Origin of the sequence: Thalassotalea piscium, from assembly GCF_030295935.1 — a bacterium.
GTDB lineage: Bacteria > Pseudomonadota > Gammaproteobacteria > Enterobacterales > Alteromonadaceae > Thalassotalea_B > Thalassotalea_B piscium.
This window is the reverse complement of record NZ_AP027362.1, coordinates 2,825,899-2,883,569: the sequence shown is the minus strand read 5'-3', so window position 1 is coordinate 2,883,569 and position 57,671 is coordinate 2,825,899. Positions and strand designations below refer to the sequence as shown.

Below are 57,671 nucleotides of genomic sequence, written 5' to 3'. Positions count from 1 at the left end.
GCGATGGGACTTATCGCGTTAGTTTACGTGCACCGTTAAATGATAAACAAGGGGCTGACACGATTTGTATTCAATTTCCAACAGGGGGTGGCCGAGCCGCAGCAGCGGGTATTAATTATTTACCTGCTGAATTAGTGTCAAAGTTCATTGAAACAGTTAAACTATATTATTAGAGGGTGTTTCATCTTCTGCTAATACTCGGTTGATAAGTTGTAGAGAAAGGACGAATAGTTATGAGCGTATTAATAACAGGTGGGGCAGGTTATATTGGTAGTCACACGGTGGTGGAATTATTAGCATTAACCGACGATATAATTATTGTTGACAACCTATCTAATGCAAATGTTTTAGTGTTTGATCGCATTAAACAAATTACAGGTAAGACAGTCACTTTTATCAAAGCAGACATTTGCGACCGTGATGCAATGAAGCAATTATTTTCAGCTCATAAAATTAGCTCAGTAATTCATTTTGCTGGCTTAAAAGCAGTTGGGGAATCTAACGACATACCGCTAATGTATTACCAGAATAATGTTGCTGGTACTATTACCTTGTTACAAGTAATGGCAGAGCACAATGTTAAAAAGTTAGTGTTTAGCTCATCAGCAACGGTTTATGGTGAAAATAATGTCTCGCCTTTAATTGAAACTATGCCAACATCGGCAATTAATCCTTATGGTCAAACAAAGTTAATGATCGAGCATATCTTGTTTGATCTCGCTAAAAGCGACCCTCAATGGTCGATTGCTTGTTTGCGTTACTTTAACCCTATTGGAGCACACTCATCTGGGCTTATTGGGGAAAATCCTAATGGTATTCCAAACAATTTGTTGCCTTATGTTGCTCAGGTTGCAATTGGACGCTTACCCAAGCTACAAGTATTTGGTGACGACTATGACACCATAGATGGCACTGGAGTTAGAGATTATATTCATGTGGTTGATTTAGCGCTAGGGCATGTTAAAGCGTTAGAGAGCATTGATAACATTAAAGGTTGTCAGCCTATTAATTTAGGCACGGGTAATGGTACCTCGGTATTAGAAATTGTTGAAAGTTTTCGTTCGGTCAGTGGTAGCGTCATTCCTTATGACATTAAACCACGCCGTACGGGTGATATTGGCACTGTTTTTGCGAATGCAGAATTAGCTTTTAATTTATTATCGTGGCGAGCAGAGCGTGATATACACACCATGATAAGTGATACATGGCGCTGGCAATCAAGTAACCCGAATGGTTTTGAATAAAGGTCTATACTAATAATCGGTAGAGACCTTTTTACACTTATTCCACATGCTGAGATTGTTCATCAGCCCATGCTAATGCGTCATTATAGTGTTTAATGACGCTTTCCTTCTTAATACCTAACTTATCTATGACAATCCCTGTTTTATCCCACTGTGCACGTTCTATTAGTGTTACAAGTGTTATAAGTGCTGCAACTGGACCTTTCTTCGTTAGTAAAGTGTCTTTAATTTCTTGAGCAAGAGGGAGTTTTTCTAATACATTCTCTATGCTTTCATCAAGAATCGCATCAATCATTGATAATAAACCGGTTAAAAATGCAGAAGAAGTGTCTATCTTAGTTTTTAGGTCACTTGCGGTTAATTCGCAAAATTTTGCTCTAGCCATAGCTAAATTAATAAGCTCGGTTGGTTTGTCAGGATTAATATTTGTAGCAAACATTAATCCTAGAAATCGTTTTAATTCCCCCGCGCCTAACGTAACAAGCGCTTGTTTTATTGTTGATATTTCAGCTCGTCGTCTAAATATAGGGGAATTCGCGTAGCGCAATAATTTATAGGATAGAGATACATCACGTTCAAAGACCGAGGTTATACTAACTAAGTCTAGTTCAGGTTTTGATGTTTCATAAAGAAGCTCAGCCATTGCCATTTGTGAAGGTGAAAGCTGCTTTGTCTTCATCATTTCAGGTTTAGCAAAGAAATAACCTTGAAATAATTCACAGCCTAATGCTTTAGCTTGATCATATTCTTCATAGGTCTCTACTTTCTCTGCAAGTAATTTTATGTGAGGGAACTTTATAATAGCGTCCTTGATCACCTGCATTTCTTCTTGTGTAGTGCCACGCCAACATATTTTTATAATATGGATAAATGGAAAGAAATGAGCCCAAACACTTTGGTGCTGATAATCATCTAGCGCAATGGTATAACCTTTTTCATGTAGGTCTTTAATGAGTGCAAGTAAGCGCTTACCTGGTTTCTCTGTTTCTAAAACTTCTACTACCACCTCTTGAGGTGTTAGCATTGTAGGATAACCTTGTGCGATAGTTTCTTGGGTAAAGTTAATAAATGCAGGTTTATTACCAGTAAAATCGCTAACACCAACATTAAACTGGCTAGCCTCAACCATTTTACTCGTTGCGACATCACCATCTACATTAGGAAAAACGTTGTTTATGCTATCGCGAAATAAAAGCTCATAGGCATAAAGGTTTTTGTTTTGATCTAAAATGGGCTGTCGAGCGGCATAAAAATACATATAGCATCCTGATTATTTTAACTTTTTTAATATATTTCAAAAAGAGAGTTAATTCCATTAATTTTTATCTTTCATCTTATCAATATATCTATTTTACTGGTATTGTTATGACTATTTACTTGGCTAAGTAAAAAGCCAGTTTTCATTATTATAGCGTTTAGTTTACACTTATTTCTTTTATTTACTGTAATAACATTATTAATACTAATAATGTTATTGTAGTTATTGTTTAGGAGGTTTCATTGACCCTTGCTACATTTATTGCTTTAGCACTTTATTTTATCACTATGCTCGGTATAGGCTGGTACGCTTATAACAAATCCACAAGTGACGTTGCAGGATTTATGCTTGGCGGTCGAAACTTAAGTCCCGGTGTTACCGCGCTTTCTGCTGGTGCCTCAGACATGAGCGGTTGGATGTTAATGGGATTGCCCGGTGCAATGTACTTAACCGGCTTAAGTAGTACTTGGATAGCTGTTGGCTTGGTAGCCGGTGCTTATTTAAATTATTTAATCGTAGCGCCAAGGCTAAGAACTTATACAGAAGTAGCTAACAACTCTATTACTTTGCCTGACTATTTTGAAAATCGCTTTAAAGATCGTAGTAGAATGTTACGACTGGTTTCTTCTGTTGTTATTATTATCTTTTTTACGCTTTATACATCTTCAGGTGTTGTTGCTGGCGGTAAGCTTTTCGAGAGTTCGTTTGGCTTAGATTACAATTTAGGGCTTTATATCACTGCTGGGGTTGTTGTTCTTTATACGCTTTTTGGTGGCTTTTTAGCAGTGAGTTTAACTGATTTTGTACAGGGCTGTATTATGTTTGTCGCCTTAGTATTAGTACCGGTTGTTGCTATATTTGATATAGGCGGAATTGGGGCAGTACAACAAAGTGTTGAACAAATAGATCCTACCTTACTTCACTTATTTAATGGCGTTGGTTTTATTGGTATTTTATCTGCAATGGCTTGGGGCTTAGGTTATTTCGGCCAACCACATATTATTGTGCGGTTTATGGCGATTCGTTCAATTAAAGACATACCAACAGCAAGAAGAATAGGCATGAGCTGGATGATAGTGTCTATCTGTGGCGCAGTAGCTACTGGTTTTGTCGGTATTGCCTATATTGCAAAAACTGGGGCTTCACTTAATGACGCTGAAACGATATTTATTTTATTATCCCAGTTATTATTTCATCCATTTATTGCCGGCTTTTTATTAGCCGCAATATTAGCTGCAATTATGAGTACAATATCTTCACAGTTATTAGTTACTTCAAGCTCATTAACAGGTGACTTCTACCAAGCATTCTTCAATAAGTCAGCTTCAGAAAAACAATTAGTACGCGTTGGTCGCTTATCGGTGTTGTTAGTGGCGGTTGTTGCTGTAATGCTAGCCTTTGATCGGAATAGCTCTATTTTAACACTTGTTAGTAATGCTTGGGCAGGCTTTGGGGCTGCATTTGGACCTGTTGTTATTTTAAGTCTTCATTGGAAGAAAATGAATAGAAACGGTGCATTAGCTGGAATGATTGTTGGAGCGCTAACCGTTTTATTTTGGATTTATGCGCCATTTACAATTAATGGCCAGTCTCTAAGCTCAACGTTATACGAGATTGTGCCTGGGTTTATTTTATCATTCTTAACCGTGGTTATTGTGAGTAAATTAACTTATAAACCAGATGCGGAAATGGAAGCAACTTTTGAACGTGTTTTAGAGCATCATTAAAAAGTATAAGTACTGAGCTACTAGCCCCGTTATAGTATTATTATAACGGGGCTTTTTATTTTAATTTTAAGTAGACCAACGTATTTTTTGATTGATTTTTGCTTGCCAATTTTTCAATGGCTCGCTTTTATTACCTACAATAATAACGTTATTATTTTTGTAAGTACTTACCAACCCTTGCATTGTTTCACTTTCAAAGTGGTTATTTAAGTTTAAATATTCATTATTAGGTACAACAAATATAGTAATAGGGCTGGTTTTTCCTTTGAAAACTAAATGTAAACTTTTAATCCCGTCAAACTTGCAAAAGTTAGCTGCAATTAACTCCCCTAAGTCATCAGTAAAGGTCGCATTAAATGATGCCATTTTTTGATTTAAATTTACTAAGTTTACTCGGGCGATGTCATTGTTGTTAAAAAATTTTTCCTCGTGAGCAACATGGGCAAGTGCATAATCACTAATCGATTTATAGGCATGGGAAAATTGCATTAAACTAAAGGTTACACCAAGGGTTAGCATTACTGACGCGGCTAAAGCAAATTGTATACGGGTCTTTCGCTTTTTATGCTGATGGCTTGCTAGCGTTTGTTTAAGTAGTAATTTTTGCGCTAGACCATCAGGTACTGGCACATTAAGGGCGCTGAAAATTTTCTCATCCAGTGCGTTTACTTCTTGCGCGAGTTTCTTTTTTGCAGGGTCTGCTGATAGGGCGGTTAATTGCTCATCATCATCATTGGTTGGATCTGCAAACAAGCTGCGTCTAAATCGCAAATCATCCATTATATTGACCCCTTCTGTCTGGTTCTTGTTCAAGTGCATCTTTTAATTGCATACGAGCCCTATATAGACGCGTCATAACGGTATTTTTGTTAAGCGTAAGTAGTTGGGCAATTTCTTCACCGCTAAACCCTCCAATCACCTGTAATACTAATGGTTCTCGATACTCTTCAGGCATTTTTGCTATTTTTTCTCTTAGCCAATGGTTCTCAATCTCTTGTTCATGCCCGAGTGTTTGAGTATCAGTAATTGCAGATTCTTCATAGTCACTCATATCTAAACGTTTTCGTTCAAACCTTCTTGCATTTTCACGACGTAGAATAGTAATTAACCAAGACTTAGCTGCTTGTTCATCTTTGAGAGAGTCTAGAGCTCTCCATGCTCTTAAAAAAGTTTCTTGGACTAAATCTTCAGCTATGTGTTTATCATGCGTAAGCCAGTATGCATAGCGAAAGATATCACCATGTAGCGCATTAACTAATGCTTCGTATCGCGTTTGTTTTGAGGCCATAAATTTTTGCGTTGCCTTGCTATAAATTAAAAGACCTGTGCTAGCTGATTTAAATTTCGCTTCGTCGATTTAATTTTTATTAATTTAAATATTCTCTGACAGGAGTATGTAAAGTTATACCAGTTTCATTAATTAAGTGACCTATTTTATACGCAGTGAAAACAGTCAAATACAAGGCATTTATTTTCATAACTAGTTGTTCTAATTATAAAATAAATAACGCAGTAGTTGATTGTTTTAACCAGTAGAAATGATCACATAATTAGTGAGATTGGTATTATTACATCAAACGTTTATAACCCAAAGTTAAACAGACTAATACCAATCCGTAAAAGAAGGTGTTCTCCCCTTTATACGGAATGGTATAGCATAGCGTTTTTAAAACATACTAAGCGTAGCAGTTAGTAGTAGTTATTAGCTCGGCCTATGGATTCAAGGTGAACTCGGTGTGTGTGGGTTTAGTTGATGAAATATTATTTTTGTTAATAGTTTGTATAAGGTTTAATAGTTTATCACTATTGTATTCACTTGGTGTTTTACCATAAGCAGATTGTTGTAATTCTGAGATAGCTTGCTCAAACTCTATATTATTAACGTGTTGGCTAACGTCAGATAGTGTTGACAATTGTTTTGAAGTCAATTGGTTATACCAAGGTATGATTAACTCAATTGTTGCTTTTGTATCTTTTTTCTTTGCAGCAGCTAGCAAGGCTAGATAGATATCATTAGATTTACGAGGTAATGTTTTAGGTGTTTTTAACAAACGATTTCTTTTAGCAGAAATCCACCAAGCAACACAGGTTAATAACCAAAGGCCTAGAAATAACCATTGTAACCATGGCGATTTCTCAATAATTATTGTTGTGGGTGATGGCTGAGCTAAAGGTGTTAGTGCATCAGTAGAAGGTTTGCTTGGTGTAATGTTTGAAGTTGCTTCTGCGTTAGGGGCTATAGTAATGCGCTCTGCTGGTATTGTGGCATGCTCAATTCTGTTAGTTTTAGTATTCCACCATGGAATACTAATTTCGGGCAATAGATAAGTACCAGGCTTACTGGCAACGATCGCAAAGTTTCTTACTTTTTGGCTAACAAGGCGATTATTATTAATGCCAGTATGTAATTCTGCTTGATCTGGATAAACTTTAAGTCCTGCAGGCATTTCCATATCTATCAGGGGTAATTGATCTTTCGATAAGCCAGCCGCAGTTAGTGTTAAGACGCGAGTGATTGGCTCTCCTGCTTTAAAGTCTTCAGGACTAGGTTGCCATTCTTGATGAAGTGCAATTAACTCACTGGGGAGCCATACGCCTTGATAATCTATAGGGATAGGTTTTACTGAAATAGAAATTTCTTCACCAATGACACTGACTGGCTTTGTTTCAGCGAAGCTTAAAAAGTTACTGCGGCGGGTAGAGGGTTGCATTACTTCGCCAGAAAAAACCGGAGACTTAATGGTAAACTCACCACTTTGTTGCGGACTAATTGCATAAGTTCGTTCAATAACACGGTAACGACGACCATTTATAATGGTTTCATTTTCTATATCTTTACCGATTTGAGCAATACTTGCTCCTGCTAACGATGGTTCACTTAAGCTTCCTCGTTTAAGCTCCGCAGAGAAGTGTAGCTTAACTTTTAAGGTGAGTTGTTGCTGAACAAATACTTCATTAGAAGATATATCATTGGTAATAAATAAGTCTTGTTGTCCACTAACTGTTGAGTTTGATGGTGATACTACGGTTAAAGTGATTGGCTTTGTTTTTTGCCCTTCAATACTAAAAGCAGGGATCGTATAAGTGCCTTCTTTTTTAGCAATTAAAACGGTAGTCCACTTTGTTAAACGTGAGGTGTTAAAGTTAACCATACTTGTTTGGGAGCTCACTGAAGTACGCCCTACAACGAAGTCATTGAGTAATGCACTGGTATCGAGGGCATTCGAGTCTACGTCGTCATCTGCGGTAATGGTTAACACGAAGGATTCATTCATAATTACCGGGTTTTTATCGACTGAGGCAATCACTTCAGTCAACGCGTTTGCTTCTAAACAAATAAGAAAACTTAAAAGACAAAAAATACGTTTTACCACTTTTTCTTAACTCCTGATTGGCTTGAACTTTGACGTCGTTTTTGATACTCAAGCTGCATTTTATTACGTAATAACATATATGGATCATCAGTTACTTTGTTTAAAATCTGTTGATGCTTTTGTTCAGTTTCTTTATCAAGTTGTGCCTGTGCTATGTTTGCCGCTTTTTGTTCTGTAGGCGGTTCTTCGTTTTCAGGCTTTTGACTTATTTCTTGCTGCTGGTTTTTTTGCTCTTGTTCCGATTTGTCTGCAGCGTTTGGTTCTTGATCAGCTTGTTGCGGATCTTCTTTATTTTGTTCCGCATTTTGTGAGTTATCTTGTGACGCTTGATTGTCATTTTTAGCTGAGTCTTTTTCAGAATTATCTGCTTGATTACCTTGCTCGTTATCTTTTTGGTTTTGATCACTTTGTTGATCGTTACCTTCTTGATCATCATTGTCTTGTTGATCTTGATTTTTTTCTTGCTGCTCCTGCTGTTTCATTAATTGTTCAATCAATGCTTTGTTGGCTTTTGCATCTTCATTATTAGGCTGCTGTGCTAATACTTTATTGTAAGCGTCAATTGCTTGTTCAAACTGTTGTAGTTTAGCGTGTGTATTTCCTTGGTTGTATAACGAGGCTGGCGTATCAACTTTTTGGAAAGCACTTAGCGCCTCTTCATAGTTTCCTGCTTTGAATGCTGCACTACCTTGCCACATAGGATCTATAAACTTTTCAGCAGCTTGCTGATATTCTTGTGCCTTGAAGTGTTGCTGACCTTGTTGATCCTTTGTTTTCCATAAATCATTCCAAAGACTGGCATGTGCCTTTTGAGTTGGCGTGAGGAAAAAGCAAAAAGGTATGATAGCTAATAAACTCCCTCGTCTAAAATAGCCAAGTATTAGCGGGATAACCAATAAAAGCAGATAGGGGCCAAATTCCTGCCATTGGTCACCATTATTTTTAGTATTATCAGACTTCTTTTCTTTATCTCGGTTAAGAGGTTGATGTAAAAGCTTCTTTATATCACTATCGTCAGTAGCAAGTGTAGAAAAATTACCATTGCCTCGTTGTGCAACACCTTGAAGCGCGGATACGGTTAACTTGGGTATAATAATAGCGCCACTATCGTCTTTCATTAGTTCGCCGTTGGTTAACTTTATTGGAGCGCCTGCTTGGGTGCCAATACCAAGGATATTTAAACGGTGTGGATGATTTCTCGACCATTGCGTAATATCTTGAATATCGGCATTATCAATACCGTCGGTAAACCAATAGATATCACCACTTAGATGACCTGCATTGTTAAGCATTTCGTTAGCAAGTGATAGCGCCGCGTAAGGGTTGCTGCCAAGTTCAGGCATTAAGTCTGGACTGAGCGAGGGCAATAATAGGTTTATATTATTAATGTCTTCAGTTAACGGGCTAATAACAAAAGCGTCACCGGCATAGGCAATTAATCCAATTTCACCTTCATTTAAACGCTCAAGTAAGTCAATTGCTTTATAACGGGCGCGCGTTAAGCGATTTGGTGCAATATCAGTGGCATACATTGAGTAAGACATATCCATAACAAGAACAGAGCCACGAGCAACTTGATACACAGGCTGAGGCAGCTTTTTCCATGTAGGACCTGCTAGTGCGGTAATTATTAATATACCGATAATAAACGGAAGCGTTAAAGACAGTTGTTTGTTAGTTTGTTTATTATCAATAAGCTCACTAGCTAAATGTTTGGGTAGTAATTGTTGCCAGCCTGATTGACTAAGTCGATATTTCTTTAGTAGTTGTATAGCAATAATCAATACAATAATAGCCAATAACCACCATGGACGAATAAAATGAAAATCAGCAATCATATTAAATCCTCCTGATGGTTTTTAAAACGAAATTTTTGGGCGGCACTTAACCAAAAAATATAAGCAAAAGCCAAGCAAAGTGCGAGTGCTAAAGGATAATAAAATAATGCAGTTAGTGGACGCATTTGCTGTTGGTCTTGTTCTACTGGCTCTAATTGGTCAAGCAGTTGATAAATTTGGCTCATGTCTTCACTGCTACGTGCTCGAAAGTACTGGCCATTGGTTTGTTCAGCCATACGCTTGAGAGAGTCTTCATCTAAATCGCTAGAAGGGTTCACTCTTCTTGCTCCAAAAAGTGACTTTTGAATCATTACATCAGCCCCTATGCCTACTGTATAAATAGTGATCTCTTTAGCAACAGCAAGTTCTAATGCTTGTTCGGGCGTTATTTTACCAGCGGTATTTTGTCCATCGGTTAGTAATAATAAAACACGATTCGATTCTTTTTTTTCATCAAAGCGTTTAACAGCTAGCGCTATTGCATCACCAATAGCTGTTTGTTTACCCACTAACCCCAAAACGGCTTCGTCTAACATTTGCTGTACGGTGTTACGATCGTAGGTCATAGGTGTTTGCATATAGGCATCATCGGCAAATAGTATTAAACCAAGTCGATCACCCACACGCCTTCCGATAAAGTCGCCCAATAATGACTTTAGCATTACTAGTCGGTTGACTGTACTACCATTTAAGTTCATGTCTTCAACTTGCATACTGCCAGAAAGGTCAACGGCTAGCATCATTTCTCTTCCTTCAGTAGGTATACTGATGGCATCGCCCAACCACTGTGGCTGGCTGGCTGAAAATACAATTAATAACCAAAGAATGGCTAATAACCATAGTGGTGTTTTTCTACGGCTATTGTTTACTGTTTGTGTTTTAATACCAGGTACTAATGTTGGCATTTTGAGTGAAGCAGGTTCCTTATAAGACTTTGCTGGTAGCCAGTAAATAAGCAGAGGTAAAGGGATCAGCACTAATGCCCAGATAAATCCAAAACTTATCATGACATCTCCTCACCTATTTTTTGTCCATTATTAGCAGGAAGCGCATGCTTGAGCCAGAGTAGTGCGGCTTGTAGTAAGTCTTTATCTAGTACTTTCTCATTAACTTTATAACGACTATTTAGTCCTGGTTCAGCAAGCTGGTTAAATTTCTGGTGATATTTTTCAGGGAGCTGTTTTAACATGAAATCATTAAGTTCTTTGCCATAAAGTTGGGCAATAGCATCTCTTGGAAAATAGTGTGTTGCCGCCCATTTTAGCGTTGTTAATATTTCATCATTGTTGGTAATAGGGCCTGATAAATGTTTTATTGCAGCGCGTTTTGCTTGTACTTTTCGCTTGTGTTTTTTCAAGGCGCTAACGCATATAGCCACTAAAACAATAATGACAGCGAGTAAAATCCACCAACCATAAGCAACAGGATAGTTATGAACTTCTGCGGGAATATGAATATCTTTAAGTTGGGCTAACGGGTCCATGAGGCAACCCCATCTTTTAACTGGTTTTCAATTGAGCAGCCGGCACTGAAATGCATTAATCTTGCACCCGCTTTTGTTAGTGCTTGCGCTATTTCTTTATTATAGAGTTCAGCCTTATAACGATAAAATTCAGCGGTTCTATTATCGCCTAAGGTAAGTTGTTGTCGGTTTTTGCCATCAGTAATACTCACATTTAATTGGCTTTTACATTCTGGAAGTTCGTGCTCAAGCGGATCTGAAAGTAAACACATAACTAATTCACAGTGTTTAGATATATTTGCTAAATGGCGAATAGCTTCGTTATTAATGTTATGCCCATCGGTAATAAAGTACACTAGACTGCCAGGAAGTGCTATTTGCCTAGCTCGCAAGCAGTTTTCTTCAAAATAGAGATCTGAGTTTGTATTCTGGTGTTCAGACTGCTGTTTCATAAAGCTGTCTTTGTGTACTTTTATAAGTGCATTTAAATAATGAAGTACACCTTGTTGACGGCTACGAGGTTTTAATTCTGTATGTAAAGCTTGATTAAAAACAATCCCACCAACGCGGTCACCTTTGCTTTTAGCATGCCATGCAAGTAATGCTGCTATGTGTGCAGCTTGTACAGATTTAAATAATAACTTTGAACCAAACAACATACTATGACTGAGGTCGGTAATAATTTGCACTGGTCTTTCAATTTCCTCACGAAAGAGCTTAGTGTGTGTTGTACCTGTTCGGGCAGTAACACGCCAGTCGATTGCTCTAATGTCGTCACCAGTTTGGTAATGACGCACTTCATCAAATTCCATACCTCGTCCTTTGGAGCGTGCGAGGTAGTTACCAGACATCTTTCCCTGTAGGTTTCGTACTGCTTTTATATTGATTAAGCTACTTTTACTTTGGTATCGCATTAGTTCGTCAAGCGACAAATTAACGCCATTAGTACCTAACTCGGTCAATGTATTTGCAATGGTATTATTTTCAATTTGCGCAGATTTATTAAACCACATCATATTATTTCGATAAATATATCAATAAAAAACACAACTAGGCGACAGCAACAAGGCTTAGAATATGATCAAGTAATTGATTGCTATTTATACCCTCTGCTTCTGCTTGATAAGTCAATAATACACGATGACGCAACACGTTATGAAATACAGCTTGAACATCTTCAGGCCCAACAAAGTCTCGGCCATGTAACCAAGCTCTTGCACGAGAGCATCGATCAAGTGCGATGGTAGCTCTAGGGCTTGCACCATAAGCTAGCCATTGTTTTAACTTGTCATCATACTTTTCAGGTTGGCGTGTCGCCATTATTAAATCAACAATATACTGCTCTATAGCAGGTGCCATATGAATATTTAATACTTGTTCGCGGGCAGAAAAAATATCTTTTTGTGATATTTGGCTTAAATGTTGTTTTTGTTTGTTAAGTGCCTCACCTCTATTTAACTTCAGAATTTGTAATTCGCTGGCAGCATCTGGGTAATCTATTTCAATATGCATTAAAAAGCGATCGAGCTGAGCTTCGGGTAACGGATAGGTACCTTCTTGCTCTATTGGGTTCTGTGTTGCCATTACGAGAAATAGTTCAGGTAATTTATAAGTATTTCGTCCAACCGTAATTTGCCCTTCGGCCATGGCTTCTAAAAGTGCCGATTGTACTTTTGCTGGGGCACGGTTAATTTCATCTGCCAATACTAAGTTTCTAAACAAAGGGCCGGATTGAAATACAAACGTTCCATCTTCAGGTCGGTATATATCGGTACCGGTTAAATCTGCTGGTAATAAGTCAGGTGTAAACTGAATACGATGAAAATCAGCTTCTACTCCTTCAGCTAACGCATTAACCGCACGTGTCTTTGCTAATCCCGGAGGACCTTCTACAATTAAGTGACCATTTGCTAATAAAGCGATTAGTAAATTTTCTACTAAAGCGTGTTGACCAATAATTTGTTCAGATAAATGTTCTTTTAATGATGAAAAGTGCTCAATAGCCATAATAAATTAGTTACTTTTGGTTAAAATTGTTATTCGAATTATTCGACTTGTCATTAGATATATGGTTCAACAAATAAAAAACAACTGCCAGTATTAAATTGTAAAAATTAATTATCATTGACAGTATTTTAAGTCTTAGTTTGTACCTGCGTTTAAATAAAAAGTAGGCTTAGGTTGAAAAAATAATATTAATGGTTAGAATTAAAGCATAAACTCAGAGGTCAGACCTCTTGTTAAGGAAATAGAATGACAGTAAAACTTCAAACAGCAAATGGTGAGCGAATCGCGATTGTAGCGGGATTACGTACGCCTTTTGTAAAGCAAGCGACAGCATTTCATGGTATTCCTGCGGTAGACTTAGGTAAAATAGTCGTTAATGAGCTAATTAAGCGCAGTGATATTGATCCGCAAATAATTCAACAGTTAGTTTTTGGGCAAGTGGTGCAAATGCCGGAAGCTCCAAACATTGCGCGTGAAATTGTTTTAGGTACTGGCATGAACGTACACACCGATGCTTACAGTGTTTCTCGAGCTTGTGCAACAAGCTTTCAGTCAACCGTAAACATTGCAGAGTCAATAATGTCTGGAATGGTTGATGTTGGTGTTGCTGGTGGAGCAGACTCATCTTCTGTCGCCCCTATTGGTGTGTCTAAAAAGTTTGCCCGAACGTTACTTGACTTAAGCAAAGCGAAAACTTTCGGACAAAAGTTTGCGTTAATAAGAAAGCTTGGCTTAAAAGATATTTTACCTGTTCCTCCTGCTGTAGCTGAATATTCAACAGGGCTTTCAATGGGGCAAACTGCGGAACAAATGGCAAAAACCCATGGGATAACCCGCGAAGCACAAGATGAGTTAGCGCACCGTTCTCATACACTAGCAACTAAAAGTTGGAATGAAGGTAAGCTTGATGGTGAAGTAATGGCTGCACATGTAGAGCCTTATAATCATTATGTAGACAAAGATAACTGTTATAGAGATAACTCAGAGCTGGCAAGTTATGCCAGACTACGTCCCGTATTTGACCGTAAGCATGGCACGGTGACTGCGGCTAACAGTACCGCATTAACCGATGGTGCATCAGCAGTATTAATGATGCGTGAAGGACGAGCTAAAGAGTTAGGCTATAAACCATTAGGTTATATACGTAGTTACGGATTTGCTGCAATTGATGTATGGGAAGACATGTTAATGGGTCCTAGTTATGCAACACCAATAGCATTGAAACGTGCAGGATTAGAATTAAAAGATTTAGACTTAATTGAAATGCATGAAGCGTTTGCTGCTCAGGCTTTAGCAAATATGAAAATGTTTGCCAGTAAAAAGTTTGCTCAAACTCATTTGAATCGTGATAAAGCCATTGGTGAAATCGATATGGATAAGTTTAATGTGATGGGCGGTTCATTAGCCTATGGGCATCCGTTTGCTGCCACTGGTACTCGACTTATTGTACAAACATTAAATGAACTGAACCGTCGCGGCGGTGGAATAGGGTTAACAACCGCATGTGCAGCAGGTGGTCTAGGTGCAGCAATGATAGTGGAGACAGACTAATGAGCAACAATACATTTACTCTAAAAAAACAAGAGAATGGTTTAGCCCATTTAGTGATGGATGTTCATGGCGAGTCGATGAACACCCTAAAAGCTGAATTTGCTGACGAAATAGCTGAAGTATTACAGGAAATTAAATCTGATACTAGTTTGAAAGGGGTTATCTTACTAAGTGGTAAAGCAGACTCGTTTGTTGCTGGTGCAGACATTAACATGTTGGCAAATTGCCAAAGTGCAGCTGAAGCAACGGCATTATCTCGCCAAGGACAAATGATTTTCGACCAAATTGCTAATTTATCTATACCTGTGGTTGCTGCTATTAATGGCGCTTGTTTAGGTGGCGGTTTAGAGCTAGCAATGGCATGTCATGCTCGTGTTTGTAGTGATTCAGCTAAAACAGCACTAGGCTTACCTGAAGTACAATTAGGTTTGTTACCAGGTAGTGGTGGTACACAACGCTTACCTTTATTAGTGGGTATTCAAAAAGCACTCGATATGATGTTAACGGGTAAACAATTACGAGCTAAGCAGGCATTGAAGTCTGGCTTGGTTGATGACGTAGCCCCTAACAGTGTATTGATTAGTGTGGCTGAAAAGCTTGCCTTATCGGGTAAAGTGAAAACAGGTCAACAAAATAATAAAGAGGTGAAACTTTCTTTTGTAGGTAAAGCGCTCGAGCGTACCAGCTTAGGTAGGAAAGTGCTTTTCAGTCAAGCGCTGAAGAGTGTTATTGCGAAAACTAAAGGGAATTACCCTGCACCTATAAAAATTATAGACTGTGTAAAAGTGGGCGTGGAACAAACACTAGCCAAAGGTTATCAAACTGAAGCGGATCACTTTGGTCAACTTGTCATGAGTCCAGAGTCAGCTCAACTCCGTCAAATATTCTTTGCCACAACGGATATGAAAAAAGAGCAGGGGATTGAGGGTGTTGCTCCAAGAGTCATTGAGAATGTTGGTGTTTTAGGTGGCGGTTTAATGGGTGGCGGTATTGCCTTCGTAACAGCAACTAAAGCTAATTTACCGGTTAGAATTAAAGATATTTCTCACCAAGGGATTCATCACGCGTTAAAGTATTCATTCGACTTGTTAAATAAAAAAGTTAAACGTCGATTTATGTTGAAAAGTGAAATGCAAAAACAAATGGCTATGATCACAGGAGCGCTTGATTATAAAGGTTTTAAGTCAGCAGATGTAGTCATTGAAGCGGTTTTTGAAGATTTATCACTAAAGCAATCAATGGTTGCAGACATAGAAGCAAACTGTAAAGAAAACACGATTTTTGCCAGCAATACTTCAAGTCTACCGATAGGTCAAATAGCAGCTAAAGCTAAACGCCCTGAAAATGTGATTGGCCTACATTATTTTTCACCAGTGGATAAAATGCCACTTGCTGAAATTATTGCTCATGATAAAACGTCAGATGAAACTATTTCAACAACGGTTGCTTTAGCTAAAAAACAAGGTAAAACGCCAATAGTGGTTAAAGATAAAGCGGGTTTTTATGTTAACCGTATACTTGCTCCCTATATGAATGAAGCCGCGCTAATGCTGCTTGATGGCACCCCAATAGAAGCTTTAGATAAGGCGTTGGTTAAGTTTGGTTTCCCTGTAGGACCGATGCAACTTCTTGATGAAGTTGGTATAGATATTGGCGCTAAAATTGGCCCTATTCTACAGGCAGAGCTTGGTGATAGGTTTTCACCGCCACCAGCATTTGACAAACTAATAGCTGACGGTCGCTTAGGTAAAAAGGTTAAAAAAGGCTTTTATTTATATAATAGCACTAAAAAGAAAACTGTTGATGAGAGTGTTTATACTTTACTTGGCATTAATAAAACACAAACAGTTGCAACGGATGATATAGCATTAAGATGTGTATATATGATGCTTAATGAAGCAGCGAGATGTTTAGATGAGAGCATAATTCGTAACGCTAGGGACGGAGATATTGGTGCTATATTTGGTATAGGTTTTCCTCCATTCTTAGGTGGCCCTTTCAGATATATTGATACGATAGGCGCTCCTCAAATTGTTAGTAAAATGAACCAATGGTCTAAAGCCTATGGTGACCGATTTGTTCCGTGTGAGTTACTGATTAAAATGGCTGAAGAAAATAGTAAGTTTTACGACTAAAGCATCAGTTTATTGCCGCTAATACGGCGGAGTTTCACCTAAAAGAGGCAGGTTATTGCCTCTTTTTTGTACTAAAAATTGATAAGTTTTTTACTGAACCTTGAAAATTATAGCTACATGGCGTATATTTGCGCGCGTTTTTTTGATACTCTATTTAGGTTAAAGTTTTTATGTTGTTGCTTTGTATTAGCCTTATCGCACTTATATTTTCTGTATTTTTTTATTGTCAGGCAATGTCGAGTGGTTTAGGAAGGAAACGCTGGGCTTGTGCTGGGTTGTGTTTTGGACCATTAGTATGGCCAATGTTTTGTATGAAAAAGCGAATGAAAATTAATAGGTTATTCGGTTTTGATTATTCAATATTAAAAGCTTAGCTTTTAGAGACTGGGAAGATTTCTATAATATAGTCGCTAACTTCCTTGTAGCGATTATTTAATTCAACTAGCGCCACCAAACATTGGCAGGCATTTCGTTTATTTCAATTTTTTCTGCTATTGCATTCGCTTTAGGCTCAGCAATAAAAAGTTTTTTAATAATTTTTAGCATAAAAAACCTCTATAAAGAAGTTGTTACAGCTGAATTATTATCTTCAACACGAACATGCTTACGTACAACACGTACATGCTTACGTACAACACGGACATGCTTGCGTGCAACTACTTCTGATGATGCTATATTCTCATTCTCTTGTTGTAATAAATCGAGAGAGTCTACCGGTGTTGCAGGAGTTGCTGATACTGATAGCGCTAAGATAATTGATGTTAACATTTTTATTTTTCCTTATTATTAAAAGTCAACTTCATTAAGCGAGAAGTGTGCCAATATGTTAAGGCCTTTAAAAATAGGTGCTAGCGAGAGCTTAAACGCTAGCGTCAAAAAAACGTAATTAGTGAGATTATTTGAACGACGTAGATTTGTCAGTAATTTGATGTGAGAGTAAATAACTACGAAAATCTTTTTCTGGTAACGGTTTACTGTATAAATAGCCTTGAAGTTGCTCGCATCTTAACCCAGATAAAAAGCTTAGCTGTTGATTCGTTTCAACGCCCTCCGCTACAACCTGTAAACCTAGGTTGTGAGCAATAGTAACAATAGTAGCCACCATATTACGACCTTGCTCTGAGCTTTCAATATCATCAATAAATGCCTTATCAATTTTTAATGTGTTAAGCGGAAATTTCTTCAAGTAAGCTAATGACGAGTAGCCAGTGCCAAAGTCATCTAACGATAAATGAATTCCCATCGCACGTATTTGAAGCATAGTCTCTATTGCAGCTTGCGGAGAATCCATAACAGTGCCTTCAGTGATCTCTAACTCAAGATATTTAGCAGGTAACCGACTTTCTTTTAGGATATCTGCGATCATACCAACCAGGTTTGGCTGGGTGAACTGTACAGCAGATAAGTTTACGGCGATTCGACCGTCAAACAACCCTGTATCAACCCATTTTTTGGTGGCATGACAAGCTTTTCTTAATACAATTTCACCAATATCGATTATTTGCCCTGTTTCTTCCGAAACGGGAATAAATACTACAGGGCTGATAATGCCTTTTGAGGGCGTTTCAAAACGCACCAAGGCCTCCATACCGGCCACTTTGCCTGTTGATATTTCAATTTTTGGTTGATAGAACACTGAAAAATAATCTTCTTTTAACCCATGACGAATTAAGTTTTCGATTTGTAAGCGTTTTACTGCTTTTTTATTCATTGAATCATTAAAAAACTGATAACGATTACCGCCTGCGTTTTTAGCATGATACATGGCAGTGTCAGCATTTTTTAACAGTTCGTGAGGGTTAGCGCCATCTTCTGGGTACAGAACTATACCAATACTTGAGAATAAGACGATCTCTTGATTCCTTAACTTTAAAGGCTCTGCAATTATTTTAAGAATTTTTTTAGCAATAGAGGTTATAGTGTGTATATCGTTAGTGTTTTCAACAATAATACTAAATTCATCCCCACCTAGACGGTAAACGGTGTCGTTGCTGCGTCCAACGCTGCGAATACGCTCTGCGACTTTACAAAGTAATATATCGCCGGCTTCATGCCCCATTGAGTCGTTAACTTTTTTAAAGTTATCAAGATCAAACACTAATAATGCATGAGGTATTTCAGATTTAACTAATCTCATTTGATTTGCTTGAAAGTAGGACCGGTTAGGTAAGCCAGTTAACGTATCAGAATTCGCAAGCTTTCTCAGTTCAGCTTCGGTTGCTTTACGCTTTGTTATATCTGAAAATACACCGACAAAATGAGATATATTACCGCTCTCATCACGAATTATATCAATGTTTAAATCAGTTAAGTAAACCTCACCATTCTCACGTTTACTCTCAATTTCTCCATGCCAACCACCTTTTTGTAGTAAATGTTTTTTGACATTTTGAGTAAAGTGCTCAGGATACTGGTTAAACTTCATGCTTTTGCCAATCATTTGGCGCTTAGTTTTATTTGTAATGCGCTGGAAAGACTTATTAATGTCGACAATATTAAATAAACGATCATAAATTATTACTGCATCTGAAATGTTCTCAATACACTTTGCAAAAAGCTTTAAGCGCTCATCGGCTTTTTTCATTTGGCTAATATCTTTTAAGGTGCCGGTCATTCTGGCAGGTTGGCCCTTATCGTCACGTTCAACTACTTTTCCTCTGTCTAACACCCAAACCCAATTGTTTTCTTTATTTCTAACACGGTAGGTGGCTTCAAAATGTTCAGTCTTCTCTTTAAAGTGTTCATCTAACGCTTCTCGAATTCTTGGCATATCGTTCTCATGAACATTCGTTTTATCACCGCCAACATTACGTTTGCCGTCTTGTGGAAATTCTAAAATTCCCCAAATATTAGAACGGTATATTTTTCCACTTTTAATATTCCAATCCCACATTTCATCGCCACTTCCCCAAAGTGACAACTTAAGGCGCTCTTCACTTTGCTTTATTTGTAAATGAGACAGTCGTTTGTGTCTTACCTGTTGAATTAAATAAGCAATCACTAATAAGCTCAATAGGCTATAAATAAGCAGTGCGCCGTTTGACAACCACCAAGGTGGAAGAATATCGATTGAAAGTGTTCTACTTTTGAAGTGTTGAGGGTTTAGCAAGTCGTATACTTGGAGCTCAAACGTATAATTACCAGCACTTAAATTAGTATAGGTTGCATAAGCTTTGTTTACGCTTGTCTCTATCCATTCGTCTTCTAAACCCTGTAAACGGTATCTGTAGGCAATATCTTGTTTCATTTCAGCATTAGGGGAGCTGAACTCTATAGTAATAGGAGAGTGAATATATTGTAAGGTTAATAAGGATAAACTATTAAGTTGCTTGGGTATGGTTAGTGATTTTTTTGTGCTTTGCTCTGAAGTTGAGATATTGTTTTTACTTACTTTAACTTCTCGATTTGCAATGAGTAATCGTGTTAGTACCGGCTTGCTGAATTGATGATTGCTGGGTTGTAAGTCAGCGGTATTAAAATACCTAAATCCCTTTAGGCCTCCAAAATACGCGATTCCATTCTTTGTTATAAGTGAGCTACCATTGAAATATTCATTGTTTTTTAAATCAAAAGGACTTTCAAACGTGCGAACTCTCTTCGTTTTAGTCGATAAGGTTGAAATACCTTTGTTGGTACTAAACCAAAAGTTATTTTTATTATCTACTTGAATATCAGCAATAAAATTATTACTAAGCCCATCTTTATTATTAAAAACGTAAGAGTCCCCTGTAGCTTTTTCAATTAATAACACGCCTTGGCTTTCAGAGCCGAGTAATAACCACCTGTCATTACTTTTTATTATGGTAGCTTTACTAGCAATAAAGTTACTTTGTGAAGTAAATGGTATCTTGCGTATTTCATTATTAGGGATATTATACTTATATATTGAGCCATCCTTAGACATCAACCAGAAATTGTTTTTATCATTGTTATCGCTTATATTTATATCAAAAGCTCTAATGTTCTTTAACTTTTGTTTAACATTAATTGTATGTGTTTCAATGTTATAACTGCTTAGTAATCCATTCGTGTTGATAAACCAAAGCTCTGTATTAAGTAAAAAAGATTTACGCCAAGGCTCTAATAATTGATTGCTTTTCCAGTTATTGTGTTTCTTTAACTGACCATCCTCAGTTAATGTGAAGAGTTCATCATTTTCGGTCAATATAAGGAGAGAACTTCCATTTGTTAAAAGTTTATATATAGGTGATTGTAAGGTAGTGTGTATTTTAAGTATATTTTGGTTTTTATCATCCAGCCTGTAAAGTTCATCATCGCTAGAAAATAATATAGTGTCATTATATTGAACGAATGAAGCCACAGCTCCATTCAATTGTGGATTTATTTGAGTACTATTTTTTAGTAAATTAGCGTTTGGGTCGAAGATGTTTACTCCATTTCTGGATCCTATCCAAACTTTATTAGATTTATCTGCTTTGATGCTGAAAATGTCATTATGGGAAATCGTAGTTGAAGCATTTTCTTGAGCGAAGTATTTACTTATCTTCCCACTAAGTAAATTTATGACCTTTACCCCATCATTTGTTGCTAACCAAACATGGGTATTCTTGATATTTTCAATGCTTTTAACAACTGTATGACCCTTGTTTTTTTGACCGTTGTTAAATGGATATTGTTCAACTATTTGATAGGTTTGGTTAATAACAAAAACACCATCACTAGTAGCAAGCCAATAATTATCGTCAATAACTTCTATTTCATGCAATGAGTCGGTGTTAACTTGCAAATCCCATTTGTTTTTTTCTTGTAAAGAAACGGCGTATGAAAAGTCCTCACTAACAATATAAATGCCATTTTCATATGTACCTAGCCAGTAATTCCCTTTTTTATCTTGAAATATAGTTTTGATTTCTTGAAGTTTGTCGGTGATGCCACGTACTTTTATTGCGGTAAATGTTTCAGTACCAGCGTTGTATTTATGTAATCCTAGTTCCGTTGCTACCCAGATAATTCCCTTATTGTCTTGATATACCTCCCACACTATATTGTCGGTTAAGCTTTCATCATTATTCTCATCGTGAGTAAAGTTATCAAAATTATCTAATTCATTATTGTATCTACTCAAGCCGTCATCAGTCCCAACCCAAAGTGTGCCTGAATTATCAATAAAAAGGTTACGGATGAAGTTATGGGCAACAGTATGGGGATCAAATGCGTCACTGCGGTAGTGAACAAATTCATTGCCGTCATAGCGATTGAGTCCATCACCCGTAGCAATCCAAATAAAGCCTTGTTTGTCTTGTATAATATCAATTGCGTAACTTTGCGAGAGGCCGTCGTAGGTATCTAAACTTTGGAAGCGAATCTCAGTATTGATATATGGCAGTGTAATTTCTTTTGCTGCAACTACACATGGCAGTAAAAGTATAAACATGAGTAAATGGGATTCTAAACGCATTTTTTTGAAACGGAATAACCAATGCCTGATTGAAAATCTATACACAAATATAACCTTGCTTGGATACGAAATAGGCGCAGATCACGTGGCCCTAACGCTCAAATTATTATTATTATTCGCACCATTACAAATGATGCCTACATTGAAGTCAAATTGTTATCGGCACTTTTAATATTTAGTTGAGCAATTAGTGGTAATTTCTATTAACTTTTCATGAAGAAGGTCAGTGCTTTTATCATTATTTATATCTAATGGCGCTTTGTTGCATAGTAATGATAGGTAATCTGGTGTGTTTTCTAGCAAAGAGATGTGAGTAATAATATAATTTTTTAAGTCATTGCGTGTTACACCTAGTAGTGTTTGAATTAATTGAGATTTTCTGGTGAAAGTGTAATCTTCGTTACAAATAGATGCCCAAAACCTTTGGCTTTTTATACGTAAGCTAGTATCTCTCTCCTGTAATTGAGTTGCTAAACCTCTGACTAGGTGCTGCCAATTATCTTCACTAAAGTCGTTAATTACTTGTATGCTTCTATTTATAAAGTTTTGTATGGCAGACTGCAGTTGCTCAGCGACGATATTTGGTGACTGAATATAAAAAGCTAAACCAGGGTATTTATTGATTGGTACGAAACTTACTCCAACTAAATAGCCAAATTGTTTTTCTGTACGCATTTCTTGAAAAAAGTCGGGTGCTAACAATTGACTAATTAGCATCGTTTTTGCTGTTATCTCAAGGCTTTTATTTGGCATTGGAAAGTAAATAACGCATGCATTGTCATGCTCTGGAAGTGTTAATGGTAACTGTAGATGTTTCTGCTTGGTAATATCAAGCACAGGTACTTTTACTTTGTTTATGTCGTTAAATTTATGTGTAAATGTTTTAATAATCGTTTCTTTTAGTGCTAACGCATGTTTTTTATGCCAATTCCCATGCATAAATATCTCAAATGCGACTTGATCAAATAGTGTTTGATAAAAAGTAGTAAATCTTTCAAAACTTATATCTGACAGGGCCTTTGCAAGCAGCTTACTGCTGGGGTTTGAGGGTTGCAATAAGCTACTTAAAATAGCAAAAAGCTGTGAGATAGATTTGTTCTTATTACCATTATCCCAGTGTGAAAGTAATTGCAGTTTAAATAACTCGAATTGCTGCTTAGTGCATTTAAACGCTTGTAGTCGCGCCAGTATATGTTTTAACAGAGTTGGCTGTTTTTCACTTAATCCCGACAGCTGAACCGTTAAACCACCTTGGTTCGAGAAAAAACTATAATTAATACCAGCGAGCTCAGCATTATAAAACTGCTCAACAATATCATCGCTAAATAAATCTGCGAATAACCGTGTCATGGCAATATTTTCTATGCTCTCTAATACCTTTGGGTTATCAATATTAATGTATATATAACCTTTAGGTACTTTAAAAGTAACATCTTGTTTAAACCACAAAGATAAGCCACTTTCTTGACTGATCAGCTCAGGCAATAACATATTACTCTGTTCATTCTTAAGTACTTTTGGCTGGTAAACGATATATGGATTTTTCGTAGGTAAGTATAAGTTGTCATTGGGGGTAACGTTCTCCCACTGGTCAATTAAATCACTTTCGATTGAGGCTACTGAATAAGGCACTTGATACCACTGGCTCATACAATCTAAATTACGATATTCTCCAATTAATATCAGTCGCATATTGGTTGGCTTTAGAAAACTTTGTAGATACGATAAGCCGTTACGATCTAGTCCGTCCATTGCATAATCGCCGTATAATATGTCTTGATTATTATAATGCTGCATACTTATCGCAAGTTGGCACACCGAATCAATTGGCTTTGATTTCTCATGATATTGAAACGATATTTCGGCAAGCGACTTTTTTTCTTGGTAGTAATATTCAGGTATTTCTTCAGGGTTAATAAGTATAAGGTATTGAAATATGGCTGATACAATCAAATTGATATTGGCTTGACCATGTTCGGTTAGCCTAATATTAATATTAAAGTCTTTGAAGTTTGAGCCATGAATACCGGAGCCTGCAGTTAATGCAAACGCTAAATTTTGTTCTTTTAATAGTGATAAAATACTGCCTTTACCCTCGTGACCTAACAAATAAATTAAAGTAGCTTCGGGTTTGTTACGATAAAACTGGTGTATTTCAGGCATAGCAAAGCTAATGATAAGTTGCTGATCTTTTTTGACAGGTTGTACTTTGATAATTTTTTGCAAATGCTCTGCCAAATAAAGCGGATGCATAATTTCGGGCTGCTTTATTTTACCTGCAGTAATCTGGCTAAAATTGGTTATTGCTAAAGTTTTTAATTGCTCAAGTTCTTGAGGGCCTTCTAGTACCAAGGTCATAGCATTTGCTAAGTAGTATTTTTCAAAAAAGGCTTTTACTTCATCGTGAAGTTGGCTGTTTTCTCTGTCAGCTAGAGTTTCGCTATTACCGACAGAAAATTTAGCGAAGGGGTGTTTAGGGTTAACTGTCTCTTTATGAACATCGTACAAACGCCGAATTTCATCTTTAAGCTTGAGTTTAAACTCTGCGTCTATATTTTTACGTTCTTTTTGAACAAATTCTTGTGACAATAAAGGAGCTGTAAAAAATTGTCCGAATCTTTCAATAGCAATTTCAAAATGTTGATGATGAATATCAAAAAAGAAACAAGTATGTTCAGTGGCTGTCCACGCGTTATTACAGCCACCATATTGACTAATAAATTGTTGGTATTCACTTCCATCGGGATATTTTTCAGTTCCTAAAAAAAGCATATGCTCCAGAAAATGGGCAAGTCCTTGGCGATCAATGGGGTCATTGAAGTGACCAACATTAACAGCCAGCGCTGCCGCTGATTTAGCGGACTCTGTATTGTGAACAAGTAAAACCCTAAGCCCATTCGCTAAAGTTAACGACTGATATTGCTTATGATCATTAGGACTTATTTTCAAAAGAAAGTACCCACTAAAAATGATGAAATCATCATATTCGCCAAATAGTTATTGCTACAATTGTTGTAAACTACCTTAAGGCATAATAAGAGTCTAATATATTCTTATCTTAGGCTATAACAATTGTTCATTATCCTTTACTATAGCCGCAATTACTTAAGTTCACTCATATATACGAGTTTTTTATGCAGCTTTTTGTCATGCGTCATGGGCAAGCAACCCCTTTTAGTGAATCAGATGCTAACCGTAAATTAACCAAAAATGGTTTTGATGAAGTCGAAAAAATGGCAAGTTGGCTGAATTCAGCACATGGCGATATAGAGCGCATACTGGTTAGCCCATATGTAAGAGCACAGCAAACAGCTCAACAAATTATTAAACATCCTAAAATTTTTGCAAAACCTATTACCGTTGATTTTATTACCCCTGAAGGTAACGCTAAACAAGTACATGACTATATTGATGGTTTATTAACTAGCGCTACTATTGAGTCGATATTAATAGTTTCTCATATGCCATTAGTGAGTTATTTATTAGCCGAATTAACGTTAGAGTCTAATGCTCCTATATTTCAAACGGCTGCAATTGCTCATATTGATTACGATGTAACCTTAATGAAAGGGCGTTTGGTGAGCTTAATTAGCCCAAGTGATATATAAGCTCACAAAGTTAAGTATAGTTGATATAAAAGAGCGTTAATCCGTAAACACCTACAATGAAAGCTATAGTACGTCTGAAGGTGTTAATCACGAGTAAATTTATCATGGAGTTCAATTAGTACTAATAACGCCCCGTTGCCACCCCACTCAAGTGGCGCTTGATGAAAAGCAATAACATCTGGATGCTGCACTAACCAGTGCGGTACTTTGTTTTTTAATATTCGAGCCCCTAAACCATGAACAATACATACACACTGTGCATGCTCTTTTTGACAAGCAAATAACAATGCTGCGATCTCTTTTTTTGCTTGATATTGGTCAAGTCCATGTAAGTCTAAGATCAAGTCTGGAACGTAAGCTCCACGTCTTAAATTTTTAGCCTCGTAACTGTGCGCATCATCCCTAACATATTTTACCGGCCCGTTACTGGCCAAATTGGGTTCAAATTCATCTGAAAAATGAAAGCTAGCTACTTGTTTAGCTTGTTTTTGTTGCCCTAAAGACGATTTCTGCTTGATGGTTCTTTTCGACGGGTGTATTGTGTCCTGCACCAAAGGTTTTACCTTACCTATGGCCTCTTTAAACAGCTGTTTTTCTTGAGTTGATAACGCATCTTTAAATTTCATTAGTGAAGTCTAAAAATATCTACCGTGAATAACAAGTAAAATGGTCTTTTAATCAAATTTATTTAGGGGATAAAGTGTCTCATTTTAATGCTAATGATGTTTCAACTCAGCTTCATACGATCGGTGACTTTATTCGATTTGCTACCAGTACCTTTAATCAAGCAGACTTATACTTTGGTCACGGACAAGATAATGCATGGGATGAAGCAATAACATTAGTGACATTTTCTTTGAATTTACCAAGTGAGCTAACCGAGCATGTTATGCAGTGCCAGATATTAACTCATGAAAAAGAGCAAATACTGGCCTTAATTTCTCGTAGGGTTGATGAAGAAATACCTGCAGCATATTTAATTAATCAGGCTCATTTTGCAGGTCTCCCATTTTATGTTGATGAACGTGTGCTCGTGCCGCGCTCTCCAATTGCAGAACTGATTGAGCAACGGTTTAATAGTATTATTGATGAGCATCAACCCATTAATAAAATATTAGACTTATGTACCGGTAGTGGTTGTATTGCTATAGCTTGTGCTACTTTCTTTCCTGAGGCTGACGTCGATGCAGCAGACTTATCTATTGACGCATTAAATGTTGCACAAATAAATATTGAAAATCATGGTTTAACTGAACAAGTTATTCCAATTCAATCTGATGTCTTTTCTGGGCTTGAAGGGCAAAAATATGATTTAATTGTTACCAATCCCCCTTACGTTGATAGTGAAGACGTTGACTCCCTGCCTGCAGAGTTTCAACATGAACCTGAAATGGGCTTGGGCTGTGGTGAAGATGGTTTAGACATCGTAAGAAAGATACTAGCGCAAAGCGCAACATACTTAGCTAACGATGGCTGGTTAGTATGTGAAGTTGGCAACTCGCAGGTACATGTGGAAGCTTTATATCCAGAAGTTGATTTTCGGTGGATTACTTTTGAACGTGGCGGCCATGGTGTATTTGCGCTTTCGAAAGCGCAACTAGAACAAAATACAAAAATTTTTAACGAACGAATGAAAGGGTAATCATGTCAGGAAACACTTTTGGTAAGTTATTTACAGTAACCACTTTTGGAGAAAGTCATGGGCTTGGTTTAGGCGCAATCATAGATGGTTGCCCGCCGGGTATTTCACTTTCAGAAGAGGATCTTCAAGTTGACTTAGATCGTCGACGCCCTGGCACATCTCGCTATACAACAGCCCGTCGTGAACCCGACCAAGTTAAAATTCTATCAGGTGTGTTTGAAGGTAAAACTACAGGCACGCCGATAGGGTTAATGATCGAAAATACCGATCAGCGTTCAAAGGACTATGGCAATATTGCACAGTCTTTTCGTCCAGGACATGCTGATTACACGTATTGGCAGAAATATGGCATTCGTGATTACCGCGGTGGTGGGCGTTCATCTGCTCGTGAAACAGCAATGCGTGTAGCTGCGGGCGCTGTTGCTAAAAAATATTTAAAACAAAAGTTTAATATTGAAATTAAAGGTTGTGTTACGCAAATAGGTAACGTGGTTGCCGAAACTATTGATTGGCAACAAGTCGAACAAAATGCTTTTTTCTTTCCTGACGTTAATAAACTCGAAGCATTAGACGAGTTGTTAAGAAGCATTATTAAAGAAAAAGACTCAATTGGCGCAAAAATTATGGTTGTTGCTGAAAATGTGCCTGTTGGTCTTGGTGAACCTATTTTTGATCGTTTAGATGCAGATATTGCTCATGCATTAATGGGAATTAATGCGGTTAAAGGTGTAGAAATTGGCGATGGATTTGCGGTTGTTGATCAAAAAGGCTCTGAGCATCGTGATGAATTAACGCCAAGTGGCTTTGAAACAAATCACTCAGGTGGCGTTTTAGGTGGTATATCTTCAGGTCAAAATATCATTGCTTATGCTGCTTTAAAACCAACATCGAGTATTGGTGTTAGCGGAAAAACTGTCGATATTACGGGGCAAGCCACAGATATTATTACTAAAGGTAGACACGATCCATGTGTTGGTATTAGAGCAGTACCAATAGCAGAGGCTATGGTAGCCTTAACATTAGTTGATCACTATTTACGCCATAGAGCTCAAAATGCTGATGTAGAGTGTATAACGCCAGATATTTGCCGCTAATAACTTTGAACAGACTGGGCCGATGAGTTCGCCTTTATTTGTTCGATTATCATCTAGCTACTTTTGGTATTTTAGTATTCTTGGCTTGGTGGTACCTTTTTTACCTGTTTTTCTTGATGGTAATGGCTTTTCTTCAATAGAAATTGGAGAAATCCTAGCTATTTTTACTGCGACTAAAATCATTGGTCCATCGCTGTGGGCTATTATTGCAGACAAAAGTGGCAAGCAATTAGCCGTTATTCGTTTAGGAGCTTTGCTAACCTGTATATGTTTCGCGATGCTATTTTTTGTCGAAACTTATTGGCCTATGACATTTGCTCTTGCCATGTTTAGCTTGTTTTGGACCGCAATTCTTCCTCAGTTAGAAGTATTAACACTAACATCAATTAAACGTAGTCCAAAAATTTACGCTCGTGTTCGTTTATGGGGAAGTATTGGTTTTATTGTACTAGCGATTATTAGTGGAGAGTTACTTGATACTTTTGGTAGTGAAACATTCACTATTATCGGATTTATTATTCTCATTTGTCTTTACTTATCAACACTTTTTGTAAAACAACCTAGGTTAGGTGCTTCAAGCCAAGTTAAAACGAGCCGTATTATTGATAAGCTTTTAACTAAAGGCTTTATCATGTTTTTTATTGCAGGTTTGCTGCTACAAGCAAGCTTCGGCCCATATAATAGTTTTTTTGCTTTATATTTAAGAGACTTAGAGTACCCTGCATTTGCTGCTGGATTGTATATCTCTATTGGGGTTATAGCAGAAATAGGTATTTTCATTATTGCAGGGCGTTTATATCAGTTATTTGGCGCTATTTGGCTGATCAGCATTAGTATGTTTATTTCAGCAATTCGTTGGTATTTAACAGGCTCATTTGCTGGGAGTGCATGGATACTTCTCATTGTTCAGCTAATGCATGCTGCCAGCTTTGGACTATATCACAGTGCGTCGATTCAGTATTTGCAACAACACTTTGCCGCTAATCAGCAAAACCGTGGGCAAGCGATATATATTGGCGGTGTTTATGGTGTTGGTGGAGCATTAGGTGCTTATATTGCAGGCGTGCTTTGGCAAGGTGGTATTGGCGCAACACAAGCATTTAACTATGCGGCAATAGTGGCGTTAATTGGTGCAATAGTGACATTGTTAATGAAGGAGAAGCACACACTAGAGGTGTTTAAATAGCTTATAATGTGAAATTTTTTTCAAAGTTTGGAAAAAGCGAACGAGATAGTTTGGGAGATAACTGTCTCCCAAACTATTATTTATACCAATCTCACTAACTATGTGAACATTTCTACTGGCTAAAACAGTCAACTACTGCGTTATTTATTTTATAATTATCGCTACAAGAATGTAGCTTATGTGGGCAATGCTGGAGCATAATTGCCCTGAACAACTAGTTATGAAAATAAACGCCTTGTATTTGACGGTTTTCATTGCGTAGAAAGTAGATCACTTAATTAATGAAACTGGTATTAATTTAAAAGCGAGCCGTTAAACCAAGTAGAAACCCATCATCGCTATTCTCTAAAGAAACATACTCTACACGAGCTGAAATAGATGACGTAAAAAAGTGCTGAGCACGCACTGAGCCGTGAACGCCTTCTTCAGTTGATAAGCTTAAGCCTACACTTGATTGAGGTGTCCAAAAGTAGTCAGCTGAAGCTGTAAAGTCGTTATCTAAATTAAGGTAAGATGCTTCTAGGTTAATAAATGTCCCGTTACTTAATGTAGCAATGTATTTAGTATTTAACGCTAAAGAGTCTGAAAACTCTTCATCAGCACCAGATATAGATATCATCCAATTAGTATCAATAAAGTAACCAATTTCACCAACTACTCCAGTGTCACTGCCACTGCCATCAATGTCGATATAAGATACATCTAAACCAACAAAAAGGTCATTTTGGTAATAATCACCACTTAATACTACTTGAGAGGCATCACCATCAAAGTCAGCATAAGATAGGCTAACACTTGTGTTTCGGCCCATAAATGCAGCTTCTGACCATGCTGTATTATTTGTAGTAACGTTGTTAAGGTAATATGTGCCTTCAAGTTTTATGCTGTCAAAACTATCAACAGTTAAATAATCAAGATCAACTTGAGTATTGTAGTCGTTAGCTAATACAGCCGAAGAAATTAAAGATAAACCGAAGAATACTGCACGTGTTTTCATTATATAAATCCTTTATATGTTAGGTATATTCCCATGGGAAAAGTACGGAGAGAATGGATATTACATACCCGCTAAATAGTTATACCAATCTCACTTAATTAATGAATCAGGTATTATTGCGAAGGTGTATTTAGCGCCGAATATCCATTTCGCGCGCACTATACTTTTCTAGAATAAAGAAAACAAGCTTTTTGATAAGATTTTTTAGTTCGTTGTATTATTTAACTTCTTCACCTGCGGCTTGTTTATCTGCGTGATAACTTGAACGAACTAGTGGTCCGCATGCCGCATGTTCAAACCCCATTTTCATTGCTTCTTTTTGAAACATATCAAAGTCATCAGGGTGAACATATCGCTCAACTGGTAAATGATGTTTACTTGGCTGTAAATATTGACCAATGGTTAACATAGTCACGCCATGAGCACGTAAATCTCGCATGACGGCTAATATCTCATCGTTGGTCTCACCTAAGCCAACCATTAAGCCGGATTTAGTTGGAACGCTAGGGTTAGCCTCGCCAAATTTTTTCAGTAAGTCTAATGACCACTGATAGTTAGCACCGGGACGTGCTTTGGTATACAAGCGTGGTGCAGTTTCTAAATTGTGATTAAATACGTGTGGTGGGTGCTGATTTAATATTTCTAGCGCACGGTCCATACGGCCACGAAAATCGGGCACAAGTATTTCTACTTTTGTATTAGGTGCATGAATGTCAATTTCTTTAATACACTCTGCAAATTGTTGTGCGCCGCCATCGCGTAAGTCGTCACGATCAACTGAGGTAATTACCACGTATTTAAGCGCCATATCTTTAAGAGTTAAAGCGAGTTTTCTCGGTTCTTCAGTTTCGACAGGTAGCGGTCGCCCGTGTCCAACATCGCAAAATGGACAACGACGGGTACAAATAGCGCCTAAAATCATAAAAGTTGCAGTGCCGTGATTAAAACATTCAGATAAATTAGGGCATGATGCTTCTTCGCAAACAGAATGTAGGTCGTGTTTACGTAGTGATGCTTTTATTTGATCGATACGCTCTGATGATCTGGGTAGCTTAATTCTTAGCCATTCAGGCTTACGCAGCATAGTTTCTCGTTCAGAAGGCACTACTTTAATTGGAATATGCGCCATTTTTTCAGCGTCACGTAATTTTGTGCCCGGAGCAATACGAGATGATTTAGTGGTCATAACTTTGATCCAATCCTGTTTTATATTTAATGTTTTGTGCATTTAATAATGCAACTAAATGCTTAACTAAAGATTCATTGGCACTTTCTATAGTATCAGGGCCACCTAAATCACATGTTTGTACCATTTCTAGACCAGCATAACCACAAGGATTAATTCGTAAAAACGGAGCTAAGTCCATGTTTACATTTAATGCCAATCCATGAAATGAACAGCCTTTTCTTACCCTAAGACCTAACGATGCTACTTTTTTGTTTTCAACGTATACACCCGGTGCGTCTGGTTTTGCATAAGCGGTGATAGCAAAGTCAGCTAACGAGCCTACTATTGCATTTTCAATAAGCGTTACAAGTTCTCTTACGCCAATTTTTCGACGACGTAAATTTATCATAAAATATATGACTAATTGTCCTGGTCCGTGGTAGGTAACTTGGCCGCCTCTATCTACTTTAACTACAGGTATATCCCCGGGCATTAATAAGTGTTCTTCTTTGCCAGCCTGGCCTTGTGTAAATACACTCGGGTGTTCAACTAGCCAGAGTTCGTCAACTTCATCTGTTCTTGCGTCAGTAAAACGCTGCATTGATCGCCAAACAGTAGTGTAATCTAACACGCCAAGCTGGCGAATAATTAACGAGTTTTTCAACATTGAGTCTCTAGTTGTACAGTAAATGTAATTATATCCGAATAAAAGCTAGCTTTATAGGTTTGTGAAAAAAGCACTGTTAGAGTACATAGCGCACTTCTTCTATTTTAGTTAATGTTTTGTAGATGGTTTCTATGTGATCTTTACTTGTGACAGTTACAGCGATTGACACCGAGTGATAATTGCCTTTTGAGCTTGGCTTTATCTTTGGGGAGTAATCACCCGGTGTATGCTTTTGTAATTCAGTAATAATTAGGTCAGGTAGCTCGTCACAGGCTACACCCATTACTTTAAAGTTTAATACCGTAGGGAACTCTAATAACTCATCAAATTTTGTATTCATTTTGCACCACAGATCTCGAAATAGCGAATAGGGTTATTTTATCACCTTTGTTAACAATGCAAAATGGGGATGATTGTTATTATTGCAACACTTTGTCTATATTATCTAAATAAAAAAACTCAGCGATTGCTGAGTTTTATAGTTTTACTAACTAATATAGTGCTAGCACATTGATCTTTATCAACTAACAAGAAAGTTCAGTTACAAAGGTAATGATTTAACACTGAGCTTTACAAATATTAAAAATTAAACTGTAGTTTTACATAGTCAACTAAACGACTAAAAATTCCGCCTTCTTTTACTTCCTGCAAAGTGACTAAAGGATAATTACCGATATCTTCGCCATCAAGTTGCAAGAAAACAGTACCAACAACTTCACCCTTACTTAATGGTGCAGTTAATTGGCGGGATAATTCAAAGTTAGCTTTTAAGTTTTTGCGGTTACCGCGTGGTATAGTAATAGGAGTACTTTCTAAAATACCTAAATCAACTTGCTTGATATCACCCATCCACACTCTATCGGTAACAAATTTTTCGCCTGCTTGATAAGGAGTGTAGGTTTCAAAGAACCTAAAGCCGTAATTTAATAGCTTTTTACTTTCAACGTTTCGAGCTCGTTCACTTTCAGTGCCCATAACTACGCTAATTAGGCGCATGTCGCCTTTAGTGGCAGAGGTAACTAAACTATAACCGGCTTGAGATGTATGGCCTGTTTTCAGACCATCTACATTCATACTTTTATCCCATAATAAACGGTTACGATTGTACTGAGGGATGTTGTTATATTTGAAAGACTTTTCTTTGTATAAAGCGTATTCAGCAGGTACATCTCGAATTAAAGCTGTTGCTAATGTTGCCATGTCACGTGGCGTTGTTTTGTGCTCCTTACTGTCAAGTCCATGACTATTTTCAAAGTAACTGCTATGCATTCCAAGCTGTTCGGCGTGTGCATTCATTAAGTCAGTAAATGCCCCTTCACTGCCAGCAATATGCTCAGCCATTGCTACACAAGCATCGTTGCCAGAAGAAATAATAATCCCTTTATTAAGTAAACTTACCTCTACTTCTTTGCCAACTTCTAAGAACATTAACGATGAACCTTTAAAAATAGGGTTTCCGGTGGCCCAGGCTTTTTCGCTGATTCTTACCTTGTCAGTTTCGCTGATATTACCGTTGAGTATTTCTTTTCCGATAATATAGCTAGTCATCATTTTAGTTAAACTTGCAGGTGCCAATAACATATCGGCATTTTCTTCAGCAATGACTTTCCCCGTTTCATAATCTATTAAAATATGACCTTTAGCTGAAATTTTAGGTGGGGGGGGAATAATCGTTGAAGCGAAAGAAATTGAGCAAAAAGTTAAGGTAAAAACGCCCACTAATGATATGAGTTTCTTTTGATGATTTTGGAATTTTTTGACCAATGTTGAGGGCATAGCAATCCTGTGAAATGATAAATTAAGTTATAAGAAATAAGTACGATATGTGCAAAAGTATACCAGTTTTATTTTCGAATACCACGGGGAGAATAATGCAAATTGTTACAGATCGTGGCAAAAAGTTACAAGGCGACTTTAAATGCGCCAGAATAGCCATTTTTACGTAAGCTTTGTACTAATGAATTTAGGTTGTTGCTGTTTTTAATTGGGCCTAATTGGACTCGATAAATGCCATTATTTTCTACGAAAAACGCAGGATATTGATATAACAATGAGAGAGTAGAGGCCGTTTTTTGAGCCACAGCTTTATCTTTTGTTGCAAAAACCTGAATATGATCTTTAATGTCACTTTTGGTATTACTTGATGTATGGCTACTTTCAGGAACTTTGGGTAAGGCTTCTATAAGTACTTTTGCGGTGCCTGTTTTTAACATATTTAGTTTATAAGCGGCAGTGTAGGATAAGTCGATAATTCGATTATGATGAAATGGGCCTCGGTCATTTACCCGTACAATAACTGATTTATTATTACTAAGATTGGTTACCTGAACATAGCTTGGTAATGGCAAATGTTTATGGGCAGCACTCATGCCATACATATTATAAATTTCACCGTTTGAAGTTAAATGTCCATGAAACTTATTACCATACCAAGACGCTATCCCTTTTTCGGTAAAGCCTTTAGCGTGGCTTAACACCTGATAGTGTTTTCCGCGAACAGTATAGTTTTTATTACCCCCTCTGCTTTTTGCTTCTTCACGCGGTGTTGCATCTGCTAATTCGTGGTTGGTTGGTATACGGGTTGGGCTACTGTCATGTTTCTGCTGGTAGCGCCCATATTGTTGACTACAACTAGAAAGTAAAGTAATAACAGCTAATGTAACTAACAGAGCTTTAACAATCATATAAACTATTTCTTTACCTATTATCCAAGAAAACGTCGGTGTGTACTAATGGCCATTAATATACCAAAGGCTGCCATTAAGGTCACCATGGAAGTGCCACCGTAACTGACTAATGGTAGCGGAACACCCACCACGGGTAATAGGCCTGAAACCATGCCAATATTTACAAATACATAAACAAAAAATGTTAAGGTTAAGCTACCTGCTAATAATTTAGTAAACGCCTGTTGAGCATGCACAGCGATCCACAAGCCACGCATTACAATTGCTAAATACACGAGTAATAAAATGCTAACACCAAGCAAGCCAAACTCTTCACTAAATACGGCAAAAATAAAGTCAGTATGCCGTTCGGGTAAAAATTCTAGTTGTGACTGAGTACCTTGAAGCCAGCCTTTACCAAACAAACCGCCCGAGCCTATTGCTATTTTGGACTGAATAATATGATAACCAGAGCCAAGAGGGTCTTGTTCAGGGTTTAAAAAAGTTAACACCCGCTGCTTTTGATAAGGTTTCATTAGAAACATCCACAAAATAGGTGTAAATGCTGAGGCTAATACAACGCAGCTACCAATTAACTTCCAACTGGCACCCGCAAGAAAAATAACAAAAATGCCTGAGCAGGCAATCAGTAAAGACGTACCCAAGTCGGGCTGCTTTGCAATAAGCAGTGTTGGTATTAATAATAATAAAAAGGCGAGAATTATATTAAGGATCCGCACGGGCAAGTCTTGTTGACTAACAAACCAAGCAATCATTATTGGCACAATCAGCTTCATTACCTCAGAAGGTTGAAACATAAATACGCCTAAGTTTAACCAACGCCTTGCTCCTTTACCTATGTGGCCAAATACAAGTACGCCAATTAATAATAAAATACCAATAACAAAAAATGTTACTGCCCATTTTCTGTATACTAATGGTGGAATTTGAGCAACAACAAACATCACTATCAATGCAATTCCCATATTTCTGGCCTGTTTGATCGCCATATCTATACTTTGACCGCCAGCGCTGTATACAATAAATAAACCAAGCACCATTAAGGCTAAAATTCCTGCCAATAAAGGTACATCAATATGCAGGCGTTGCCACAAACTGCGTTGTTTTTGTTGATCATGTCCGGTAGAACGCACTATCTTTTCCTAGTTCTTTTGCTATCTGCAGCCTGATAAATTTCATCGTGTAATGGGTGTTTGTTTTCACTAATAATTTCACGATTGCCGAAGTATTGATCCATAATTTGTCGTGCAACGGGGGCTGCGTTACTTGCACCACCGCCTTTTGCTACATTTTCAATTGCAACTGCAACAACTATTTCTGGCTTTTCATAAGGGGCAAAGGCAACGAACATCGCATTATCTCGTTTACTTTCTTCAACTGCGTCAGCGTCATATTTTTCGCCTTGCGCTATATTTGCAACTTGCGCTGAGCCTGTTTTCCCCGCAGCATCATAACGTGCACCTATAAAAGGTGTGTAAGCAGTAGCCCCTTTTTTCTGGACGGTGTTATGCATGCCATCAAGTACGAGCTCCCAGTTGCGATCATTTTTCAGGATAATAGGTGGCTTGAAGTCAACTGGGTACTCACTGGTAATCGCTTCTCTTTGTAATCCATCACCATCATTGCTAAAACTAACCTCGCTGGTAGCTTTTAACAAGTGTGGCACTTTTATTTGACCTTTGTTTACTAATATTGAAATCGATTGGGCGAGTTGTAATGGCGTAACGGTCCAATAACTTTGTCCAATACCAACGGATAAAGTTTCTCCAGTGTACCAAGCCTTATTATATCGTGCGCGTTTCCACTCAACACTTGGCATAATGGCGCGACTCTCTTCATGGAGGTCGATACCGGTGTAATCGCCAAAACCAAATTTTTCCATCATTCGTGCTATTTTGGTAATACCAAGTTTATAAGACAAATCGAAGTAATAAATATTACATGATTGTTCTAACGACTTCGATAAATCAACTTTGCCGTGTCCCCATCTTTTCCAGTCGCGTCGTTTAGTTTCAATACCCGGTAGTTGATAAACACCTCTATCATTAATCGTTGTATGTTCGGTAATAATTTCTTCTTCTAAACCTGTCAGAGCAAGCAATGGCTTAATAGTTGAAGCGGGGGGGTAGCCTTGAACCGCTCGATTAATTAATGGGAGGTCGGTTGAGCCAGTCAGCTTTTTATAATCTTTGTAACTTATTCCATGTACAAATAAATTGCCGTTATAACTAGGGTTTGAATACATGGCGAGTACGCCACCGTCACGGGGATCTATTGCAACAATAGCACCACGTCTTCCAGATAAAGCACGTTTAGCAATCATCTGTAACTCAATATCTAAGCTTAGTGTAAGATCTTTGCCAGGTACTGGTGGGGTAAAGCTTAATGTGCGGATTACTCTACCTTGATTGTTAATTTCTACTTCTTGGTTGCCAATGGTCCCGTGCAGAATATCTTGATAGTAGCGCTCTAACCCTAGTTTACCAATGTTTCGCGTGGCAGCGTAGTTTTCAGCTTTACCTTGCTCTTCTAGTTTTATTTCATCTCTGCGATTTATTCGAGCAACATAACCAAGCGAGTGCGTTGTTAAGTCGCCAAAAGGGTAATAACGCTTAAGGCGTGCATCGATAAATACCCCTGGAAATTTATGCTGATTAACTGAGAAAATTGCAACTTGTTGCTCGCTTAAGCGAGATTTTATTTCAATAGGCTTAAACCGACGTTTACTTTTAAGAGACTGAAAAACCTTCTGTTGGCGTTCTTCGCTAATATCCAATAAAAGGCTGACTTCTTTAATTGTTTTAGCAAGATCTGTTACTTGTTCTGGAATAATCTCTAAGCTATAAACCGGTTTGTTATCTGCTAAAAGCACACCATTACGGTCGTAAATGAGTCCTCTGTTAGGAGCAACGGGTAATAATTTGATTCTATTTGAGTTTGAGCGAGTTTTATATTTTTCATAAGAGACTACCTCTAATTGAAACACGTTATAAAACATGATCAATAACATAGCCATAACACCCATTAGTGCATAAAAGGCTCTTCGAGCAAATAAATTTGCTTCAGCGGTATGATTGCGAATAGAAACACGCTTTCTTGCCATCGTTACTCTCTATGATAAGGATGGTTGTTATTAATACTCCAAGCTCGGTATAAGCTTTCAGCAACGATGACTCTTACCATAGGGTGCGGTAGGGTTAGGGGAGATAAAGACCACTTTTGCTCAGATGCTTGAATACAAGCAGGAGCCAAACCTTCTGGTCCGCCAACAAGCAGGGCTACGTCACGTCCATCAAGTTGCCAGCGCTGGAGTTGCTGTGCTAACACTGGAGTAGTCCAAGGTTTTCCTTCAACTTCAAGGGTAATAATTCTATTGCCTTTAGGAATAGCGGCAAGGGTCAATTCACCTTCTTTTTCTAAAATACGGGCAATATCTGCGTTCTTACCTCGTTTTCCTGGCGGTATCTCAACTAAATCAAATGACATATCACGAGGAAAACGTCGGCAATACTCGTTAAATCCTTCAGCCACCCAAGCTGGCATTTTATTGCCAACGGCATATAAGGTTAAACGCATAGCGAATTAAATTATTCCCACAATTGTTCTAGTTGATAACGGTCTCGCATTTCGTCGGTCATAATGTGAACGACTACATCACCTAAATCTACGAGTGACCATTCGCCTACATCGTTTCCTTCAACACCAAGTGGCTCGGTGCCTTCAGCGCGACATTCAAGCGTAACCGATTGAGCTATCGATTTTACATGACGGTTTGAATTGCCAGAAGCAATGATCATAAAATCGGCAAAATTGGATTTTTCGGAAATATTAATTGTTGTGATATCGCGACCTTTCATGTCTTCGATTTTTTCAACAACAAAAGCAGTTAAAGCTTCAGATTGCAATGTGTATTCTCTTTTTGACTTGTATTGCTAGCATAATATCATTAAAAATGGTGAAGGTTAACTAACACTTTTCAAGGAAATGAAACAAATCTTTAAATTACTGAAGATTGAAAGGGTAAATACCTGAAGTTAAATTTTAAAGCATTTTATATCAATGCATTAGCTTGTAATTGCTAGTGTTGTTTTTATGACAAATAAAACATAATTTATTTAAGTCAATTGGTATAGTTTATGTGCTTTAATATATTGTGCAATATAGTCTGGAATGTTATCTAAACGCTCGTTAGTCTGTTGTAATTGATGGCGAATTTCAGTTGAAGAAACTAAAAAGTCAGACTGTTCAAACAAGTATATTTTACCAGCTTTATGTTTTTTTAGCATTGATGGGGTATTCACTTGAGATTGACTAAGCAATTGCTGAGTTTCTTGGTTAATATCAGTTATAACATAATTAGGACGAGCACTAACGATAAGATGGCATTGCTTGAGTATGTCTTGCCAGCGGTACCAAGTGGTAAAGTTAATAAAAGAATCCATTCCTATAAACAGATAAAGCGTGTTCTTAGGGTAGCATTCACTGATCTCAATAAGTGTATCAATTGTATAAGATGGCGCTTGCCTTTGTAACTCTCGGTCGTCACAGGTAAATAATGGGTGATGCTGGCAAACCATTTCAGCCATCGCAAGTCTATGTTTACTACTAGCAATAACGTTAGACTTATGAGGAGGGATGTGAGCAGGTAATAATAAAACCTTTGTTAGGTTTAAGTGTCTTGCTCCTTCGGTGACTGACTGAATATGCCCATTATGAATTGGGTCAAATGTACCACCAAAAACACCTATTTCGTGTGTATTAATTGAAATACCCTTACTACCCATTTTATTTATGCATATTCATAATTAAGCGATAGTTTTTGTAAGCTACTACCGTGGTATAAAGAACAGATAACATCTGCCAGTAATAAATAACCATTAAATTCAACACTGGTTTTAATAATTAAGTCTGTTTGGGCTAATCGCGCTTGTGCGTGAGCTAAGTTGCTGGCACTAATATACTTTAATGCGTGTTGATATAAAGGTTTACGCTTTTCCCATATTCGATATTGGCTATAGAGTTCAGAAATCGAATGACCTTGTGTAAGCGCTTCCTGCATGTTTAACAACTGTGAAATTTCTTTATGAATTGGCCATATGAGTTGCGCTACAGCAATACCTTCTTGTTGCAATTGATCTAACATAGTAATGCATTTACTTGTATCACCTGCCAACATTGCATCAGTTAGCTGAAAAGCGCTAAATTTAGCTTGTTTAATTATAATACTCTCTGCATCTTCAACGGTAACTTGTTGCTGGCCGAATAAAAGCGAAAGTTTGGTTAGTTCTTGCGATAATGCGAGCAAATTACCTTCAAACAGTTTGGCCAACATAAGTGTTAGGTCTTGATGTAAGTTAAGTTTTAGCTGCTGTGCTTGTTTGTAGATCCACTGTTGTAGTTGCTTGCTTTCAATATCATACAGTGGCAGAAAAACGCCTTTAGCCTCTAGCGCTTTAAACCATTTTCTTTTTTGATTTGCAGCATCAAGCTTATCACCATGTAAAATGAGTAATATGTCAGGCGAAATATTCTGACAAAGCTGTAATAGTTTTTTACTACCAGTATCACCAATTTTATTTGTGCTTAATTCAAGTTCAATAATACGTTGACTGGCAAAAAGGCTAAGCGCACTATATTCTTGTTCTAATAAACTCCAATCAAATTTATCATCAACATAAAAACGTATTAACTCACTGAAACCTTGTTGTTGTGCATGGCTTTTTAGTTGGATTAATGCGTCATTTTTTTGCCAAGGCTCATCACCAAACACTAGCCAAATAGGAGCAAAGTTTTTATTTAGCGTATTTGCAATTTGATTGTGATAAATGCGCATAGCGTATTTTTTGCTCCTTAAACTTAATAGCGTTTAACGTTGAATACTCGCTAAATGGCGTATAATTTTATTAGCCGCTTCTTGTCGCATCTCACTTAGCATTAAAGCCAACTCTCTACTTTTAGCGAGCGCTAAATCGGGGTCGTCTTGATAGTCACGGTTTAATTCAACTTCAAAACTTTGAAAGTCTTCATTTGCAAAGCGTAGTTGATACCTAGCAGTATAAATAAGTTCATACTCGGCTACTTGACCGTTTGGGAATACAGAAAGTGTGCGACGATCAAGTGTGTCTTTTAAAATCTTAAGTTCGGGTAATGTTTTATCGAAGCTATTAGTGATTTTAACTTTGTTTAGTAATAAATGTTGCTTAACTAAACGGGTTAATTCGCCATATTTATCAACAGAGCCTAGGTTTAAGTGTTGAAGCTGTGCGGCGATAAAGTAATCGCCGCGCAGTGAAAATCCACAGCCTGAAAATAATAAACTGCAAAGTAATATTACAATGAATTTATTGAGTATTTGACTGTAATTCTTCATTAGTTAGCCACAATATTTAATAACTTGCCTGGCACGTAGATAATTTTACGAACCGTTTGCTCAGCGATAAATTTAGCCACATTTTCTTCATTCAGGCCTAAAGACTCAACTTGCTCTTTACTTGCGTCTGCTGCAACGGTAATTTTTGCTCGAACTTTACCATTAACTTGTACAATAATTAGCTTCTCGTCTTCAACTAGGGCTGCTTCGTCAACTGTTGGCCATAATGTATCTTCTACCTGATTACCATCACCTATAGTTTTCCACAACTCATGGCACATATGTGGTGTAATAGGTGTTAGCATTAGTACAACGGCGCGCACAGCTTCTTGCATCACAGTTCTATCTTCAACACTGGTTAAAGGGGCTTTTGCTAAATGATTCATCAATTCCATTATTGCGGCAATAGCGGTATTGAAGGTGTTTCTGCGACCAATATCATCAGTAACTTTTGCAATGGCTTTATGCACTTCGCGGCGCAGTGCTTTATGGTTACTTGTTAACGTGATATCTGCTAACGTTGATACGTTGCCACTCTCATAAAAGTCATGAGCAAGTTTCCATACGCGTTTTAAAAATCTATGCGCACCTTCAACGCCAGAATCAGACCATTCTAAGGTTTGCTCTGGTGGCGAGGTAAACATAATAAATAAGCGAACAGTATCAGCACCATATAGATCGATAACTTGCTGAGGGTCAATGCCATTGTTTTTAGATTTCGACATTTTACTCATTCCTGCAGAAATCACAGGTTGGCCATCATGTTTACAAATAGCTGAGGTGACTTGACCTTTTTCATCGCGCTCAACAATTACATCAGATGGCGCTATCCATTCTTGACCACCATTTGAAGCTTCACGGTAATAAGTATCTGCTAATACCATGCCTTGGCATAACAGACTTTTAAATGGTTCACTGCTTTCCACTAAGCCTGCATCACGCAAAAGCTTATGGAAAAAACGAGCGTATAATAAATGCAATATTGCGTGTTCAATACCACCTATGTATTGATCAACAGGCAGCCAGTAATTTGCTTTCTCTGGATCTAACATTTGCGTGTCATCATTTGGCGAACAGTATCGAGCATAATACCAAGACGATTCCATGAAGGTGTCAAATGTATCCGTTTCTCTAAAGGCCTCTTCACCTTTGTAGGTAGTTTTAGCCCATTCTTCGTTACTTTTTATCGGAGAATTTACACCATCCATTACTACGTCTTCGGGTAACACAACGGGTAACTGATCTGCAGGTACAGGAACAGACTCGCCATTAGCTAACTTCAACATTGGAATTGGCGTACCCCAATAACGCTGACGAGAAACACCCCAATCGCGCAAGCGGTAATTTACGGTAACTCGACCTTTCTCCTTGGCGATTAATTTATCTGAAATCGCTTTAAATGCTTGTTCAAATGTTAAACCATCAAATTCACCAGAATTTACTAGGGTGTTTTTGTCGGTTATGGCCGCTGTTGTAATATCGTCTGAATCACCAGCTTTGATCACTTGCTTGATTTCAAGGCCGTATTTTTTAGCAAATTCCCAATCACGTTGGTCATGAGCTGGTACAGACATTACTGCGCCTGAACCGTAGTCCATCAGTACAAAGTTTGCTGCCCAAACTGGTACTGTTTCACCTGTTAGAGGGTGAACTGCAGTTAACCCTGTATCAACACCCTTTTTTTCCATCGTTGCCATATCAGCTTCAGTGGCTTTATTGGTTTTGCATTCTTCGATGAAGTTAGCTAACTCAGCATTGTTTTTTGCAGCGGTTAGCGCTAACGGATGTTGCGTAGCAAGTGCTACATAAGTAACCCCCATCAATGTGTCTGGACGAGTAGTGTAAACATCAAATGACTGTTCAGAATTGGAAAGGTTGAAAGTCATTTCAACCCCTTCAGAACGACCAATCCAATTACGTTGCATGGTTTTTACTTGTTCTGGCCAACCTTCTAATTGGTCTAAATCATTTAGTAGCTCTTCAGCGTAATCAGTAATCTTAATAAACCACTGCGGAATTTCTTTACGTTCAACTATAGCGCCAGAACGCCAGCCTCTACCGTCAATAACTTGTTCATTCGCTAAAACGGTTTGATCAACCGGATCCCAGTTTACTGTTGCGTTCTTTTTATAAACTAAGCCTTTTTCGAAAAGCTGAGTGAAAAACCATTGCTCCCAACGGTAATAATCTTTTTTACAAGTGGCAAATTCTCTGTGCCAATCGTAGCCAAAGCCAAGCGACATTAACTGGTTACGCATATAGTCGATGTTTTCATAGGTCCATTTAGCTGGCGCAGAGTTATTTTTAATTGCAGCATTTTCTGCAGGTAAACCAAATGCATCCCAACCCATAGGTTGCATCACATTTTTACCTTGCATGCGTTGATAACGAGAAATTACATCACCTAAACTATAATTGCGCACATGTCCCATATGAAGACGACCACTTGGGTATGGAAACATCGAGAGGCAGTAATACTTTTCTTTACCAGGTATTTCTTTTGCGCGAAATGTTTGATTATCAGTCCAAAATTTTTGAACATTAGCTTCGATAGTTTGGGGATTGTAAATGGATTCCATTAAAGAGTTCTCAAAAGACTAGAGTAGGGGCTTTTTAGTACATCGTTATTGGTAATTGTTGTTAACAATTAACGCCGATGGTTTAGTAAAAAGCTTCTTAATAAATAATCGCCATAGAATACCTTATCAGAAGGGTTTTTAACAAGTTTATTCAGGAGGATTTAGGTATTTTTTAATGGCGAGGTTTTTTGTTGTGACGCTCTTGTCTATACTTACTCTAATAACATAATTGAATAAGCATTTTAATTAATTTGCTGGGTATAATAGGCTTTACCTATTGTAAGGAGGCATTATGAGTAATAAACCTTTGTTCACTGATTTTTATCATAAATTATCGATGTGGTTAACTGATGTAAAAAAACATGAGGTCACTGAAATTGTTGAATTAGTTGAGCAGGCTAAGGTTATATTATCTGCAGCAGAATCAATCCCTGAAGAAAAAATAACGCAATTTATTGACAATTTTCAGTACGACTTACATGAGTTTTATCAACAAAATCAAGAGCAAGTAAAGAATTCCACGTTCTTATCACTAATGAATGAATCTTTTTGGGCGCTGTTAGTGCAAATAACTGATAAATCGCAAGTTGAGTGGGCTGAGCTTTGCCAAGACTTCAAACAAAATGGTGATTACCAAGAAGGTGATATTATCGGCTTTGGTAAACTTACTTGCGTAAAATGTAATAATACCATACTAATTTCTCACATGACTAAAGTGGGTAAGTGCTTACATTGTCAGCATAACCACTTTAAGCGTGAAAGTTTAACACCTTAATTAGAGCGTGTTGACCTTTTGAGTGCAAATTTTGTACGAATTAAACACGCTCTAATTTACCTCCCATTTTTAATAGACACTTTCCAAAGTTATTTACAAAAGAGTAAACTGTGTTTATTAATAATTAGGGGTGTTGATTTTTCGCATACAAATTTTGTACGAATTATACCAGTTTCATTAATTAAGTGATCTTTTTAGCCAGTAGAAATGATCACATAGTTAGTGAGATTGGTATTAAACATGAATTAATTGAGGCGTAGCGATAAAAGTGTAGTTATTCTACATAAATGGGCGACAATAAAAGTAAATTATGTTTAAACGTATCCGAAGGACAGCGTCCGTTTGGTTTTTCTACTGCGTTTTCACTTAATTTATGGGAAGCAAGCCTATTACATAAGTTCAGCCTTGTATAAACGCCAAATAAATCGTTTAAAAAACTTACAGTGAAAGTTAACACCTAAAATAAAGTGTTGTTTTTTTAAACACTACTAATGAGAGTCTAATGATAGAAACGCATCAAAAACTGCGCCTTACTCCTGAAAAGTTAACGGCTAACTTAGCTGAAAAACAGTTTACCCAACTTACTGACTCAGCAAGTGTTGAACAAATATTGATAGGTCATGAACGTGCTAAAGAAGCATTAAGTTTTGGCCTCTCGATGGAATCGCCAGGCTTTAATGTTTATGCAATGGGAGAGCATGGCACAGGTAGACAAACATTAATTAAACAAATGTTATCGGCACTAGCGAGTAGCCAACCAACGCCTTCCGAGTGGTGCTACATTAATAACTTTGATGATGTTCACGCGCCATATCGTTTGTATGTAAGCCCAGGTGACGGTAAACAACTGCTTGCTCGCATTAACACCTTTATTGATGAGTTATTAGATTTGTTTCCTGAGATTTTTGATAATCCCGGTTATCAGCGCCAAAAAGCAGCAATCGAACGAGAATTTAATCAAAAGTATGATGAAGCCATTGCTATCGTAGAAGAAACCGCATTAAAAAATAATGTGATCCTTTTTGAGGAAGGTGGAGAAATAGGTTTCTCGCCTTTAGTAGAGGGTAAGCCTCTAAATGATAAAGAGTTTTCAGATTTAGACGAAGGGAAACGCACAGAGTTTTACGCTTTATTGTCGACTTTAGAAGACTTATTGCTAGAGCAATTAATTGAGTTACCGTTATGGAAGCGGGTTTCATCTGACAAAATGCGCAAACTTAAATATGAAACGGCAGAGCAAAGTATTCGTCCTTTTTTGAAAGAGCTTGAGCATGAATTTGCAAGTAATATCGGGGTGTTGAAATACCTGACTAAAGTTAAAACACATGTCGTAGATGCTGTGCTTGAGATCTTAGTTGATAATGCTGGCGAAAACATAAACGATAAAGAAGCGCGTAAGTTAATGGTAGACCGATTTTTACCGAACTTGTTAGTTTCTAGAGAGCCTAATACCGGGGCACCTGTTATTTATGAGCAAAATCCAACGTTTCAAAACTTATTTGGCCACGCAGATTTTTCATCTTTTCAAGGTGCTTCTTATACTAGCTACCGTTTGATCAGAGCAGGAGCATTACACAAAGCTAATGGTGGGTATTTATTACTCGATGCTGAAAAATTGTTAAATCAACCATTAGTCTGGTCACGCTTAAAACTCGCGTTAAAAACGGAAGAAATCACCATCGAAAATCCGTACTCAGAATATAGTCAGCCTAGCGGTATTAGCCTACAACCTGAAAAAATACCTTTAACGGTTAAAGTTATTTTATTGGGTGATCCAGAGCTCTACTATATGCTACAAGACTATGATCAAGAGTTTACCGAATTATTTAGGATTTTAGCTGACTTTGATCGCCACTTAGAAAAAAGCGATCAAAATTTTATTGATTATGCTCAATTGATAAGACATCGAGCAGATAAAAAAAATTATCCCCCCGTGAGTGATAGCGCGGTGTTAGAGTTGGTGAGATATGCACTTCGTCGAGCAGAGCATCAACATAAAATATCTGCAAACATTGTACAAACTAATGACTTACTTGATGAAGCAGTCTATTTATGGAAGAAAAACAATAATAGCGGAGAACTCAGCGCCAACTGTATTTTAGATGCTTTAGCTGCTAAACGAAGACGCACAGGGAGAATCAGTGAAGTGTGGCTGAGTGAAATAAAAGAAGAACAAGTACTGATAGGTACTAGTGGCGAACAAGTTGGTAAAATTAACGGCTTAACAATATTAGAAATTGGCGATAGTGTTTTTGGTACACCTGCACGCATAACTGCAACGGTTTATGCTGGCAGTAACGGCATTACTGATATTGAAAGAGAAGCAGATTTGGGTAAATCAATTCACTCAAAAGGGGTGTTGTTACTCTCTGGTTATATTGGCCATAAATATGGTCAAAACTTCCCTGTATCTATAACTGCAAATATAGCGATAGAACAGTCTTATGGCCATATAGATGGTGACAGTGCCTCAATGGCCGAGCTGTGTGTGTTAATTTCAGCTATCGCTAAACTGCCGATTGACCAAAGCATCGCAATTACAGGCTCAGTCAACCAACATGGAGGTGTACAGTCTATCGGTGGGGTCAATGAAAAAATTGAAGGTTTCTATCGATTATGCAAAGACAAAGGATTAACAGGCAAGCAAGGTGTCATTATTCCTAAAACAAATGTAATTAATCTGATGCTATCGGATGAAGTGATTGAGGCGGTATCGGCAGGTATGTTTTCTGTGTATGCGGTTGAAGATATTGATCAAGCACTTGAAATACTCATGTCGCTTGAAGCAGGACAGCTTAATAGTACTGGGCGGTATCCTCGAAAGTCGATACACGGTTTAGTGTTAAATAAACTGGCTGCTTTCTCCGATATGCTTCATGGGGAGGATGAATAATTTACTATAGGGTTTCGCTAAAGGTGAAACCCTATTTGAACCTTTACTTATAACTTGTTTAAATTTAACTTGATTAATATTCAAACGTCTGTATAATTCGCGCCTCGATATAAGACCGACATGGATTTGGTCTTTGAATGTGTGGGGTTATCCCAATAGACTTGCCTAACTAGCGCCCTAAGCTAGATAATGAATGTGCCTAAAGTCTTCCCGGTGGTTTCCTCGTAATTGTTCGCGGGTATATGCGATAGAGTGCTAAACTGCCTGCCTTAAGAAGACGAAAAATTAAATGACTGATATTAACAATGCCCCAGTTGGCTTTGATACCCTTGGCTTGCCTGAAAACCTACTTTCTGCCTTAGTTGCACTAGGTTTTGAGTCATCTACTCCTATTCAAGCAAAAACTATTCCGCCATTATTAGCGGGTAAAGATGTGCTAGGTGAAGCGCAAACCGGTACGGGTAAAACCGCTGCGTTTGGTTTACCTGCATTAGCTAAGCTTGATGTTTCAATCAAAAAACCACAGTTAATGGTGTTAGCACCAACGCGTGAGTTAGCCATTCAAGTTGCTGAAGCAATTGAAACATTTGCTAAAAACATGAAAGGCTTAAAAGTAGCTACCTTATATGGTGGTCAATCTTATGGTCCTCAATTTCAACAATTAGAGCGTGGCGCTCAAGTTGTTGTTGGTACACCTGGCCGTTTAATGGACCATTTGCGCCGTAAAAGCTTAAAATTAGACAGCTTATCATTTTGTGTGCTTGATGAAGCAGATGAAATGTTAAATATGGGATTCTTAGAAGACATTGAGTGGATTTTAGAGCATCTGCCAAAAAACACTCAAATGGCATTATTTTCTGCCACTATGCCTTCACAAATTCGTAAAGTAGCTAATCGTTTCTTAAAAGATCCTGAGCATATTAAAATTGCCGCGGTTAAGAAAGAAAAAGCAAATATTACTCAATATGCTTGGAAAGTAAGCGGTATAAATAAAATTACTGCACTAGAGCGTATAGCTGAAAGTATTGAGTATGATGCGATGATAATTTTCGTACGCACCAGAAACGATACTGTAGACGTAGCTGAAAAGTTAGAGCGTGCAGGTTATGCTGCTGTTGCATTAAATGGTGATATGAACCAAGCACAACGTGAACGCACTGTTGATCAACTTAAGTCAGGTAAATCTTCAATATTAGTGGCAACTGATGTAGTAGCCCGTGGTTTAGATATTCCTCGTATCTCTTTAGTTATTAACTATGACTTACCTGGTGATAACGAAGCTTACGTGCATCGCATAGGTCGTACTGGCCGTGCAGGTCGTGAGGGTATTGCAATATCATTTGTGCGCCCCCGTGAAATGTACTCTTTACGTCATTATGAACGTTTAACATCTGGTGTTGTTAAAACGTATGAATTACCAAGTATTCAAGAAATTGGTAAAGCACGAATTGAGCGAACCCGAAATGAGTTAGTGACTGCAGTTGCTGAGAAAGATCTGGCCAACATGCGTGAAATTATTGAAGCGATGGCGGCAGAGTCTGAACTATCAATGACAGACCTCGCGGCAGCTTTACTTTATCAAAAGCAGCTAAACCAGCCATTACAGCCAAAAGAAGACCCTAAGCCACGTCGTGAATCACGCGACCGTGACGATAGCCGAGGTCGTGGTGGACGTAACGACAGCCGCAGAGATGCGCGTGGTGATAGAAATGGACGTTCGGACAGAGGTGAGCGTGGTCCACGTAAACCTAAAGCTGTTCGTAACGATGTCGACTGGCAAACATACCGCCTTGAAGTAGGCAAAGAGCATGGCGCTAAGCCAGGTGATATTGTTGGCGCTATTGCTAACGAAATCTCTTTAGATAGCAGTTATATTGGTGCAATTAACTTGCATGATCGTCATAGCTTTGTTCAGTTACCAAAAGGTATGCCTGAAAAATCATTTACACAATTAAAGCGTGTAAAAATACGTCGACAATCATTAGAAATTTCAGTATCAGATGCACCTGCACCAATGGAGCGTACTCCAAGAAAACGTACTGAAAGGGCAGACCGTCCAAGACGTGAAAACTAAAACTAAGTATATTTATATGTAAAGGCGCTTTAAGCGCCTTTTTTTGTTTTAAATAATCGGTTTCAGCAGACGTTTGTTAAATAAAATTACTGAAAATAAGGTGGTATATTCAGTGTGTAAACAATTTGTTGCACTGCGAACCTAACCCTTGCATGGGCTTGGCTGACGAAGATAAATTATTAATCATTATCAACGTACATTATTTGTTACGCATAAAAATCAAATGGATTTTTAATAGGCTTTCTAACTTGTTGTAACCTCGCAATAATAGCTGCAATACAGTTGTTAGAGAGACAATTATGACCGAAGTTAAAAACCCACTAAACCTTTGTGGTATCGAATTTACAGAATACGCAACGCCAGATTCAGACTTTATGGAAAAGGCATTCTATGGCTTTGGCTTTTCAAAAACTAAAAAGTTTAAAGGGCGTGATATTGAGTATTTTAATCAAAACGATATTCACTTCTTATTAAATAATGAAAAAGCAGGCTTTTCAAAAGAGTTTGCTAAAAGCCATGGCCCTGCAATTTGTTCAATGGGCTGGCGTGTAGAAGACGCTGACTATGCGTTTGAACAAGCGATTATCCGTGGTGCTAAATCTGCACAAGACGTAGAAAATAAGCTTCCTTACCCGGCAATTTTTGGTATTGGTGACAGCTTAATTTATTTTATCGAAAAGTTTGGTGATAAAGGTTCTATTTATCAAGAAGATTTCGAACCATTAGAATCGCCAGTTGTTGTTAAAGATAAAGGTTTCAAAGCAGTTGATCACCTAACGAATAACGTTTACCAAGGCACAATGGAGCATTGGGCAAACTTTTATAAAGACGTTTTTGGATTCACTGAAGTGCGTTACTTTGATATTAAAGGTGAAAAAACCGCATTGGTTTCTTATGCGTTACAGTCGCCATGTGGCAAATTTAGTATCCCTATTAATGAAGGAAAGGGCACTAATAATAACCAGATTGACGAATACCTTGAAGAATACAATGGCCCAGGTGTACAGCACTTAGCGTTTATTACAGACGATTTAGTGGGTTCTTTAGACCAACTTGATAAAAGTATTATCGATACTTTAGATATAGTGCCAGAATACTACGACGACGTATTTAAACGCATCCCATGGGTAAAAGAAGATCACAAGCGCATTCAAGAGCATCAAATATTAGTAGATAGCCAGAAAGAAAACTCTTACTTGCTACAAATTTTCACTAAAAATATTTTTGGGCCTATCTTTATTGAGATGATCCAACGTGTTGATGACAAAGGCTTTGGTGAAGGTAACTTTACTGCTTTATTTAAGTCGATTGAGTTAAATCAAATGGAACGTGGTGTGTTGTAATTTACACTTACACGTAAACAGCCTGCGCTAAAAAATAAAAAAACCAGTAGAAATTTACTGGTTTTTTTATAGTTAACCTGAGTTCTGGATAACGGATGTACGAGTAACACCCGTAAAGCTATATTTTTCATTTACTTGTTATAAATTAATCGTATTGCTTATGTAGTTATATATCAATGTTATAAGTTTTGAGTGAATCAAGGCAAGTTTGCGTACCTAATAGCGAGCTATTAGTAGCAAATTTAACGCAGATACGCGCAAAAATCGTGACATTGACGTGTATAGCTTATCCAAAATTCAGGTTAGTTAATATAAAACACTAAAAATTATTATCTGACATAGTTGCTCCACCAAGACCACCCATTAAAATCTTAGTGTCATCACTTGATAAAGTTCGGCAATTAGTTCTTTTGCTACAAGTAGCGCCTGATATACGGCTACCTGTTGAACGTCCATCATAGAAGGAATTGCGAGTTACTCTATCTATAGTATTGCTTAGTGCTAGCTCAAAAGATACGTTGTTGCCCGTTATTGTAAGTGTTTCTATATCATCATCTAACGCACTAATTTTAGTGTACTCCTGTGCGCTTTCATCAGTAGTATTAACCAAATTAACTAGGCGCTCTCTGCTGTCTTTATAATTCCAAAACGTTAATTTTTTGTAACCTTCAGCCGCTTTCAGAGTGTTTTTTTCAACCAGGCTACCTGTTTCTCTTAGTCTCGAAAGTAAATACATAGCGTCTTTATTTCTTTTGTCTTCAGCACGTAGTAATAATTCGAGTTCTTCACTATTATCTGCCTTGTTAAAGTCTAGCGTTAATAGCGCTGTTTGATAAAGAGCTTGTGGGTAACCTTCGGCAGCTGACCTTGCCAACCAAAGCTTAGACTTTTCAAGATCTTTTTCAGTACCAATACCATCTCTATAGTATGCAGATAGAATAAACATCGCTTTACCATAACGACTACGAGCAGCGCGCTTTATTTTTTTGTAGGCTAGTGCAGGATTTTTTTCTACTCCTTCACCAGTTAAATAGGCTGTAGCTAATAGTATTAACGTTTCAGGGTTACCATAGCGTGAATGCTGTTTTAGTTTGAGGATTTGCGTTTTACAGCTGTCCTCAGTACAAAGAGAAGTATCGTTTTCATTAATATGCTGGCTATTGTTATTGCTCGCTGCAAAGCTAGATGAAGAAGCGACAACTACACTAAGTAGTAGCGATGAAAGTGTCCATTTATTCATTATAATTCCTATTGCATGTAATATTTCTGTTAAAATCAACTTGAGTATTACTCATAAATGCAGCAATTTCAACTTACTGCTTGCTGCTAAGACAACCAATTTATAGTCACATTTTTGTATTGCTAAGCATTCTTTACCCATCACATCAGTTTAAGTAATCTAGACAATAAAAAAGCACCTTTTAATAAAGGTGCTTTCGCTATTGTTAAACTTACTAATTGTTTAATGAGTAAAAACTATTTATTGGCCAATATGTTTATCTAAAAATTTAGCTACCTTTTTATAAAGGTTATAAACATTTTCTTGATCTCTAAAACCATGCCCTTCATGATCTTCTACTAAAGACTCATAAGGGTAGTTCATCTTATCAAGCTTTTCCGTTAGTAATTCATAATTTTTTATCGGTACACGTTTATCCATGCGACCATGTACTAATAAAAGAGCCGCTTTTAATTTGTCTAAATGATAGATGGCAGAGCGCTCTTTAACAAACTCTTCATCGTATGCATTCCAAGCTTCTTCCAAAAATTTACGTCCCGATTTATGTAAACGCGTATCAGACTCGTCTTTTTGCACTGCAATATCATAAACACCCACATAAGGCACGGCACATTTGTATAAGTCAGGTTCTTTTACTACGCCCATCATAGCGGCATAACCACCATAACTGGCACCATAAATACAAACGCGATCTTTATCAGCTATGCCTTCTTTTACAGCCCAGTGAACCGCATCAGTTAAGTCATCCTGCATTTCCATGCCCATTTTTTGGTAATGGTCATAAATAAATGATGAGCCTCGACCACCTGAACCTCGGTAATTAACCTGCATTACTGCATAACCTAAGTTAGCAAAGTATTGGGCTTCTGGATTGTAACCCCAACTGTCTTTAACACCGTAAGGGCCTCCATGAACTACTTGTACAAGTGGTAAGTTTTTAGACTTGCCAGTTGGCAATGTTAAATAGCCACGTATTTCTAAGCCGTCACGGGCAATAAAGCTAAATGGTTCCATTTTTGCTAATTGCTTGTAGTCTCTATGCGGGGCGGTATCTAATAAGTAGCTTAGTTTATTTGTATTTCTGTCAAATAAATAGTAAGTGCCTTGTTTTACATCGCTATAAACAATCACTAATAGTTTTTTACCATCTTGTGTTGTATTTATAATACGAACAAAGTCATCAGGAAATGCAGCTGAAATTGACTCCATTAACTGAACATCGGGGTGTGATGTATCAAGATACTCTTTAATTAGATGGCCAGGCTCACGAATTACGCCAATAAGGGTGCGGTTGTCTGCTTCTAGATCATAAATATAGTTTTCAATAACTGCATCACCTGGCAACTCAATTATATCGCTTAGTTCTTTCGTTTTAGGATCGTATAACTTTATTGATGTACCAGCGTTAATATAAAGTTTTTTATTATCTTTGGTAAAAGATATTGGGCTAAATTCACCAGACTTAACTGAACGTTCATCAACTAATTGCCAGTCGTCTTTGTTGTTGTCACGATAATAAATTGTTCGAATACTATCTTCTTTTTCTTTATCGTAAGTTGTACCTACAGAAAGCCTTACTACTTGATTATTATCTGTATATAAACGGCCATATTCTTGAGCCGCTTTGGCAACTCGCACTTGTCTACCGCTATAGATATTTAACTTATAAATTGAAGAGTATTTAGAGTCGATGATATCAATTAAAATGTTATCTTCGTCGTTGTCTAGCGTGTCTACTATTCTGTAAGCACTAATTTGACCTAAGGCTTTACCCGGGCGCGGTGGTGTTGGTAGTAGTTGTCTTTTTTTACCACCATCAGCATCAGCACTGAATAAGTAGCCGGTAGGTCTTGCTTTCTCTAATGGGCCAACTTTATCTACCATAGAGGCGTATACGCGCTCGTTATTTAACCAACCAAAATCACCTACTTCAGAGTCATCACCAAAGTTCATTACCGAGATAATTTTATTGTTTTTAGCTAGCATTACAGCAAGCTGCATATTGTTATTAATTTTAACTTTTGCAGCAAAGTATTTACCTGTTGGCGAAATACTTAAACTATTGATTTCTGAATACTTAAAGAAGTTCTCAACAGGTAATCTAGGGGTAGTTTCTTCAGCAAAACTGTAATTTGAAAAACTTTGTAGCACTATAAGAGTTACTACAATTTTTTGTAAAATCGTACTTATCTTTATCATTTAAAAAATCCTTATCATCCTTAATACTTTTCGTTGTAAAAGAAACAAGGCAGCTAAGCTGCCTTGTTTATTTGTTTAACAATCAACTGTATTGTTTAGAAAGTGTAGCGAATTTCTGCGCCCACTTCACGACCAATTGAAAGGCCACCATATTGGAAGCTGTTATAGAACGGCCAAGTATCATGAGAGTCGTCTTTTGGTCCTTTATCATTAAATAGGTTAACCACTTGTAAATTAACCGCTAAGTCTTCAGTAAAGTGATAACTTGCAGTTAAGTTAACCAAAACAAGTGGGTGTAATCTATCTACATTACCATAGCTTGCGTCATCTGGGTTTGAGTATTCAACAGGCTGATTCCATGCTGGAATAGAGCCAATACGACGACCACTTAATACAACACTCATATCGTCCATTGACCAGCTTACGCTACCATTGATGATAGAACGAGCATCATCGTTCCAAGCTTTATCACGATCATTTTCGTTAGTGTCTTCGTCACTTGCTTTGTAAACCATTTTAAGCACGTGTGACCAACCTAATGTCATATTAAACTCACCGTATTCGGTTTTAACGTTATAACCAAGTGTTGCATCTAAACCTTCAATTGAATGTTCAGCAGCGTTGATTGAAGAGGTGTCTACAGAGCCAATTTGTCCTGGGTCAATATCGTCTGAACCAGTACGGGTAATTTGATTATTAATTTGAGCACAGTAAGCACCGTTTGGATCGCGACCTTCTAAACCAAATTTACAGTCATATGCATTATCAAGTAACCCTTGTACACTTTCAGATACAACAATTTGTGCTAGTTCAATGCGGTACCAATCTAGTGAAACGTCTAGGTTTTCAGTGATATCCCACACCATACCTACGCCGTATGAATCACCTTCTTCTTCTTTAAGTGTTTTAGAGCCAGCTCTAAACCCTCTGATTGAAGTGGCATTACAGAAATCTTGGTTAGTTTGAAACGCTTCTTCACCTTCATAATCAATTTCACATTTTACCCAATCGTATGCAGATTGGTAAAAACCAGACTCTTCAGCGAATACACGGTGCATATCTGGTGCTCTAAAGCTTTTGCCCCAGTTAGCACGAAGTAACATGTCGTCTGTTGGATTATAAGTAATACCCATTTGCGGAGTAAAACGGCCACCTACATCAGTAGTTTCGTCGTCATATTTATCGTAACGACCCGCAAGTTTAACATCTAAATTGGCTAATACTGGAATGTCTAATTCAAAACCTACCGCGTAACGTTCACGATCACCGCCACCACCAGTACCGGTTAAGTTATACCAGCCATTACCGTCATTGTTTAATGTACGCTCATCTGGCGTTAAGGTATAACCTTGTTTGTTCCATTCTGCTACTACAGCAAAATATGCATCTCCAGCACTCATTTCAAATGCTGAGCCGCTTAGTACAAAACTTACGTTATTTGAGTAAGAGTCAGAAACGATTTGTTGAACACCTACTAATTGGTCCAATATAGACTGATCAATTGGGTCGTATAAACCTACTAAGCTGTTACCGTCAGGTAAACCATAGCCATAAGAGCCTGTTCCGAAGAAAACTGGCATAACCATCTCTTCTTTAAACCAATCTCTTTTCGAATCTGATGTTGCTTCACTTCTGCTGATTACAAACTCGTAATCATAATCTTCAAATAAGGTACCAATAGCGCCGATATTAAAGAATATTGACGACTCTTCTAAGCTTGAATCTTTCCAGCCTAGTTCTTGTTGGCTAAACTGGCGCTGTTTTAATACGTAGTCTAAACCGCCAAAGTTACCAGCACCTGGCGAAGATTCTAATTCTAGTACGTTTTCACCAACCCAGTGGTTACCACCACGAACTAGGGCTTCTTGATCTGAGAAAAGCAAATCAGCAAATAACTCAGTGCCACCTTCTAACTGGTATGTACCTGTTACATAACCAGATAATGTTTCACGTTCGTTACGAAGTGTACGCTGGCCGGTAAAGTCGCCACCACAATAGTTACCACTACCTTCACGGTATGCGTATTCAAAGCCTGAGCCAGAGTCGATACATGCTTGCTCGCCTGGATCGCGGTACTGGTTAGTGAATGCGTCCATTTTTAAAATAGCGCGGTCTAAGTAGTCTCTACCCGCTGGGCCATCGTCTACCGAGTCTAACCAGTCACGCTGAGAAGCAAAAATAGGGTCTTGTTTATGGTATTCAAAAGCAGCAGTAACACTGTAGTTATCGCCTGAAGTACCAGTAACCAATTGTAATCTGTTTTGCGCGCCACCACCTTCAGTTGCACGACTTGTCATGTAGTTTACGGTTGTTTCATCAATGTCTGTTTGGGTAATAATGTTCATTACACCTGCAACAGCGTCAGAACCATAAACAGCAGAAGCACCACCTGTTACTACTTCAATACGTTTGATAGCAGCAAATGGTATTGTTGATAAGTTAACAAAGTTAGAAGAACCGTTATATGGGCGAGGGTAGTCAGCCATACGACGACCATTAACTAATACTAATGTTTGGTTTGTTCCCAAACCACGTAAGCTAACAGTTTGAGCGTTAGGGGTAAATCCACCTTGAGCACCCCATTCAGCACCTTGTACTGTACCTGAAGCCGCTGTTAAATCCTTTAGTGCATCATAAGCGGTAGAAAAACCTTTATCTCGCATTTGTTCAATATCAATTACAACAACTGGGCTAACCGTTTCCATGTCTACACGCTTAATACGCGAGCCAGTCACTTCAATTTTTTCTACTTCTTCAGACTTTTCTTTTTTCGTATCTTCTTGAGCTAATGCGTAAGCTGAAGATGAAGCACCAAGCAATAAAGCAGCTTGAATACTTAACGTGAGTAAATTTAATTTTTTCACTTTGATTTCCCTGGGATTATATGTTTTTTTGTAGATATACTTATTGCATATCATTAAAGGCGACTAATTTAACTCTTAGCTTATCTCAAGATAAGAACAATTGTTACCATTCATCGTATGTTGTAACATAAGATTAACAGCATAGTAAAGTAGGAAGTGTGTTCAATTTTGTTTTTTTCAGATAAAAGTTGATCAACACTTACAATGTTGATGTTTTTGTAAGTTAAACTTTACAAGAAACTGCTGTTAAAGTAAGTGCTGATAGATGTT

General features: G+C 37.7%; 43 protein-coding genes (1 of these 43 running past the window's edge). 13 read left to right on the top strand and 30 right to left on the bottom strand.

Annotation, left to right across the window (positions count from 1 at the left end; all coding sequences use genetic code 11):
• Positions 1-173, top strand: the final stretch of a protein-coding gene (locus QUD79_RS12685; protein WP_184421553.1) for a DHH family phosphoesterase. Its footprint begins 781 nt before the window's first position; only the last 173 of its 954 coding nucleotides appear in the window; its start codon lies off the left edge, out of view; it ends in the stop codon at positions 171-173.
• Positions 174-233: 60 nt separating this feature from the next.
• Positions 234-1,244: a UDP-glucose 4-epimerase GalE gene (gene galE / locus QUD79_RS12680; RefSeq protein ID WP_184421556.1), complete on the top strand. Its 1,011-nt coding sequence runs from the start codon at positions 234-236 to the stop codon at positions 1,242-1,244.
• Positions 1,245-1,281: 37 nt separating this feature from the next.
• On the opposite strand, the gene QUD79_RS12675 is transcribed toward galE, so the two are convergent.
• Complete coding sequence (locus QUD79_RS12675) at positions 1,282-2,502, bottom strand: EAL and HDOD domain-containing protein (RefSeq protein WP_184421559.1); 1,221 nt, start codon at positions 2,500-2,502, stop codon at positions 1,282-1,284.
• 242 nt (positions 2,503-2,744) lie between these two features.
• Here QUD79_RS12675 and putP point away from each other — a divergent pair, with 242 nt between their 5' ends.
• Entirely contained in the window at positions 2,745-4,229 is a 1,485-nt protein-coding gene (gene putP, locus QUD79_RS12670; RefSeq protein WP_184421562.1) for a sodium/proline symporter PutP, read from the top strand.
• 66 nt (positions 4,230-4,295) lie between these two features.
• On the opposite strand, the gene QUD79_RS12665 is transcribed toward putP, so the two are convergent.
• From QUD79_RS12665 to QUD79_RS12630, 8 genes are all read right to left on the bottom strand, one after another.
• Positions 4,296-5,009, bottom strand: a complete 714-nt coding sequence (locus tag QUD79_RS12665) for a DUF3379 family protein (protein WP_184421565.1) — start codon at positions 5,007-5,009, stop codon at positions 4,296-4,298.
• Positions 5,002-5,517: a sigma-70 family RNA polymerase sigma factor gene (locus QUD79_RS12660; RefSeq protein WP_184421567.1), complete on the bottom strand. Its 516-nt coding sequence runs from the start codon at positions 5,515-5,517 to the stop codon at positions 5,002-5,004. Before QUD79_RS12660 ends, QUD79_RS12665 begins: the two co-directional genes overlap by 8 nt.
• A 424-nt stretch (positions 5,518-5,941) precedes the next feature.
• A complete protein-coding gene (locus QUD79_RS12655) occupies positions 5,942-7,603 on the bottom strand; it encodes a BatD family protein (RefSeq protein WP_286288486.1) in 1,662 nt (553 codons plus the stop codon).
• Complete coding sequence (locus QUD79_RS12650; protein WP_184421570.1) at positions 7,597-9,441, bottom strand: vWA domain-containing protein; 1,845 nt, start codon at positions 9,439-9,441, stop codon at positions 7,597-7,599. Before QUD79_RS12650 ends, QUD79_RS12655 begins: the two co-directional genes overlap by 7 nt.
• Positions 9,438-10,448, bottom strand: coding sequence for a vWA domain-containing protein (locus tag QUD79_RS12645; protein WP_184421573.1), 1,011 nt, complete (start codon positions 10,446-10,448; stop codon positions 9,438-9,440). The genes QUD79_RS12650 and QUD79_RS12645 overlap by 4 nt, the downstream gene beginning before the upstream one ends.
• Positions 10,445-10,924, bottom strand: a complete 480-nt coding sequence (locus QUD79_RS12640) for a DUF4381 domain-containing protein (RefSeq protein WP_184421575.1) — start codon at positions 10,922-10,924, stop codon at positions 10,445-10,447. Before QUD79_RS12640 ends, QUD79_RS12645 begins: the two co-directional genes overlap by 4 nt.
• Positions 10,912-11,919, bottom strand: a complete 1,008-nt coding sequence (locus QUD79_RS12635) for a DUF58 domain-containing protein (RefSeq protein ID WP_246454851.1) — start codon at positions 11,917-11,919, stop codon at positions 10,912-10,914. The genes QUD79_RS12640 and QUD79_RS12635 overlap by 13 nt, the downstream gene beginning before the upstream one ends.
• A gap of 34 nt (positions 11,920-11,953) precedes the next feature.
• Entirely contained in the window at positions 11,954-12,910 is a 957-nt protein-coding gene (locus QUD79_RS12630; RefSeq protein WP_184421578.1) for an AAA family ATPase, read from the bottom strand.
• A gap of 246 nt (positions 12,911-13,156) precedes the next feature.
• Between QUD79_RS12630 and fadI the strand changes: the two genes are divergently transcribed.
• Together fadI and fadJ are read left to right on the top strand one after the other, a co-directional pair.
• On the top strand, positions 13,157-14,461 hold the full coding sequence (gene fadI / locus QUD79_RS12625) for an acetyl-CoA C-acyltransferase FadI (RefSeq protein ID WP_184421581.1): 1,305 nt from the start codon (positions 13,157-13,159) through the stop codon (positions 14,459-14,461).
• The gene (gene fadJ, locus QUD79_RS12620) at positions 14,461-16,596 is read left to right on the top strand and encodes a fatty acid oxidation complex subunit alpha FadJ (protein ID WP_246454852.1); all 2,136 of its coding nucleotides are present in this window, start codon (positions 14,461-14,463) and stop codon (positions 16,594-16,596) included. Before fadI ends, fadJ begins: the two co-directional genes overlap by 1 nt.
• Positions 16,597-17,151: 555 nt before the next feature.
• Here fadJ and QUD79_RS12615 read toward each other — a convergent pair.
• From QUD79_RS12615 to QUD79_RS12605, 3 genes are all read right to left on the bottom strand, one after another.
• The gene (locus QUD79_RS12615) at positions 17,152-17,364 is read right to left on the bottom strand and encodes a hypothetical protein (RefSeq protein WP_184421587.1); all 213 of its coding nucleotides are present in this window, start codon (positions 17,362-17,364) and stop codon (positions 17,152-17,154) included.
• Between the two features lie 127 nt (positions 17,365-17,491).
• A complete protein-coding gene (locus QUD79_RS12610; RefSeq protein WP_184421590.1) occupies positions 17,492-21,991 on the bottom strand; it encodes an EAL domain-containing protein in 4,500 nt (1,499 codons plus the stop codon).
• A 192-nt stretch (positions 21,992-22,183) separates the two neighbouring features.
• On the bottom strand, positions 22,184-24,964 hold the full coding sequence (locus QUD79_RS12605) for an insulinase family protein (protein ID WP_184421593.1): 2,781 nt from the start codon (positions 24,962-24,964) through the stop codon (positions 22,184-22,186).
• A gap of 185 nt (positions 24,965-25,149) precedes the next feature.
• On the opposite strand from QUD79_RS12605, the gene sixA reads away from it, so the two are divergent.
• On the top strand, positions 25,150-25,623 hold the full coding sequence (gene sixA, locus QUD79_RS12600; protein WP_184421596.1) for a phosphohistidine phosphatase SixA: 474 nt from the start codon (positions 25,150-25,152) through the stop codon (positions 25,621-25,623).
• 83 nt (positions 25,624-25,706) lie between these two features.
• Here sixA and smrB read toward each other — a convergent pair whose 3' ends face one another.
• Positions 25,707-26,249, bottom strand: a complete 543-nt coding sequence (gene smrB, locus QUD79_RS12595; protein WP_184421599.1) for an endonuclease SmrB — start codon at positions 26,247-26,249, stop codon at positions 25,707-25,709.
• A gap of 74 nt (positions 26,250-26,323) precedes the next feature.
• Here smrB and prmB point away from each other — a divergent pair, with 74 nt between their 5' ends.
• From prmB to QUD79_RS12580, 3 genes are read left to right on the top strand one after another with little or no spacing between them, the layout of a single operon-like run.
• A complete protein-coding gene (gene prmB / locus QUD79_RS12590; protein ID WP_184421602.1) occupies positions 26,324-27,265 on the top strand; it encodes a 50S ribosomal protein L3 N(5)-glutamine methyltransferase in 942 nt (313 codons plus the stop codon).
• A gap of 2 nt (positions 27,266-27,267) precedes the next feature.
• Complete coding sequence (gene aroC / locus QUD79_RS12585; RefSeq protein ID WP_184421621.1) at positions 27,268-28,359, top strand: chorismate synthase; 1,092 nt, start codon at positions 27,268-27,270, stop codon at positions 28,357-28,359.
• A 22-nt stretch (positions 28,360-28,381) separates the two neighbouring features.
• The gene (locus QUD79_RS12580) at positions 28,382-29,545 is read left to right on the top strand and encodes an MFS transporter (RefSeq protein WP_184421624.1); all 1,164 of its coding nucleotides are present in this window, start codon (positions 28,382-28,384) and stop codon (positions 29,543-29,545) included.
• 298 nt (positions 29,546-29,843) lie between these two features.
• Here the strand turns inward: QUD79_RS12580 and QUD79_RS12575 are convergent, their stop codons facing one another.
• From QUD79_RS12575 to leuS, 14 genes are all read right to left on the bottom strand, one after another.
• Entirely contained in the window at positions 29,844-30,542 is a 699-nt protein-coding gene (locus QUD79_RS12575; RefSeq protein ID WP_184421627.1) for a putative porin, read from the bottom strand.
• A 217-nt stretch (positions 30,543-30,759) separates the two neighbouring features.
• Positions 30,760-31,728, bottom strand: coding sequence for a lipoyl synthase (gene lipA, locus QUD79_RS12570; RefSeq protein ID WP_184421629.1), 969 nt, complete (start codon positions 31,726-31,728; stop codon positions 30,760-30,762).
• Positions 31,718-32,377, bottom strand: coding sequence for a lipoyl(octanoyl) transferase LipB (lipB, locus tag QUD79_RS12565; RefSeq protein ID WP_184421632.1), 660 nt, complete (start codon positions 32,375-32,377; stop codon positions 31,718-31,720). The genes lipA and lipB overlap by 11 nt, the downstream gene beginning before the upstream one ends.
• Positions 32,378-32,453: 76 nt before the next feature.
• Complete coding sequence (ybeD, locus tag QUD79_RS12560) at positions 32,454-32,717, bottom strand: DUF493 family protein YbeD (RefSeq protein WP_184421635.1); 264 nt, start codon at positions 32,715-32,717, stop codon at positions 32,454-32,456.
• 239 nt (positions 32,718-32,956) lie between these two features.
• Positions 32,957-34,153 (bottom strand): serine hydrolase, encoded by a 1,197-nt coding sequence (locus QUD79_RS12555; RefSeq protein WP_184421638.1) that lies wholly within the window; start codon positions 34,151-34,153, stop codon positions 32,957-32,959.
• Positions 34,154-34,278: 125 nt separating this feature from the next.
• Complete coding sequence (locus QUD79_RS12550) at positions 34,279-35,061, bottom strand: septal ring lytic transglycosylase RlpA family protein (RefSeq protein ID WP_184421641.1); 783 nt, start codon at positions 35,059-35,061, stop codon at positions 34,279-34,281.
• Positions 35,062-35,081: 20 nt separating this feature from the next.
• Positions 35,082-36,197 carry a rod shape-determining protein RodA gene (rodA, locus tag QUD79_RS12545; RefSeq protein ID WP_184421643.1) on the bottom strand — a complete coding sequence of 372 codons (1,116 nt, stop codon included), beginning with the start codon at positions 36,195-36,197 and terminating at the stop codon, positions 35,082-35,084.
• Positions 36,197-38,167: a penicillin-binding protein 2 gene (gene mrdA / locus QUD79_RS12540; protein ID WP_184421647.1), complete on the bottom strand. Its 1,971-nt coding sequence runs from the start codon at positions 38,165-38,167 to the stop codon at positions 36,197-36,199. The genes rodA and mrdA overlap by 1 nt, the downstream gene beginning before the upstream one ends.
• A 2-nt stretch (positions 38,168-38,169) precedes the next feature.
• Positions 38,170-38,640, bottom strand: a complete 471-nt coding sequence (gene rlmH / locus QUD79_RS12535) for a 23S rRNA (pseudouridine(1915)-N(3))-methyltransferase RlmH (RefSeq protein WP_184421650.1) — start codon at positions 38,638-38,640, stop codon at positions 38,170-38,172.
• A gap of 11 nt (positions 38,641-38,651) precedes the next feature.
• Positions 38,652-38,969, bottom strand: a complete 318-nt coding sequence (rsfS, locus tag QUD79_RS12530; RefSeq protein WP_184421669.1) for a ribosome silencing factor — start codon at positions 38,967-38,969, stop codon at positions 38,652-38,654.
• Between the two features lie 210 nt (positions 38,970-39,179).
• Positions 39,180-39,848, bottom strand: coding sequence for a nicotinate-nucleotide adenylyltransferase (gene nadD / locus QUD79_RS12525; RefSeq protein ID WP_184421672.1), 669 nt, complete (start codon positions 39,846-39,848; stop codon positions 39,180-39,182).
• Positions 39,849-39,853: 5 nt separating this feature from the next.
• On the bottom strand, positions 39,854-40,897 hold the full coding sequence (holA, locus tag QUD79_RS12520; RefSeq protein WP_184421675.1) for a DNA polymerase III subunit delta: 1,044 nt from the start codon (positions 40,895-40,897) through the stop codon (positions 39,854-39,856).
• Positions 40,898-40,930: 33 nt separating this feature from the next.
• On the bottom strand, positions 40,931-41,434 hold the full coding sequence (locus tag QUD79_RS12515) for an LPS-assembly lipoprotein LptE (protein WP_184421677.1): 504 nt from the start codon (positions 41,432-41,434) through the stop codon (positions 40,931-40,933).
• Positions 41,434-44,013, bottom strand: a complete 2,580-nt coding sequence (leuS, locus tag QUD79_RS12510) for a leucine--tRNA ligase (protein WP_184421680.1) — start codon at positions 44,011-44,013, stop codon at positions 41,434-41,436. The genes QUD79_RS12515 and leuS overlap by 1 nt, the downstream gene beginning before the upstream one ends.
• Before the next feature lie 292 nt (positions 44,014-44,305).
• On the opposite strand from leuS, the gene QUD79_RS12505 reads away from it, so the two are divergent.
• The 4 genes from QUD79_RS12505 (at position 44,306) to hppD (ending at position 51,098) form a co-directional block, all read left to right on the top strand.
• The gene (locus tag QUD79_RS12505; protein ID WP_184421683.1) at positions 44,306-44,788 is read left to right on the top strand and encodes a zinc ribbon-containing protein; all 483 of its coding nucleotides are present in this window, start codon (positions 44,306-44,308) and stop codon (positions 44,786-44,788) included.
• A gap of 502 nt (positions 44,789-45,290) precedes the next feature.
• A complete protein-coding gene (locus tag QUD79_RS12500) occupies positions 45,291-47,681 on the top strand; it encodes an ATP-binding protein (protein WP_184421687.1) in 2,391 nt (796 codons plus the stop codon).
• A gap of 289 nt (positions 47,682-47,970) precedes the next feature.
• On the top strand, positions 47,971-49,755 hold the full coding sequence (locus QUD79_RS12495; RefSeq protein ID WP_184421689.1) for a DEAD/DEAH box helicase: 1,785 nt from the start codon (positions 47,971-47,973) through the stop codon (positions 49,753-49,755).
• Between the two features lie 299 nt (positions 49,756-50,054).
• Positions 50,055-51,098, top strand: a complete 1,044-nt coding sequence (hppD, locus tag QUD79_RS12490) for a 4-hydroxyphenylpyruvate dioxygenase (RefSeq protein ID WP_184421692.1) — start codon at positions 50,055-50,057, stop codon at positions 51,096-51,098.
• Between the two features lie 319 nt (positions 51,099-51,417).
• On the opposite strand, the gene QUD79_RS12485 is transcribed toward hppD, so the two are convergent.
• From QUD79_RS12485 to QUD79_RS12475, 3 genes are all read right to left on the bottom strand, one after another.
• Positions 51,418-52,338, bottom strand: a complete 921-nt coding sequence (locus QUD79_RS12485; protein ID WP_184421695.1) for a tetratricopeptide repeat protein — start codon at positions 52,336-52,338, stop codon at positions 51,418-51,420.
• 240 nt (positions 52,339-52,578) lie between these two features.
• A complete protein-coding gene (locus QUD79_RS12480; protein WP_184421699.1) occupies positions 52,579-54,537 on the bottom strand; it encodes an alpha/beta hydrolase family protein in 1,959 nt (652 codons plus the stop codon).
• Between the two features lie 95 nt (positions 54,538-54,632).
• The gene (locus tag QUD79_RS12475; RefSeq protein WP_184421702.1) at positions 54,633-57,401 is read right to left on the bottom strand and encodes a TonB-dependent receptor plug domain-containing protein; all 2,769 of its coding nucleotides are present in this window, start codon (positions 57,399-57,401) and stop codon (positions 54,633-54,635) included.
• Positions 57,402-57,671: the final 270 nt, after the last annotated feature.

Excerpts from the sequence above, each read along its gene's own strand:
- galE (WP_184421556.1), top strand. The coding sequence starts at position 234 with ATGAGCGTATTAATAACAGGTGGGGCAGGTTATATTGGTAGTCACACG.
- QUD79_RS12675 (WP_184421559.1), bottom strand. The coding sequence starts at position 2,502 with ATGTATTTTTATGCCGCTCGACAGCCCATTTTAGATCAAAACAAAAAC.
- QUD79_RS12665 (WP_184421565.1), bottom strand. The coding sequence starts at position 5,009 with ATGGATGATTTGCGATTTAGACGCAGCTTGTTTGCAGATCCAACCAAT.
- QUD79_RS12660 (WP_184421567.1), bottom strand. The coding sequence starts at position 5,517 with ATGGCCTCAAAACAAACGCGATACGAAGCATTAGTTAATGCGCTACAT.
- QUD79_RS12650 (WP_184421570.1), bottom strand. The coding sequence starts at position 9,441 with ATGATTGCTGATTTTCATTTTATTCGTCCATGGTGGTTATTGGCTATT.
- QUD79_RS12645 (WP_184421573.1), bottom strand. The coding sequence starts at position 10,448 with ATGATAAGTTTTGGATTTATCTGGGCATTAGTGCTGATCCCTTTACCT.
- QUD79_RS12640 (WP_184421575.1), bottom strand. The coding sequence starts at position 10,924 with ATGGACCCGTTAGCCCAACTTAAAGATATTCATATTCCCGCAGAAGTT.
- QUD79_RS12635 (WP_246454851.1), bottom strand. The coding sequence starts at position 11,919 with ATGATGTGGTTTAATAAATCTGCGCAAATTGAAAATAATACCATTGCA.
- QUD79_RS12630 (WP_184421578.1), bottom strand. The coding sequence starts at position 12,910 with ATGGCTATTGAGCACTTTTCATCATTAAAAGAACATTTATCTGAACAA.
- fadI (WP_184421581.1), top strand. The coding sequence starts at position 13,157 with ATGACAGTAAAACTTCAAACAGCAAATGGTGAGCGAATCGCGATTGTA.
- fadJ (WP_246454852.1), top strand. The coding sequence starts at position 14,461 with ATGAGCAACAATACATTTACTCTAAAAAAACAAGAGAATGGTTTAGCC.
- QUD79_RS12615 (WP_184421587.1), bottom strand. The coding sequence starts at position 17,364 with ATGTTAACATCAATTATCTTAGCGCTATCAGTATCAGCAACTCCTGCA.
- QUD79_RS12610 (WP_184421590.1), bottom strand. The coding sequence starts at position 21,991 with ATGTTTATACTTTTACTGCCATGTGTAGTTGCAGCAAAAGAAATTACA.
- sixA (WP_184421596.1), top strand. The coding sequence starts at position 25,150 with ATGCAGCTTTTTGTCATGCGTCATGGGCAAGCAACCCCTTTTAGTGAA.
- smrB (WP_184421599.1), bottom strand. The coding sequence starts at position 26,249 with ATGAAATTTAAAGATGCGTTATCAACTCAAGAAAAACAGCTGTTTAAA.
- aroC (WP_184421621.1), top strand. The coding sequence starts at position 27,268 with ATGTCAGGAAACACTTTTGGTAAGTTATTTACAGTAACCACTTTTGGA.
- QUD79_RS12580 (WP_184421624.1), top strand. The coding sequence starts at position 28,382 with ATGAGTTCGCCTTTATTTGTTCGATTATCATCTAGCTACTTTTGGTAT.
- QUD79_RS12575 (WP_184421627.1), bottom strand. The coding sequence starts at position 30,542 with ATGAAAACACGTGCAGTATTCTTCGGTTTATCTTTAATTTCTTCGGCT.
- lipA (WP_184421629.1), bottom strand. The coding sequence starts at position 31,728 with ATGACCACTAAATCATCTCGTATTGCTCCGGGCACAAAATTACGTGAC.
- lipB (WP_184421632.1), bottom strand. The coding sequence starts at position 32,377 with ATGTTGAAAAACTCGTTAATTATTCGCCAGCTTGGCGTGTTAGATTAC.
- ybeD (WP_184421635.1), bottom strand. The coding sequence starts at position 32,717 with ATGAATACAAAATTTGATGAGTTATTAGAGTTCCCTACGGTATTAAAC.
- QUD79_RS12555 (WP_184421638.1), bottom strand. The coding sequence starts at position 34,153 with ATGCCCTCAACATTGGTCAAAAAATTCCAAAATCATCAAAAGAAACTC.
- QUD79_RS12550 (WP_184421641.1), bottom strand. The coding sequence starts at position 35,061 with ATGATTGTTAAAGCTCTGTTAGTTACATTAGCTGTTATTACTTTACTT.
- mrdA (WP_184421647.1), bottom strand. The coding sequence starts at position 38,167 with ATGGCAAGAAAGCGTGTTTCTATTCGCAATCATACCGCTGAAGCAAAT.
- rlmH (WP_184421650.1), bottom strand. The coding sequence starts at position 38,640 with ATGCGTTTAACCTTATATGCCGTTGGCAATAAAATGCCAGCTTGGGTG.
- nadD (WP_184421672.1), bottom strand. The coding sequence starts at position 39,848 with ATGGGTAGTAAGGGTATTTCAATTAATACACACGAAATAGGTGTTTTT.
- holA (WP_184421675.1), bottom strand. The coding sequence starts at position 40,897 with ATGCGCATTTATCACAATCAAATTGCAAATACGCTAAATAAAAACTTT.
- QUD79_RS12515 (WP_184421677.1), bottom strand. The coding sequence starts at position 41,434 with ATGAAGAATTACAGTCAAATACTCAATAAATTCATTGTAATATTACTT.
- leuS (WP_184421680.1), bottom strand. The coding sequence starts at position 44,013 with ATGGAATCCATTTACAATCCCCAAACTATCGAAGCTAATGTTCAAAAA.
- QUD79_RS12505 (WP_184421683.1), top strand. The coding sequence starts at position 44,306 with ATGAGTAATAAACCTTTGTTCACTGATTTTTATCATAAATTATCGATG.
- QUD79_RS12500 (WP_184421687.1), top strand. The coding sequence starts at position 45,291 with ATGATAGAAACGCATCAAAAACTGCGCCTTACTCCTGAAAAGTTAACG.
- QUD79_RS12495 (WP_184421689.1), top strand. The coding sequence starts at position 47,971 with ATGACTGATATTAACAATGCCCCAGTTGGCTTTGATACCCTTGGCTTG.
- hppD (WP_184421692.1), top strand. The coding sequence starts at position 50,055 with ATGACCGAAGTTAAAAACCCACTAAACCTTTGTGGTATCGAATTTACA.
- QUD79_RS12485 (WP_184421695.1), bottom strand. The coding sequence starts at position 52,338 with ATGAATAAATGGACACTTTCATCGCTACTACTTAGTGTAGTTGTCGCT.
- QUD79_RS12480 (WP_184421699.1), bottom strand. The coding sequence starts at position 54,537 with ATGATAAAGATAAGTACGATTTTACAAAAAATTGTAGTAACTCTTATA.